General features: G+C 56.9%; 48 protein-coding genes and 5 pseudogenes (1 of these 53 only partly in view). 33 read left to right on the forward strand and 20 right to left on the reverse strand.

Going from position 1 to position 57,671, the window contains the following annotated elements:
- Positions 1–394: 394 nt before the first annotated feature.
- A complete protein-coding gene (locus tag ASB65_RS29190) occupies positions 395–679 on the forward strand; it encodes a TniQ family protein (RefSeq protein WP_153463961.1) in 285 nt (94 codons plus the stop codon).
- A 132-nt stretch (positions 680–811) separates the two neighbouring features.
- On the opposite strand, the pseudogene ASB65_RS08030 reads toward ASB65_RS29190, so the two are convergent.
- Positions 812–1,708, reverse strand: a pseudogene (locus tag ASB65_RS08030) (recombinase family protein); the annotation flags it as partial.
- A gap of 373 nt (positions 1,709–2,081) precedes the next feature.
- Here ASB65_RS08030 and ASB65_RS08035 point away from each other — a divergent pair.
- Both ASB65_RS08035 and ASB65_RS08040 read left to right on the forward strand, forming a co-directional pair.
- A complete protein-coding gene (locus ASB65_RS08035) occupies positions 2,082–2,330 on the forward strand; it encodes a type II toxin-antitoxin system VapB family antitoxin (RefSeq protein WP_060723583.1) in 249 nt (82 codons plus the stop codon).
- Positions 2,293–2,739 carry a PIN domain-containing protein gene (locus ASB65_RS08040; protein ID WP_060723584.1) on the forward strand — a complete coding sequence of 149 codons (447 nt, stop codon included), beginning with the start codon at positions 2,293–2,295 and terminating at the stop codon, positions 2,737–2,739. Before ASB65_RS08035 ends, ASB65_RS08040 begins: the two co-directional genes overlap by 38 nt.
- An 85-nt stretch (positions 2,740–2,824) precedes the next feature.
- Here the strand turns inward: ASB65_RS08040 and ASB65_RS28860 are convergent.
- Positions 2,825–3,060, reverse strand: a pseudogene (locus tag ASB65_RS28860) (integrase); the annotation flags it as partial.
- Between the two features lie 376 nt (positions 3,061–3,436).
- On the reverse strand, positions 3,437–4,588 hold the full coding sequence (locus ASB65_RS08050; protein WP_060723586.1) for a site-specific integrase: 1,152 nt from the start codon (positions 4,586–4,588) through the stop codon (positions 3,437–3,439).
- Positions 4,589–4,778: 190 nt separating this feature from the next.
- Here ASB65_RS08050 and ASB65_RS08055 point away from each other — a divergent pair, with 190 nt between their 5' ends.
- Positions 4,779–5,918, forward strand: a complete 1,140-nt coding sequence (locus tag ASB65_RS08055) for an RHE_PE00001 family protein (RefSeq protein ID WP_060723587.1) — start codon at positions 4,779–4,781, stop codon at positions 5,916–5,918.
- A gap of 28 nt (positions 5,919–5,946) precedes the next feature.
- Here ASB65_RS08055 and ASB65_RS08060 read toward each other — a convergent pair whose 3' ends face one another.
- From ASB65_RS08060 to ASB65_RS08095, 8 genes are all read right to left on the reverse strand, one after another.
- Positions 5,947–6,705: an SIR2 family protein gene (locus ASB65_RS08060; RefSeq protein ID WP_158006587.1), complete on the reverse strand. Its 759-nt coding sequence runs from the start codon at positions 6,703–6,705 to the stop codon at positions 5,947–5,949.
- 326 nt (positions 6,706–7,031) lie between these two features.
- Positions 7,032–8,696 carry an ATP-binding protein gene (locus tag ASB65_RS08065; RefSeq protein WP_060723589.1) on the reverse strand — a complete coding sequence of 555 codons (1,665 nt, stop codon included), beginning with the start codon at positions 8,694–8,696 and terminating at the stop codon, positions 7,032–7,034.
- A complete protein-coding gene (locus ASB65_RS08070; RefSeq protein WP_060723590.1) occupies positions 8,693–10,495 on the reverse strand; it encodes a PIN-like domain-containing protein in 1,803 nt (600 codons plus the stop codon). Before ASB65_RS08070 ends, ASB65_RS08065 begins: the two co-directional genes overlap by 4 nt.
- A gap of 271 nt (positions 10,496–10,766) precedes the next feature.
- Positions 10,767–12,338 (reverse strand): ATP-binding protein, encoded by a 1,572-nt coding sequence (locus ASB65_RS08075; protein WP_060723591.1) that lies wholly within the window; start codon positions 12,336–12,338, stop codon positions 10,767–10,769.
- Complete coding sequence (locus tag ASB65_RS08080) at positions 12,335–13,969, reverse strand: hypothetical protein (RefSeq protein ID WP_060723592.1); 1,635 nt, start codon at positions 13,967–13,969, stop codon at positions 12,335–12,337. The genes ASB65_RS08075 and ASB65_RS08080 overlap by 4 nt, the downstream gene beginning before the upstream one ends.
- Complete coding sequence (locus ASB65_RS08085; protein ID WP_060723593.1) at positions 13,959–15,005, reverse strand: DGQHR domain-containing protein; 1,047 nt, start codon at positions 15,003–15,005, stop codon at positions 13,959–13,961. Before ASB65_RS08085 ends, ASB65_RS08080 begins: the two co-directional genes overlap by 11 nt.
- Positions 15,006–15,059: 54 nt before the next feature.
- Positions 15,060–17,405 carry a DGQHR domain-containing protein gene (locus ASB65_RS08090; RefSeq protein WP_065694989.1) on the reverse strand — a complete coding sequence of 782 codons (2,346 nt, stop codon included), beginning with the start codon at positions 17,403–17,405 and terminating at the stop codon, positions 15,060–15,062.
- A gap of 171 nt (positions 17,406–17,576) precedes the next feature.
- Positions 17,577–18,443: a hypothetical protein gene (locus tag ASB65_RS08095; protein WP_060723595.1), complete on the reverse strand. Its 867-nt coding sequence runs from the start codon at positions 18,441–18,443 to the stop codon at positions 17,577–17,579.
- Between the two features lie 527 nt (positions 18,444–18,970).
- Here ASB65_RS08095 and ASB65_RS08105 point away from each other — a divergent pair.
- Positions 18,971–23,011, forward strand: coding sequence for a hypothetical protein (locus ASB65_RS08105; RefSeq protein WP_060723597.1), 4,041 nt, complete (start codon positions 18,971–18,973; stop codon positions 23,009–23,011).
- A gap of 267 nt (positions 23,012–23,278) precedes the next feature.
- On the opposite strand, the gene ASB65_RS08110 is transcribed toward ASB65_RS08105, so the two are convergent.
- On the reverse strand, positions 23,279–25,201 hold the full coding sequence (locus ASB65_RS08110) for a mechanosensitive ion channel family protein (RefSeq protein ID WP_060723598.1): 1,923 nt from the start codon (positions 25,199–25,201) through the stop codon (positions 23,279–23,281).
- Positions 25,202–25,544: 343 nt separating this feature from the next.
- On the opposite strand from ASB65_RS08110, the gene ASB65_RS08115 reads away from it, so the two are divergent.
- The 13 genes and pseudogenes from ASB65_RS08115 (at position 25,545) to ASB65_RS08175 (ending at position 37,976) form a co-directional block, all read left to right on the forward strand.
- Entirely contained in the window at positions 25,545–26,105 is a 561-nt protein-coding gene (locus tag ASB65_RS08115; RefSeq protein WP_060723599.1) for an ATP-binding protein, read from the forward strand.
- Positions 26,102–26,290: an ATP-binding protein gene (locus ASB65_RS29195; RefSeq protein WP_060723600.1), complete on the forward strand. Its 189-nt coding sequence runs from the start codon at positions 26,102–26,104 to the stop codon at positions 26,288–26,290. The genes ASB65_RS08115 and ASB65_RS29195 overlap by 4 nt, the downstream gene beginning before the upstream one ends.
- Positions 26,291–26,384: 94 nt before the next feature.
- A complete protein-coding gene (locus tag ASB65_RS08125) occupies positions 26,385–26,903 on the forward strand; it encodes an RrF2 family transcriptional regulator (protein ID WP_236734532.1) in 519 nt (172 codons plus the stop codon).
- A gap of 152 nt (positions 26,904–27,055) precedes the next feature.
- A pseudogene (locus ASB65_RS08130) lies at positions 27,056–27,718 on the forward strand (response regulator transcription factor).
- A 321-nt stretch (positions 27,719–28,039) separates the two neighbouring features.
- Positions 28,040–28,855, forward strand: a complete 816-nt coding sequence (locus ASB65_RS08135) for an alpha/beta fold hydrolase (RefSeq protein WP_060723602.1) — start codon at positions 28,040–28,042, stop codon at positions 28,853–28,855.
- Between the two features lie 35 nt (positions 28,856–28,890).
- Positions 28,891–29,649 (forward strand): SDR family oxidoreductase, encoded by a 759-nt coding sequence (locus tag ASB65_RS08140; protein WP_060723603.1) that lies wholly within the window; start codon positions 28,891–28,893, stop codon positions 29,647–29,649.
- A gap of 71 nt (positions 29,650–29,720) precedes the next feature.
- Positions 29,721–30,131: a cupin domain-containing protein gene (locus ASB65_RS08145; RefSeq protein WP_060723604.1), complete on the forward strand. Its 411-nt coding sequence runs from the start codon at positions 29,721–29,723 to the stop codon at positions 30,129–30,131.
- A 174-nt stretch (positions 30,132–30,305) separates the two neighbouring features.
- The gene (locus ASB65_RS08150) at positions 30,306–30,737 is read left to right on the forward strand and encodes a CBS domain-containing protein (protein ID WP_060723605.1); all 432 of its coding nucleotides are present in this window, start codon (positions 30,306–30,308) and stop codon (positions 30,735–30,737) included.
- Positions 30,738–30,823: 86 nt separating this feature from the next.
- Entirely contained in the window at positions 30,824–32,311 is a 1,488-nt protein-coding gene (locus ASB65_RS08155) for a mechanosensitive ion channel domain-containing protein (protein WP_060723606.1), read from the forward strand.
- Positions 32,312–32,441: 130 nt separating this feature from the next.
- Complete coding sequence (locus ASB65_RS08160) at positions 32,442–35,321, forward strand: MASE1 domain-containing protein (RefSeq protein ID WP_376905383.1); 2,880 nt, start codon at positions 32,442–32,444, stop codon at positions 35,319–35,321.
- Positions 35,322–35,441: 120 nt separating this feature from the next.
- Positions 35,442–35,807 carry a response regulator transcription factor gene (locus ASB65_RS08165; RefSeq protein WP_060723607.1) on the forward strand — a complete coding sequence of 122 codons (366 nt, stop codon included), beginning with the start codon at positions 35,442–35,444 and terminating at the stop codon, positions 35,805–35,807.
- A gap of 248 nt (positions 35,808–36,055) precedes the next feature.
- The gene (locus ASB65_RS08170) at positions 36,056–36,973 is read left to right on the forward strand and encodes an MBL fold metallo-hydrolase (protein ID WP_060723608.1); all 918 of its coding nucleotides are present in this window, start codon (positions 36,056–36,058) and stop codon (positions 36,971–36,973) included.
- A gap of 253 nt (positions 36,974–37,226) precedes the next feature.
- On the forward strand, positions 37,227–37,976 hold the full coding sequence (locus tag ASB65_RS08175) for an SDR family NAD(P)-dependent oxidoreductase (RefSeq protein ID WP_060723609.1): 750 nt from the start codon (positions 37,227–37,229) through the stop codon (positions 37,974–37,976).
- Positions 37,977–37,992: 16 nt separating this feature from the next.
- Here ASB65_RS08175 and ASB65_RS08180 read toward each other — a convergent pair whose 3' ends face one another.
- The 4 genes from ASB65_RS08180 to ASB65_RS08195 all read right to left on the reverse strand — a co-directional run bounded on the left by ASB65_RS08180 (position 37,993) and on the right by ASB65_RS08195 (position 42,753).
- Entirely contained in the window at positions 37,993–38,955 is a 963-nt protein-coding gene (locus ASB65_RS08180) for a helix-turn-helix transcriptional regulator (RefSeq protein WP_060723610.1), read from the reverse strand.
- 273 nt (positions 38,956–39,228) lie between these two features.
- Positions 39,229–40,035, reverse strand: coding sequence for an alpha/beta fold hydrolase (locus ASB65_RS08185; protein WP_060723648.1), 807 nt, complete (start codon positions 40,033–40,035; stop codon positions 39,229–39,231).
- A 566-nt stretch (positions 40,036–40,601) separates the two neighbouring features.
- Complete coding sequence (locus tag ASB65_RS08190; RefSeq protein WP_060723611.1) at positions 40,602–41,513, reverse strand: MBL fold metallo-hydrolase; 912 nt, start codon at positions 41,511–41,513, stop codon at positions 40,602–40,604.
- A 655-nt stretch (positions 41,514–42,168) separates the two neighbouring features.
- The gene (locus ASB65_RS08195; RefSeq protein WP_060723649.1) at positions 42,169–42,753 is read right to left on the reverse strand and encodes a glutathione S-transferase N-terminal domain-containing protein; all 585 of its coding nucleotides are present in this window, start codon (positions 42,751–42,753) and stop codon (positions 42,169–42,171) included.
- A 398-nt stretch (positions 42,754–43,151) separates the two neighbouring features.
- On the opposite strand from ASB65_RS08195, the gene ASB65_RS08200 reads away from it, so the two are divergent.
- Entirely contained in the window at positions 43,152–43,514 is a 363-nt protein-coding gene (locus tag ASB65_RS08200) for a glutathione binding-like protein (RefSeq protein WP_236734531.1), read from the forward strand.
- A 199-nt stretch (positions 43,515–43,713) separates the two neighbouring features.
- On the opposite strand, the gene ASB65_RS08205 is transcribed toward ASB65_RS08200, so the two are convergent.
- The gene (locus ASB65_RS08205) at positions 43,714–44,166 is read right to left on the reverse strand and encodes a MarR family winged helix-turn-helix transcriptional regulator (RefSeq protein WP_060723612.1); all 453 of its coding nucleotides are present in this window, start codon (positions 44,164–44,166) and stop codon (positions 43,714–43,716) included.
- A gap of 131 nt (positions 44,167–44,297) precedes the next feature.
- Between ASB65_RS08205 and ASB65_RS08210 the strand changes: the two genes are divergently transcribed.
- Entirely contained in the window at positions 44,298–45,119 is an 822-nt protein-coding gene (locus ASB65_RS08210; RefSeq protein WP_060723613.1) for an alpha/beta fold hydrolase, read from the forward strand.
- A 70-nt stretch (positions 45,120–45,189) separates the two neighbouring features.
- A complete protein-coding gene (locus tag ASB65_RS08215) occupies positions 45,190–45,957 on the forward strand; it encodes an alpha/beta fold hydrolase (RefSeq protein ID WP_060723614.1) in 768 nt (255 codons plus the stop codon).
- A gap of 145 nt (positions 45,958–46,102) precedes the next feature.
- Here ASB65_RS08215 and ASB65_RS08220 read toward each other — a convergent pair whose 3' ends face one another.
- The gene (locus ASB65_RS08220; protein WP_060723650.1) at positions 46,103–47,419 is read right to left on the reverse strand and encodes an MFS transporter; all 1,317 of its coding nucleotides are present in this window, start codon (positions 47,417–47,419) and stop codon (positions 46,103–46,105) included.
- Between the two features lie 384 nt (positions 47,420–47,803).
- Here ASB65_RS08220 and ASB65_RS08225 point away from each other — a divergent pair, with 384 nt between their 5' ends.
- The 7 genes and pseudogenes from ASB65_RS08225 (at position 47,804) to ASB65_RS08250 (ending at position 53,787) form a co-directional block, all read left to right on the forward strand.
- Positions 47,804–49,555: a sensor histidine kinase gene (locus ASB65_RS08225; RefSeq protein WP_060723615.1), complete on the forward strand. Its 1,752-nt coding sequence runs from the start codon at positions 47,804–47,806 to the stop codon at positions 49,553–49,555.
- The gene (locus ASB65_RS08230) at positions 49,552–50,865 is read left to right on the forward strand and encodes a sigma-54-dependent transcriptional regulator (RefSeq protein ID WP_060723616.1); all 1,314 of its coding nucleotides are present in this window, start codon (positions 49,552–49,554) and stop codon (positions 50,863–50,865) included. The genes ASB65_RS08225 and ASB65_RS08230 overlap by 4 nt, the downstream gene beginning before the upstream one ends.
- Before the next feature lie 317 nt (positions 50,866–51,182).
- The gene (locus ASB65_RS08235) at positions 51,183–51,545 is read left to right on the forward strand and encodes a transposase (RefSeq protein WP_060723617.1); all 363 of its coding nucleotides are present in this window, start codon (positions 51,183–51,185) and stop codon (positions 51,543–51,545) included.
- A pseudogene (locus ASB65_RS29200) lies at positions 51,542–51,748 on the forward strand (IS3 family transposase); the annotation flags it as partial. The gene ASB65_RS08235 and the pseudogene ASB65_RS29200, both read left to right, overlap by 4 nt.
- A gap of 17 nt (positions 51,749–51,765) precedes the next feature.
- Positions 51,766–52,098 carry a DDE-type integrase/transposase/recombinase gene (locus ASB65_RS29205; protein WP_376905481.1) on the forward strand — a complete coding sequence of 111 codons (333 nt, stop codon included), beginning with the start codon at positions 51,766–51,768 and terminating at the stop codon, positions 52,096–52,098.
- Positions 52,095–53,498 carry an IS30 family transposase gene (locus ASB65_RS08245; RefSeq protein ID WP_174014810.1) on the forward strand — a complete coding sequence of 468 codons (1,404 nt, stop codon included), beginning with the start codon at positions 52,095–52,097 and terminating at the stop codon, positions 53,496–53,498. Before ASB65_RS29205 ends, ASB65_RS08245 begins: the two co-directional genes overlap by 4 nt.
- Positions 53,479–53,787 carry a transposase gene (locus ASB65_RS08250; protein WP_376905391.1) on the forward strand — a complete coding sequence of 103 codons (309 nt, stop codon included), beginning with the start codon at positions 53,479–53,481 and terminating at the stop codon, positions 53,785–53,787. Before ASB65_RS08245 ends, ASB65_RS08250 begins: the two co-directional genes overlap by 20 nt.
- A 423-nt stretch (positions 53,788–54,210) precedes the next feature.
- Here ASB65_RS08250 and ASB65_RS08255 read toward each other — a convergent pair whose 3' ends face one another.
- A complete protein-coding gene (locus tag ASB65_RS08255) occupies positions 54,211–54,846 on the reverse strand; it encodes a hypothetical protein (RefSeq protein WP_060723621.1) in 636 nt (211 codons plus the stop codon).
- Positions 54,847–54,910: 64 nt separating this feature from the next.
- Between ASB65_RS08255 and ASB65_RS08260 the strand changes: the two genes are divergently transcribed.
- The 4 genes from ASB65_RS08260 (at position 54,911) to ASB65_RS08275 (ending at position 56,856) form a co-directional block, all read left to right on the forward strand.
- The gene (locus ASB65_RS08260) at positions 54,911–55,120 is read left to right on the forward strand and encodes a hypothetical protein (protein ID WP_236734538.1); all 210 of its coding nucleotides are present in this window, start codon (positions 54,911–54,913) and stop codon (positions 55,118–55,120) included.
- A 37-nt stretch (positions 55,121–55,157) separates the two neighbouring features.
- On the forward strand, positions 55,158–55,892 hold the full coding sequence (locus tag ASB65_RS08265) for a hypothetical protein (RefSeq protein ID WP_065694985.1): 735 nt from the start codon (positions 55,158–55,160) through the stop codon (positions 55,890–55,892).
- Entirely contained in the window at positions 55,892–56,359 is a 468-nt protein-coding gene (locus ASB65_RS08270) for a hypothetical protein (protein ID WP_060723623.1), read from the forward strand. The genes ASB65_RS08265 and ASB65_RS08270 overlap by 1 nt, the downstream gene beginning before the upstream one ends.
- A gap of 92 nt (positions 56,360–56,451) precedes the next feature.
- Positions 56,452–56,856: a Rap1a/Tai family immunity protein gene (locus ASB65_RS08275; RefSeq protein ID WP_065694984.1), complete on the forward strand. Its 405-nt coding sequence runs from the start codon at positions 56,452–56,454 to the stop codon at positions 56,854–56,856.
- Between the two features lie 26 nt (positions 56,857–56,882).
- Here the strand turns inward: ASB65_RS08275 and ASB65_RS28125 are convergent, their stop codons facing one another.
- Positions 56,883–57,044 (reverse strand): hypothetical protein, encoded by a 162-nt coding sequence (locus ASB65_RS28125; RefSeq protein WP_153463967.1) that lies wholly within the window; start codon positions 57,042–57,044, stop codon positions 56,883–56,885.
- Between the two features lie 325 nt (positions 57,045–57,369).
- On the opposite strand from ASB65_RS28125, the pseudogene ASB65_RS08285 reads away from it, so the two are divergent.
- Positions 57,370–57,671, forward strand: a pseudogene (locus ASB65_RS08285) (GTP-binding protein) (its annotated part continues 85 nt past the right edge of the window); the annotation flags it as partial.

Below are 57,671 nucleotides of genomic sequence, written 5' to 3' on the forward strand. Positions count from 1 at the left end.
GCTCTCTTTTGTGGCCGAGCTATGCCAAGCGGTGTTTCTCGCAAGGCGATATTGATCTCTTCGGCATCTCTGCTCCACCTGAGCTGCGTTCCAAGCGAATGTTTCACTTTTGCAAACCTTGTCAGCTGACAAGGTTTTTGGTGCGGTGTGCCAATTGATTCCTAGTTCGCCCGGGTTCTCTCGGCGCAACTCCGTTGGCTTCGGGGGCTAACAAGGGCGGGCTCAGTGCTTTGAAAACCTTGTCAGCTGACAAGGTTTTCCAGAGGTGCCTTCCAAGCCAGGCAGTGAAGACCGCACCCACTGGTATCAAGAAACGAACATGCCGTCGACTGAAGGGACTTATTCAAGGTAACGATGACATACATGTGGCCGCGCTTGTAGAATCCGACCTGCCGTGGTCGAGGCGCTTGCACTTTCCCGGCGCGCCACCCCACTTGGCAATGTCGGGCAGTCCAGATGGCGCGGCATTTGTCCCGTCTGCCTGGAGGGCGATTGGCAAAGCGGCCGCGATCAATACGTTCGCAGACGCTGGTCGCACTCCGAGACCGTGGCTTGCCCCACCCACCGAGTTTGCCTGCGCTTCTCCTGCATGAAATGTTTCACGCGATACGACTTCCGGTTCGAATATCAGGATGGATTGGCCGAGCTGATTTGCTCCGGCTGCCTGGTACCTTTTTGAGGTCCGTCACGCCGACCTGCCCATCGCGACGATGGAGGCGACCGATGATGCCGAGAAGGGAAGGAGCGGGCTACGCCTTGGAGCGACCCTGCGAACAGGTCGCGTAAAACGACGACCTCTGCATATTCGTGCTCAGTGGCGGATAAGGCCGAGCCGTTGCGCTTCATCCAGCGGGTGGCGGACTGACGACGGTCGCCATTTGCGTCCACCGCGCGCGGGCCGCTCCCCAATTTGATCCACCTGGCCGGCAATATCGCGCAACGAAAGGCTGGGATCAGCGATAGCAATCGCCGCGACGAGCTTCATCAGGTTATCTTCGGGTACTCACCGAGGCGGGCGAGCCAAGAGGTCCGGTTCGGCCAGGTTCTCGCGGACCATACGATGCACGGCGCGGCGAAGCCTCTCCACTGTCCAGTCATGGACGCGGCGATTAAGGGCCCGCGCGACATTGTCCCAGCTGTGTTTCGGACGAAGTTGCCGCACGGTTGGCAGCCAGGTCTGGGCAGACGAGATCAGCTCGTCGAGATAGAGTTTCTCCCGAGCCTTTGAGACCGCCTTGATTGCTTCCGGACATCGTTCGCGAAGACCAAGATTGCCTGGTAACTTCCCACGAGCCTTTGCTACTTTGATGGCGGCTCAGGTTCGCTCCGCCATCGGCGCGCGTTCGAGCTGTGCGACGGCTCCGAGGACTTGAAGCGAAAACATTCCAGGTGGCGTCGACGTGTCGATGGGATCGCGGATGGACCTGAAATGGACGCCGCGTTCTTCCAGGTCCTCGATCACCTGCAACAGATGGTTGACCCAACGGGCGAGGCGATTAAGGCAGACAACGACAAGCACGTCGCCGGTGGCGAGTTCGCCGAACAGTCTCGTCAGAACCGGCCGGGCACGTGACGCGCCGGATCCGTGCTCCTGAAAAATCCGCTCACAGCCAGCGGCGCGCAATTTGTCCATCTGCGCATCCTGGACCTGATCTTCGGTCGAGACGCGTGCATAGCCGGTAAGCCGTTTGGGTGCTGACGAAGGGTTTTCGCTGGCCGTTTTACCATGGTTTTCTCACGCGTTTTCAGGTGCTTTGTACAGATAAGGAATGCGCGGGAAAATGAACAGTTGCAAGTGTGTTTTCTGACCTGAATGCGGCCCTGTCAGACGCGAAACGTGGCGTCGAACGACACCGGCTACGAACAGATTGAAATGCGCTCTGATGGCCGTCTATGGCGGAAATTGCTTAAAGTATGATGTTCGGGGAGGGGATGTGTTGGCCTCCACGCGGAACGAACATGCATGATGACCAAACCACAGGGCGCCAAATCAGAAATACTGCATAGCCATCAAGATGGTATCTGCCATCTTCATGCTACTTCAATTTAAGTTACTGTGGATCCAGAGAAAGGAGCACTCAATGGTAACACCGCAACTATCTGTCCGCAGTTCCAAAGCGCGCGACCTTGCCCATAAGCTTGCTCGCCGAGAAAATCGCACGATTGCCGATATCGTCGAGCGCGCGCTCGAAACCTATGAGGCTCGTGAGGCAGGACGTGAACCCGCTGCGAAATTCTATAGTCGTCTTTCATCGCAGTCGGGTACGGATATCGATTTCGACAGTATCATCGATGAAAACAGACGCACTCACAAAGGCGTCGAGCTTTGATTTTCTCGACACGAATGCGATGTCGGAGACTTTGAAGAGAGCTCCCGATTCTTCGGTCATAGCATGGCTGGTTCGACACGACGCCGAATTGGCATTGCCGACGGTCGCCGTTGCTGAGATCGCTTTTGGTATTCAAAAGATCAGGCCGGATCAGCGCGCCGATCGCCTGGAAGAAGGACTTGTGTGCTGGCGTCGCCGGTTCTCCGACAGGATGTTTGCCTTCACGGAAGAAGCAGCATTGGCCTATGGCGATATCATGGGAGACGCTGCGCGGCAGGGGAGGGGGATGTCGGCTCCGGACGGCATGATCGCGGCGATAGCGCGGATCAATGGCGGCCGGTTGGCGGCCCGAAACCTCAAAGATTTCGAGACAACAGGGCTCGAATTGATGTCGCCCTGGCAATTCTGACAGTGAGACCCGATCTACAACAGTCGGGCCGCTCGCCCGCTTCTGCGGGTAGCACTGTTATAATAGCTGGATGCTTGCTGGACGGATCGGTGGCGTAAGCTTTGCGTGTATTAGCGGAACTGGCCGCTGCGACGTAGCCCCTGGCACGATCGGCAAGGGTGGCGAGATGAGCCGGTGTCTCGTCCTCGCCGAGAAGAGAGGGGAGGTGGCCGTCGCGCGCACCTCCGGCGCGGAAACACCGTGCCCAAGCCCCGGGCTGAGAGAGGGCGCTGAGGTCTCCTCGACATGAATTTCGGTGTTTTGCTCGATGATTTGGGCCATTCCTCTATAATGACAAAGACGTCCGATAATGCAAGATTATCGGACGTTTAGGGAAAAATGGTGTCGAGGAGTTACGCTGGCCCGCAGGCTATCCCCATCAATGAGAATTTGGCTATAGGTCAAGCAATAGGCGACTGGCGGCAGACAGGGACATTACCGTCACACCGTTTGGAAGAGGGAAGGCCTCTTGACCGGGGTAGATAACGACCCGCCCTTGCGGCTGCAAATCCTCGCAGGCAAGATAAAGCCCTTTTTCGAGTTTAGGCGTAAGGCTTCGCTTGATCTCTATCGCCCAAGGCTTTTCGCCTGGAGGAGTCAGCTTAATCATCCTTGCATTTATGGAGTACTGTTCCGGAATTGCAAGGAAAAATTTTATCTATGTAAGGAGCCGCGTTGCCCGACCGCTACGCCGTGTCGCATTATTGTAGTAACTCGATGCCTGCTGAACAGACCGATGCTTTGACTGCTCCATAGCTTCGGGCAGTGGGATACCACGATTGGCAGCCTCTGTTAGATAGCCGGACCGCAACCCGTGCGCGGAAAACTCCGCCGGATCCAACCCCGCCATCTCCGCCCGCTGCTTGACGATCGCATTGACCGACTGCGGATCGAGAGGCCGCTTCGACACCGTTCCCCATCTTCCGATCCCCCTGAAGACGCTGCCCTTGTCGATCTTCGCGGCCGCCAACCAGGTATTCAACGCTTCGACAGGTCGGCCGGTGAGATAGACGACGTCGTCCTCTTCGCCGGTCGTCGTTTTGGTACGGCCAAGATGGATGGCAAGAGAGGGGAGGGGAGGGCCATCGGCCACCTCGATCGGAACTTCCACAGTCAATTGTTCCAGGCGAAGGCCTGCGACTTCGCTCCGCCTCCGGCCGCCGGAGGCAAAGGCGACCATGAGGATCGCGCGGTCCCTGACATCGCGCAGGCTGTCGCCGCTGCAACTGGCAAGCAGCTTTGCCAGCACGTCGCCTGTGACCGCCTTGGCGCTCTTGCGGCGACGCGTCCGGGGCACGGCACGCACGGCGAGCCGAATGGCCGATTTGAGGGAAGGGGAGGAGAAGGCGCCAGAAAGTCCACGCCATTTCGTCAGGGACGACCAGCTGGCCAGCCGCCGGCGGACCGTATCCGGCGCGTGCGGGCCGACGGCTTTGAGAAACCCCTGTTGTCGAAGGTTGTTATCTACCTCGGCTGGCATGCCGTGGTTGGGATCTGTTGCGCGCTTTTCCGGATCCCAGAGATGATGGGCGACAAATTTGAGGAGCAGCGCCTCGGGCGCCGGCCAGGGCAGGGATTTTCCGGTTGTCGCCAGGCCCCAGGCTTCAAGGTAGGTGAGATCGGAGGTCAGCGCCCTGAGCGTATTGTCGCCCATGCCCTGGTTGACGAGATGGCGCAGCGTCTCGACGTCCTGATCGGTCAACAGCTCGGCGAGTTCGTCGCGGCGTTCCAGTGGCAAGACGGAGGCGATGGTATCGAGCTCTTCGGCGCGTCGCTCGACCGAAGTCTGTGATGTCTTCGCTTTGGTCACGAGGGACTCCAGAATCGCGGGGTTCGGCGGCCGCTGGGACCGTGATTTGCCCCGATTTTCCTCGATTTGCGCCGCGAAATCAACTACTATCGATAAGGGGTACTTATCGATAGTTAATAATCCAACTCGTAACCGTACCATGTGAGGAACCATAAGATTGAACTAGAGTTTCTTTAGGAAATCATTTACCATGATTTCAATGGCTTACGATCTTTCCAAAATCAGCATGAGCGCCCTCATGCGACCGGCTTTCGACGCCGGTGTCGCCTTGACGCGTCTCGATGAGCGCATCGCTCGTTCGCCCGAAGGCGCGGGCTTCCTGGAGCGCCAGAATTTCGCCGATGCCTGTGCGTCGCTGTGGATCGATGGCGAACTCGTCCATCTCGAGGACCTCGTCCTGCATGACGCGACCCGCGATATCCGCACCCCCACCCACGAACTGACCATCGCTCGCGACGTTTTGAGGACCCGCCGGCGGATTGCTGGGCAATTGCCATCGTGGGCGATGTCTGCCGAGGGCATCCGAACCCTGCGGCAGACGTCGGACATCATTCCGATCGGCGCTAACACGGTAGAGCAGGCCGGCGTCACTCGGCCCGCCGTCGCGGTGGGTGCAGAAGGGGAGGGGGATGATGGGGATGACGCCAAAGATCTGCTCGGTGTCGACTATGCGGCTATCGATGCGGTGCTGGCTCGATCAGAGGCGGCGATCGAGAATGCCACGCGACCCGGCCGTGGCAGCGTTCAAGACAAAGACCCAATGATTTACGATCTCGAATGGGACGAGGATGCCCGGCTCGACGAGTGGCGGGATGTGTTGCGCAGGGCCGAAAACCTACCGGCAGTGCTGCAAGCAATCGTCGCCCTCGATGCCTGGAACGAGCTGTCCGTGCTTCAGCACGCCCCCTGGCTCGGCCGGTTGTTTGCCGCTTCAATATTGCGGGAAGCCGGCATCACCACAGGTGGTCATCTGGCGGCGGTCAATGTCCGCCTCAAAACCATTCCGGTCGATCGCCGCCGGCATCGCGACCGGGAGACCCGGCTGCTCGCCGTCGCCCACGGTATTTTGGCGGCCGCCGAGATCGGCATGAAAGAGCATGACCGGCTGGCGCTGGCGCGCACCCTGTTCGAGCGAAAGTTGGACGGACGCCGGACGTCGTCAAAACTGCCGGAGCTGGTCGAGCTGGTGATGGCGAAGCCATTGGTGTCGGCCGGGATGGTGGCCAAGACACTGGCGGTGACGCCGCAGGCGGCTCGGCGGATCGTTTTGGAGCTCGGGCTCAGAGAGATGACGGGGAGGGGGAGGTTTCGGGCGTGGGGAATTATGTGAATGAGGTCACAGACAGCATTCCGTCTGGTTACGACAATGCGTCCGGCAAACCCAGCGTTTCAGTCGCGAACCCACTCTGTGCGCGGAGTTCGGCATCCCGCCGGATGATATCGCAGCAAAGATTAAGACTTTCTCCAAAGTCCTGGTCGGTAAGGATCAGGGCAGAGCCCCGCTCAGACTTGAGCGGCAGCATTCCATGAATGTGCAGGATGCCCGCGAACTCCGTGCTACGGCTGGGATTAGGAATTTCACCAAAGGCGAAAGCGTCGCTGGAATACTTGCCCTTCTTTGCCGCAATGCAGAGAAGGCGGTCGAAATTCGTTGTTACCAGCAACGTTTGGCCAAAACGCTGGCCAAGTCGCACGAGAGCCGAGTGCAAGGGATTGGGTTCGACTGTCCGCTCAAGGACCTTGTGAGCTGCGCGCCGCAATGTGCTCATCTTACTCGGGTCGCCGGCGATCCGGCGCTCCAGCATTCCTAGGACAACGTCATACTCATGTTGGGCAAAAAACTTGAGCTCAGTCCACTGCTGGTGGGTCAGAATGCCGGCTATCTTGTCCCATTCCAAGGGTTTTGGCTTTCGAAGTTCGCTCAGAGGCCCCTTCATCGCCGCGTCTACCTCGGCATAAATGTCGGCAACAAGGCCTCCAAAGTCAGGCAATGAGGATGGGGGCGGGCATGATGCGCCAGCTCCTACGATAAACAATACCTCACCGCGATCTCTAGCGACGAGTAATTCTTCAGGGAGGGGTGGCAAATTGTTGCCGAGGATGATTGAAGAATTCATGTCGAAGTGTGCCCAAATGCATTTGAATATTGGTGGCACGACCATAGTGAAACTTCAAATGGCAGCCGAACATCCATCGCTCGCAAGGCAAAGACCTGGGCCTCGACAAAGGGGCGGTTCCTGCAAGGACACTAAGCATCATGCGGACGATATCGGGAGAGGAAGCGAGGGCCCGGATCGAGAGCCAGTTGGCTCAGGCCGATGAGCTTCCACCGCTGATCCGGCGCAGTGGGAAAGCCGACGCCTAATGAACCGTCGGATAATGCGCCCGATGTTGAGCCAATGGGGCACGTCAAGCACAACTATCTGGTCCGCCAGCTGACTTGCTAGACGTCCTCTTCAAGTGCTCGCCGGGCGAGACTCAGTAGTCTTTCAGCTTCGGGTGTTCCATGTTCCTGTATGATGACACGGTAGAGCGCGTCTAAAAGCTGCTGATCGGTCCAGGGAATTTCTGCGATGGCGTCGTCTTCATCGTCGTCGGCGGCGTTGACTGGTTCCTCATCGCCGATATCCTCGTCATCAGTCTCGGTTTGGGACGCCGGTTCAGATTTAGTGTCGGTTGAGGTCGCACTTGGCTGGCTCGTCTTTGGCGGACGACTGCGTAGCTCCGACAGGCGGTCTTTCAGTGCTTTCAGCTTAGATATCTGTTCGCCGACCTCGTTGGGATCTCCGCCGGTAAGCTTGTCAGGCTTCAGACGGCTGAGAAGCCGATCGATTGCGGCGACAAGCTTGTCGTAATCAGCTTGGTCGATCATATCCCTCTGCTCGACGGTCCTAGCGAGCGAGCTTGCCTCAGCTGCGATTGTCTTGAGGGTCTTGCGGCTATTGGATGCGGCTCGAACCAGGGTCACGACCCGCCGTGCAACTCTTGTTTTGATGTCTTTTCGGATGTCCCGCCAGGCCGGCCCATCCTCAAAGCCGTCGCGCCGTGCATTAGGCACTACGGCTGGATTGGTGATAAAAATCTCTCCAACCGCCCAGCGTTGCAGACGTCCTTCAGTGCCGCCGGTTGTCAGTTCTGCTCCGAGCTCCTCGATCAGTTCGGAACCGCCGACCTGGATGTTCTTGACGCGAAAGCGGATGCCAGCGACCATATCGTCGGTGATTTCCCCCTTGAAGTTTGACTTGCCGATCCAGCCGTGCCAACCCAGTTCCGGCGCGGTGATAAGCTCGATATCCGATATGACCGAGGAGCGACGCTGATCGGCGGTCGGGGAGGCGTCATCATAAGCCTTCAGGATCTGTGTTCGCTCCCGTTTGAACCTGGTTTCCACCTCGACGGCGCCAAGTGGGTGGCCCACGCTCTGGGAAAATGCCCGGATGCGGGGAGCCTGGGAAAAGCGGTCGCTGTAGTCAGTCGGGCATACCTGACGCAGATAGGGTACGAGGGTCTCGATGACGGCGAATTCGAGCCCATTTCCCATCAGGCCGATCATCTCGACCTCCGTGAAATGGTCTTCAACTTTGGCCGTCGCGCTGCCGGTTTTGACGCACAACCGGATCACCTCCCGGACGTCGATAGTCTCGGCTCCGGGGCGCATATAGCCGCGCATGCGACCACAGTCGAATTCCACGATGGTGGCTTCGGGCTCGCCCTTCCACTTGGTCGTGAACCTCAGCGTGGTACAATAGGCAATGCCGGCCAGACGGCCGATACCGCGGAAACCGGCATTGAGCGTTGACCGCTTTTTGCTGGCGCCGATGGACACCAAGGTTCGAACGGCCTCGTCCGCGGAAATGCCTTCGCCATTGTCTTTCACCGACAATGACGGACGGGCCGCAGAGCCACTGATGGCAATCGTCACGAGGCCACTATCCTCGGGGTAAATTCCCTTGGCCCGTGCCGCGCGGATTGCGTCATAGGAGTTCTGGACATATTCACGAATGCAGTGGAAGGGATGCTCGTACATTCCGGTCGTCAGTGTCTCGAGCGAGAACGACCCTACGCGGACATCGTCTGCAATGATTGGGTTGGTAACTTCCTGGGTCATCTGAGCTGCTCGGCCGTTGTTGGTCCCCAGGAGACGTATCCGGTTCTCTCGGGAATTGTAATCTGAAAATTCGTGGGTCCTTCGACACGTAACATGCGGACGGGAACAACAAACTCGCGGGCGATGGCGGCGACCAGTTCGCTCAGCGGCATCTCTACGGCTCCCCCACCGACGGCTATTCTTCGGTTTTCTGGGACGTCAGGCTCTAGCAGATCCACATCGTTGGCCTGCAGGCCCCGCAGGACTTGGCCCGCCAACTGCACCTGAAGATTGATTTCCCGTTCGGGCTCTCCCGGCAATGCCAGATACAGCCGCCGGATGGGTCCGAGCGGCTCATCGACTGTGACCTCGAACGCCCGACGCGTCTCGGGAACGGCCGCCGAAGCGAAAAGCGCATCCACGATGTCGGGGTGGGACGCAGGTTTTTTCGGCTCGCCATTCTCATCAAAATAGGTTTCGGCCAGCATGCCGACCAGGAAATTGGCTTTGACTGCAGGCTCAATCTCTTCTGATTGCAGGACAAAATGCGCAAGTTCAATCGGTCCGACGGCGTCCTCACTGGACGCGGCGACAACCCCTCGGCCAATTTGCTTCAGTTCCACCGCCGTTGCGGAAGGAATTAGATCGGAAAGCTCTGACGAGGCATCGTTCTGAGCGGTCCAACCCTCTGCACGTAATCCCTCGATATGCTGCCAGATTGGCGACTGCGCTTCATCTGTTGGCGGTTCATACATCATGTCGTGAGAACTGAAGGAGATGTCGGTCGATGGGAACGGGGCCGGATGTCTGTCAGTGGACCGATCACCGCGTGGCGCTGTCGACCGACTTGGCCGGGCACTTGCCTGGAGCGCGCGGGCAAGGTTTCCGACACGAGCCGTAAATCCGGAACGCAAGACGGTGACAAACATTTCAAGCGAAATGACATGGACCGACGAGACGCCGGGACAGCGTTGTTTCGCCTCCTCGACAAGCAAGGGAAGGGGCAAGGTAATGAGTCCGGCATTCTGTTGCAGTCGACCATCGTCACCGACGACGCGTTCCGGCTTGTAGACCCAATCTCGCTTGGAATTGTCGCGGGTGAGGATGATCAGATGTTCGCTGTTGGTCGCCTTCACATCCGCTAACGCTTCAAGCCACATGATCAGGTCGCCGTAGCGGTTTTTCTTTTTTCCCTTGAGCTGGCTGGGGAGGTCTTCACTGTCCGCTTCGGCGCCTGGGCCGCTTTTTTGACCGCCGTCGGCAAATCCGGGCGGGACCTCGTGCGAAAATCGCATTTCACCTGTCCGCTGCACCTCATCGTATATTGCGGCAAGGTCGGAACTGAGCCCATGCGCCGCAATGAAGGGTAGCAAGCGCGCGTTGGCATCGTCGTGGCCGGGTTCGATGTTCTCAGCGCGCCGGGCCAGCCGCTCCAGACTGCTGACTGCGTCGTCAACCTCCATCGTATACTGTTCGAGGCTCATATCGTCGAAGGTGCGTTCGTCGACATATCGAAGGCTCTCGCTGCGGAATTCCTGAAGCCTCTTGTTCAAGCCGCTGACTGTGCGGGAGAGGGGGCGGCGGCTTGGCAAGGCGCGGGTGTGATCCCATGTCTCCTTCGCTGACCAGACCGGCACCTTTACCGAATCGCCGAAACTGTCCAGCGCGGTCAGCAACTCTTCGCAAGCGCTGCGGCTGATCTCATAGCAGTGTATAAGTACACTGGCGTCGACATAGAGACGCATGGAGCGCGAGCGCAACGCGTCCGTGACAAGCCTTTGGCTATCAGCCCGGAGCGGCGCTACGTCGGGAAAAATCATGTAGATACCTGCGCTAAGCCCACGTTCGGGCTAGTGATGATGCCGCTCGTGGATGCCGCAGCATCGCCAGAATTTCAGAGCTTGCGCATAAAGACAAGCCGATCATTCCTTCCGGAAGATTCGCCTGTGGATTGTGCTTGGCGATCGACGCCAGTACGCCTTTTTGGTTGGAACACGTCGATGGTGACTGGGTTGGCTGTTGAACGTGTAGCACGGGAGCGACGGTTCACTCCCGATCCGATTTCCAGTCACCCATCTTGACCTGACCCCGTCAGGCCAGCTTAGCGAGGATCTTGTCCAGCAGGGCCCTTGCTGCTGACGCATTGGGCGAGCACTCGTAAACAAGGTCGCAAAACCTCTTGAACGCGTCCTGTTCAGGTTGCGACAGGCCTTTGATCACCGCCGGTGGGGCGGTCTCATGTTTGGCCGTCTCGAACCGCTCTCGCAGTTTGTCCACTGCTACCGTTCTGTCTTCGACGTCATCGGCTTTCAGCGTCGGATTTCGCAAAGCTCGAGCGATACGCTGGAACCCGTCTTCAACTACGGCCTGTCGCCGTGTTCGCTCGCTCTCGCCAATTGCCCCCTGGGCCAGAACGTCGATTGTTTGCTCGATGTTCTGCTGCTGAAGTTCGACCTCGCGAAGCGAATTGCGCCGGATCGAGCTTGTCCTGCAGATATGGGCGATTTCGCGCGCCAGCGGAGTGATATGATTGGTGAGATTGTTGTAGTGAGCGTTCTGCTCGAAATGGTCGCGCCTGCCATTCGGGGTGATCTTTCGGTCGATCACGTGGATTTCGCCAACAGTCCAGGCGTTGAATCGTGGTTCGGGAAACAGGTCTTCGAGAAGATTGTGCTCGCCGACCTGAATATTGCCGGAACGCAGCCTTAGACCTTTGACGCCGGCGCTGTTGGAAAGGGCGCCGTCGTATTGATGATGCAATATCCAAACGATAGCCGCAGGCTCGCCGTCCATGCTGGGGATTGTCGTGATGGAAACGTCATCAAAGGCAATCGGCTTGGTGCCTTCCTTGACGATAACGTCACGATGCGGCCGGTAGACCGGACGCTCTGACCCGTCGATGGTGATGTTGAGTTCCCCAAGGGCAACGAAGGGAGCGAGAGCTGATCGGATATTCTCACCAAACCGGAATTCCGGCGCGAATGGGACAGGCGCCACTTGACCGAGATAATCCTCGATTGCGGCGGGGCTCATGAGTTTATCACTGCGAATCCGCAAGATTCCACGGAGCTCAACCTCAAAAAACCGGGCGGGGTAATCGCCGATCGGTTTTTTGCGCAAGGTGGTGACATTACGGATCAGGCTTTGGAGGTCGCCCTCGTCCTCCCTGAGAGCCGCCTTCAGTTTGCGGCAATCCCAGATCAGTTCGGCAACCATTGCGTCGTCTGCCGTCTTCGAACGGAAGATCAATTCCTGAGCGTAACCGAGGCCGGCCAGACGGCCAACGCCGCGAAATCCGCGTGCGGTGGTGCCCCGTTTCCCGCTTCCACCCAACGCCGCCATCCGTCGGGCAAATTGACTGTTTGAGATGCCGCTTCCGTTGTCCCGGATGCGGACGGAGCGTGACGCGGCATCGACAGTGATTTCCACTTGGCCGGCTGCGTCGGCGGCAATCAGTTTCTGACGGCGCGCCTCGTCGACCGCGTCGGCGGCATTTTGAATATATTCCCGGTAGACCGTCATCGGGTCAATATACATAGCGCTAGAGACGAGCTCCAGAACGTCCCTGCCGATGATGATTTCATCGAGCGGCTCAATGTCACCCAATGCTTTCGCGGCAGAAAGCGCGGCACGGTTGGCGCGCGAAACGGTATCCAAACTCATGCGACCACCCTCTGCTTTGCCTGGCGCGGCATGTCATGTGCCTCGATTTCCGGTTCTTCATAGTCGAGGCCGGCATCTTCGACACGCTCGTCCTCGGCAAGCCCGAGATCCGAGATCGATTCCAGCCGAATCAGCTCTTTTTGTTTCGCCCAGATAGACGTCAGTTCGTTCTTTGATGCAGGAACATAAAACCGCAGGATCCGCCGGACCTTGTCATGGGTTGCATAATTGCTGAGGAGGACGAATTCGCGCGGGTCGCGCGACGACAGAAGCTCAAGCAGTTCCGCCCGCTCAAAACTGTCGAGGCTAGCGAATTCTGCCTTGAACTCATAGAGCTTTTGATCGGGGTCAAATCGCTCATACCATGAGCGATTGAAGATGAAGTCGTGCGGCAACATCAAAATGCGGGCGTAATCGTCAAATGTATCGCCGAATGCATGCTTGAAGAAATCCGGTGCACCGCTGACGATGCCATGGGTTGCTTGCAGGATGATCTGCATCGAGCGAAGCTGATAGCGCGACCATTTTTCACCGATATGGCCCCGGTCGGGCCGGTTGGTCGGCTGGTAGCGCATCGGGAAGGACCAGATGCGCACGCCAAGCTCCTCGTTCAAGGATACGTTAAGTCGCATGCGCTCAAAGAGATCTTCCGGCCCGTCATGGAAATTGTAGAGCATGTAATTCGACAGTTCGGTCAGTCCGAACTCCTTGGCGTATCGGACTGCCTGTTCATACGGCTTTTTGACACCCAGATGGTCAAAAGCAATACGAAGAGGCTTAAGGGAAATCGTTGCGAGTTCCCGCAGATACATTGGGTCTTTGCACAGGATGCGAGCGTCTACCCCTTGGTTGAAGTCGACGCGGCGTTGTACTGCAACCTTCGAGCCCGGCCTCAACAGTTTGGCGCCGGGCACGAACCCAAGATCACGGATTTCGGCAATGATCTCCTTGAAACGTGGCGAGGCTACAACGTTGTTGTCCATCAGGATGAGATCTTTTTTCGGGCCATAATGCTCTTCGATGGCCCGGACAAGATCCGTGAGAGATTCAGTGTCGCGCTGCATTCCCTCGAGTTTGGGCACGCCGCAGAAGTGGCATTTGCGGATGCAGCCGCGTGAAGTATAAGCGAAATACGCGTCGCGGACGGGGTATTTGTAGTCGATCTGGGACAGGATGTCGTAGTCGGGCACCAGATCTTCAATCGGCTGGCCCGTCGTGTCGCTCGCGTAAAGTTCTTCTGAGAACTCGTCGAGCTGGAGGGAAACAGCCGGCGCTTCCGAAAGAAGGCCCTTGATGAAGCGAATGCCGTGCCACCGCTTTTCGTCGAGAAATCGTTCATGCATCAAGGATGCTGCGATGCCGCCGACGAAGACCTTGTCGGCCTGTCCGTTGGCGACTTCAATGGCGAAATCGATCGTCTGCGAAATCTTCGGGTATTCGAAGGAGAACAGCGTCGTCACATAGATCCGATCCCAGGCCTCGTTGAGAACGGAGCGATCCTCACCTTTGATGAAACGGACCCGGTCACGCTTTCCTCGCGGTCCGTGATACTGGGCAATCTTCATGAGCCCCAACGGCGGATATTTGTTCTTGTAACCAGGCTCGATCAAAAGAATATTCTTATTGGCCATTAATCACCTTAAACCGCGCCCGGCGCCTGACGTCCCGGATATATTCGCAAGCCGCCTTTACGCCAGCATGCCCGCCAAAACCTTGCAGTGCACCAGTTGTTGTCCAATCAATATCGCAGACGAAGTCGCAAAGCGCCGCCGCGAAATATCGTCTATCGCAGGTGTAGCCACTGTCGCGAGCTTCGTTGACGAGGTCCGCTGCAATTCGCATGAGCGCGTACACACCTACGCCCTTTGTCAGAAGATGCCGACGCGGCTCGGCCCATTCTGCGGGCAGTGTTTCTTTGACGGCAATCCAGAAGTCCAGAACGATCCTGGCAATTTCCTGGGTGGATAGCGCCGACCGAACACCTGAAAACTTCATGAAATCAAAAATCGCCTGCTGCATGAGCCGCAGGGAGGCGATCCGTTTGAGGCCCGTCGTTGCGGTGCCTCCGAGGTTCATCCGTTTGAACCAGGGAGACGCCTCTTCTGCATTCAGGAACAGGGCAATAAAAAGCTCTGGGCGGTCGTTTGCGAGGTCATTAGCAAATTGAGCGTCGTGATAGTCGAGCAGGCTTCGGCTCAGGCCTTTCGCCTTGCTATTGATGACGTTGAAAATCTCCATCTCTTCCCGAACGGATAGGCCAAGAAAGCACATGAACGGCAAGATGACGGATGAATTGACGAGGTGACCGAGGCGATGCTGGCAGTCGACCTGCGCCATGATTTTGCCGGCGGTTGCCGAAATAACAAGTTCACATGTCCCGTCTTTTTCCGAAAGCCACCAGACCTTGTCTGGTTGCGATCGTAAATTAAGTGTCAGCGGAATGGTTGTCGAGCCTGGCTGGCTGATATAGCGGCGAAAGTCCTGACTATGGGAGGAATTGAACGGCCGCTGGTAGCCGTTTCCGGTATCTTCGAAGAAGACGTCGGCGAAGCTGTGGCGCAACAGCAGGTCGGCGGGGGCAAACCCGATCAGAACGGGGCGGTCGGCAGACTGTCCTGTGAGGCATTTGATAACAGTATTTGACACCGTACCCTCGCGAATCTGCATTGTAACAGTGCAGATTTAGCAGTGCTATACCGCAAGTCAATGCGTTATTCGCCTTTAAGCTGCGGTTGGAACTGTTTCCAACTCGATCAGCACGCGCTCCTTGGGATCGACGGGTACACGGTCCTTGATGTGGCGCTTCACGAGCTCGTAAACCCGCTCCACATATTCGACCTGGTCTCTTGAAAGAGGGCCTTTTTCGGCATGATGCGTAACGGTGCGCGCCTTGTTGATCTTGCTGATCCATCGGACGAGCGAGGCCTTCGGTCCCTTGCCATAAAAGTTGTAGTGATCTTTGAAAAGTTCCCAATTATCGCCGTAAAGCACGATATCTGCATAGTTGATCAGGAACAGGTAACGCCAGCGTTCGTGCTCACCATTATTTTCGTTAAAGTTCCGGTCGCAATCGTTGCGGACCGGCTTGGGGACGCCTTGCATCCACCAGGCGTCACGCACCTCGCCGTACTTCTGTTTCAGCGTTGACAGGACATCGTCGAAGAGGATCCGGTTAATGTCGTCGATCATGTCCTTGGCGCGCTTGGTACCCTCGGCGTCCTGGCTGTCGAGATAATCCTTGACCTCCTTGATATCGAACGAGGGAACGGCCTCATAAATGATGGCCATGAGCTGCAGACAGTTCTGGCTGACGCTCAGCAGCGAGCTGCCGCGGTTTCTGAAACGGGCGACGTCAGCTTGATCTGCTGTGCGGAAGTATCGGATGACCGGTGCAATCAATGCCCGAATGCGCTCGACGATGTCTTCCGCGTCCAGAGCGACGACCCGCGTGCCATCTCGTTCCGAAAACTGGATCAACTTGCGAAACAGCGTCAACAGCGCCCGGATCCCGAGATTGGTGCAGAGATATCCGCCCTTGGCGTCGCCGAGTGCCCAGTGTTCAGGCACTCCTTGCGCGAACTCACGTAGATAGGCTGCAAGCGTCTCTGCAGCCTTGTCCAGCGTTAGCTGCGGCGAAGATGATAGTTCCGACAAGGGTCCCGGCTGCAGGACATATTCCTTGCCGGACTTGGTCACATTGCCGATCAGATTATTTTCGGCAATGCCGTCGGCAAGTGAAGTCAGCGTCAGACAGCGGACGTTGTTCTTTTCTTGGGCGACGGTCAAAATCCGATCTTTGACAGGAGAGTGCTTGTCACTGTCCAGTCTCAAGGTTATGCGCGCACACATAGCCTCGAGCCGCTTGCGTGGATCACTGTGATTGATATCGAGACTCGAGACGATCTCGTTGACGAGATTGCGTGACACCTTCACTTGCTGCGTGTTGATATCGACGAACATCTGGATTTCGTCGCGAATGGCCATGTTTTCGTAGGCAAGCACGGAAACAACCGAATTGTCGCGCTCTTTAACCCGGCTAGCATAAGCATAGCCGTAAAGACGGTGCTGGCCGTCGATCACCCAAGCCGAACCATATTGGCCGGGCAGGGTCAAAATTCCGGTGGCGGTGTCGCCGAATGACTGCGTGATATCAAATCGCAGACCTTCATGTTTTATGTTCACCACAATGTTGGTCGGGAAGGTGCCGCCGGCGTCAAGATATTGCCCGATCGACTTCAATCTGGTGGGTTTCACCATTCGCTGATAGGTCGACAGATCGGCATTCGAGCTCTTCGACATATGGCTGATATAAGCGAGCCGCAGAAGGTCGTGGGGCGATATCAGGAAATTATAGAATGTGGTCTGGCCGACTTTGCCCTTGGTGGCAGGCACCTCGGTCCGCAGTCCCTCGACTTTTTCGCCCTCAAGGTATCGGCCGAGAAATTGATATCTAGCCGCCGTCTTCAAAATGTCGGTCAATTTTCTGAAGTAATCGAGGTCGCTTTCGGTAATGAGGGCGATCTTGGCTTCTTCGGCACGTTGCCGATCGGCACTTCGCAGGTCAATATTGCGTGTCGCAATCGCGAATTTCACCTTCAGGCGAGGTTCCTTACCGAAATGGGAGTGGACGATTTTGATCACGTTCTCCCGAATGGCGCCGATCTTGTCGATCAAGGCTTTGACGGATTTGGGAGCGGTATCGCGGGCATGCGTGCATTCGACGATGAAAACGGTCTCGTTATCCTTCGCGAAGATGTCGATTTGCCGGGATGGCGCGCGTTCGTCTATGGGTAGGCGAAAATTCCGATCAGCGTTTAGCGTATTGAACCCCATCCGGTAAAGGAGCGACCAGACATCGTCCTCAAGTTGGCGATCAGCAGGCTTTGGCCGGGCCATGCGAACGGACCGCATGTTCCGCTTGCTGACCGTCCACCCATCGGCCTCCTCTGCCAGGATCTTCATCGCAAGCGCATCGCTGTTCGAGGCTGAGACAACCTTTTCGTCGACAGTAGTCGCTCGTCTGGCAGCCACAGACCTCAGTTCTTCACCCGATACCAGTCCGTCCATGTCCAAATCCCGATTGCATTCGGCAAGATTATCCGGCGATAGTGTAAGCAAGTTTAACGACAGTCGAGTCTAAGTTATTCAACTGACCTGCCTTTTGCACATCTTATTATCAATGAGACGATATTCGTGCCGGCAGCTGCAAACGGCGGCGCACAAAACAATTCTGCGGGGTCAGAGTTTGCATACGGCACGAAGATCAAACAGGTTCCAAAGACCTGAGCTCAGGATCATGAAGATGATCGCGACGAAGATGATGAACCCTACGCGCCAAGCCTTATCCTGAGCCTGGACAGTACTGAACCAAGCCATCACTCGACCGAACCTTGTATAGCGCGGCGTCGGGTAAACAACCCGCCATGCAGTCGAAAAATCGAGGATGTCTCGGAGCAAAACCATGATCCCGAATGTCACGAGGAAGACAGTACTTCCTGTCGTAGCGCCGTTGGTTGGGCAAGCGACGTGACCCCACGACCGCCATGCCATCCACAGAACGATGACAACTAGGAGCAGAAGACTGTTCATGAAGACCCAGAAGGCACCGAGCGTGGCAATTGGGCGGGGCTCTTTGTGACGCTTCATGAAATTGGCAAAGCGCCGTATAAAAAGCAGCATCAGTCCGAGGACGATCAGAAAGGTATAGGCGACGAAGTACCATGTGAACCCAACAGTGGACGTATTTTCGAAGCTCAAGCCATGAGCCATTAAATAGAACGGGATCATTTGGCAGACGTTAATTGCGTAGTTCAAACCAAAGTTGAATGGGGTGACGACCCCGAGTGGCTCTCTGGCGAACATGATGTCCAGAAATCGATCGCCCTGGTAGTAGAATAGGCCGGCTGTGATCAGGAAGGAGGCTGTCATTTCGGCGTTCAGAAGTAATGCCTGGAGTGAGAAGTCGCCGGCGATCGTTGCGGTAGTGATCTTGGTCGCAGCACCCTGTGCAACGATCGCAAAACTCAGTGAGAACAGTACTGCATATGTTCGTTCCGATTGTCGAAGTCGATCCTTCTCAAAATCTGCGTCCGATTTTCCCGCCATTTTGCCACCTCAGTCGTTTATCATGACTTGCCCCTAGCACGCAGGAATTGCACAGGGCTGGATAATACGCAGCTCAGTCGTCTAGTCGCAAAAGATCCACCGCTCCGACGGAGCGATGGACCGTGGTGAAGGCGATAAGGACGCCATGGATCAAGCTTTTCGGCATCCGGTTCTGTCCAACCATCAGGCCCGCGACGGAAAAGATCGTGGTCGCAACCAGACCATGGCTGCAAGGAGTTGCTCTTCGAGCGATCCGGTGGTCAGAGTTGCGTTCGCCGCGCACAGGCACGCTCTAACTCCTCCAGCCGCCGAACGCCGCAATCAAAAGGGTGAACGCACCGCCCTCGATGAGGATTCCATATTCTGTCGAGCCGCGAATATGTACCGTCTTACAACGATTTCATGTCAGCTAAACCTGCGGGTGAGTGAGCGCGGGAGCCGGCGGAAGACGCTTTCCGTCGGTCTGCATTGCGTGGTGTGCCAGAAGGTGGTTGCGCGCTCTGCCAACTTCACAGTAATTTGAAAAAATGACGCATTCGGACCCACGCCCTTTAGACAATGACGCCACGCGTGAGGCAGTGGATTCGATGCGGGGCTTCTCGTTTCAGATCTTGCGCAGCATCGATGCCTGGCTTGACTTGCCGTCCGGTGAAATTCTTATGCTGGAGGGCGCCGAGGACCTCGACCGCATTGGTCCGGAAGGAGCACTGGTCGAGCAGGTCAAGGATACCGCGGGATCCGGCAACATCACGCTGCGCACCGCAGCCGTTCTCGCGGCCATCGGCAATTTCTGGCAGCATTGCCAGCGCAATCCTGATACGCTCATCCGGTTTCGCTATCTCACGACGTCTGATATCGGGCAAGAACGGAGCGATGCTCTTGCTGACCTCGACGCAGCTGGAATTGAAGCATGGCAGGCCATCCGCCATGCGCCGACTTCCACGGAAGCATTGTCAGGAGCGGCACTGATCCAATCCTATCTTGTTGGCTGCGAGTCCCTTCCCGCGGCGTTGCGCACCTTCTTGTCATCAGCCTCCGTTGAGGACTTCGTCAAAAGCGTGGTCCTGCCGATTGAGTGGGTGACTGGACAGGCTCGCTCACCGGGTCTTGTTCGGAAGATCGAAGCGCGTCTCGTCGAACTCGGCGAGCTTCTAGATATCGATGCAGCCTCGGCGATCAACGCCTTGCCAAAGCTTCACCTGGAGGCCTGGAAAAACGTCAGCGATAACGATAGGGCACCGCTGCGGCGTGGCGATCTCATCCGGATCGTGCGGGAAGCTGGCACAACCCATGTTACGAGCGCTCTGCTGATGGGATTGTTAAAGCAGGTAGCAGGCATGCCATCCGGTGCCACGCCGATTGTTTCTCCACCACCTTCGGTGGGAAGGCCACCACGGCCGCCGCGCCGACATTACTCGCGCCCCGTCTTGGAAGAGAACCTGCGCCGGGCATTGCGGCTCGGTGCAACCTATCTCCATGGATCGACCGGTATGGGGAAAACATATCTCGCGCGGTCAGTCATGATCGATCTTACGAAGGTTGGCTGGTTGGATCTGCGCGACGTCAGAGGACAGGCGATCATCTCGAAGATCCAGGCGGCCACGGCCTTCCTCGCATCAAACGCGGACGCGATGACAATCGTCCTTGATGATCTCGATCCTGGTGAGGATGGACGCGTCCTGATACCAGCGCTGCAGCACCTCCATGAGATGCTTTCCGCACGTGGCGGCGCGCTGCTGATCACCGGTCCACAGCCTCTTTCACCTCGTCTCGCACATGCCATCGACATCACCGCAGACCGGACGTTCATTGCGCCAGCGTTTGCTTTGGCCGAAATTGCAGAGTTTACAGCCGCCGCGGGATGCCCTGATACCGACGTCGAGAACTGGTCCAAGATTGTATCAGCCTCGACGAGCGGCCATCCGCAACTCGTCGACGCGCGTCTGGCGGCTCTCCAGCAGCAGGGGTGGCCAAAACCCAGCCTTGGAGAGTTCGTGTCGCAAACAGCGGAAATCAAGGACGTCCGGAACGAAGCGCGGCGCTTGGTGGCGACACTCCCCGAAGGCGAACGGGAGCTGTTATGCCGGGCGAGCCTCGTTATCGGGCGTATATCACGCCGCCGGCTCCTGGCTGTTGGTGCGGCAGAGCCCGGGCTGTTCGAGCCCGGTCATGTCATCGATAGGCTGACGGGACCTTGGCTGGAAGTAACTGACACGTCCGATTTGCGCGTGTCGCCGCTTCTGCGTGGGCTTGCTTCAGAGACCCGGCCACAAGCCTGGGCTCGCGAAATGAACGTCAATATCGCGTGGGCCTGGCTGGCAGATCCGTCGCTGGCGGCAGGCGACGTCTCGACGCTCTTGATGCACGCAATTCTCGGCAAGCGAACAGGCCCGCTGGTGCAATTGCTGCCGAGCCTGCTCGAGGCCTCTGAGGATGTCTGGGACGAGATCGGCGTGACAGCGGGTTTCCTTGCCAGTCTTGGCGTCGACGAAGAACACCCCAATCCGTTCGATGCGCCACTCGACAAGGCAGTTTTCCGAATCCTTCAGTTGCGGATTGCGGCCCAGGCACAGACGCAAGAACTTCCGAAGATCATCGACCGTGCATTCAAGGAATTTTCGGAAGCGGCCCCGGAGGATCTCGCGACCGGCTTTTTCGAATTTCTCTTCCTGTGGCAGCTGATTCGGCTCGACGGCATGACCCATGAAGTGGCAGCTCTTGTGGATATAGGTCTGAGGTTCAGGCGCGCCGCAACCAGGATGAGCCAAAATCTCAATAAGCTGCAACAGCACAACGGTGCTGAACACGTCAAATTCCCCGACCTCGCGCCGATCTTTGCCCTGACAATGCTGCACTCGATCGCTGATCCCGATGCCTTCGAGCAGTTGCTGACGATTGCAGAAGAACTGGATCCAAACGATCAGAGGTTCATCCTGCCGGGAGGCGAGGGGCCACTTGACGCGGCGACAATGACGCTAGAACGCTTATGGCTCAGAGAATTCGGCAAACCCGGCCCCGACTGGTCAGGCTTTCGCCGTGTTCTCACCCGGACAATTGCGGTCGCTCAATCCGCTGGCTTGCCCGGTCTTGCCGATGCAGCTGCGTCCGTTCTCGTGCGAGTTTTGGACGAGAATGAAGGCGACCCGGCATCTGCAGTCGAATTGGCAGAGCTCTACGAAGAGCAGATCGTTCGCCCGGTCCGGCTTTTGGCCGCTAAAGGAAAATGCCTCTACCGGCAGCAGGAAACAGATCGGTCCCTTGACGTTTATGCAGCCGTTGTACGCGACCTCGATGCATCCATACTGTTCAGGGCCGACATTTTCCGCGGAGCTGCGCTGGCCGCGGCGCGAGCGCAAAGTTGGGAGCTTTGCGCAGAGCGCTTTCGCGCCGGTCTCATCTCACTGATGCCGGAAGAGGCCATTGCCCGAGCCGTTGGGTTCGGCTTCGATTATGGCCTGGCGCTTTTTCTGGCCGACGATCTGCCAGGCGCCGTAGCAGCCTTTTCAGAGGCAGTCGAGGTGGCCACTGCGGGAGGAGAGAGATCGCTCGATGAAACCCTTCTGTCAGCGAGGCAGTATGGCTATGCCGCTATGGTGCGTATCCAGCTGTTCATGGCGGCTCCTTCCCAAGGTACCGATCACCTCACCTCACTGGTCGGGCGGGCAAGCTCTGGCGAGCAGTTCGCGTGGAAACACGATAGACCGATACCCAGTGAGTTCCTCGTTAGACAGCTTCTCGATTTGCAGATGCTGGCGCCAAACGCCGATCAAGCGACTATTCTTCAAGTGGCAAAGCGCCTGAGGTCGAGCCGGAACGTTGGACTTCAGGGAACACATTGGGAGACCTTCACAAGGCTCCCTGTCTTGACGGGCGACCTTGATGAGGTCATGCCGGACTGTCTACGCGAAGCCGCTTACTTCGAAAGGTTACTCGCCCTGAGGGAAGCGGGCGAAGACCATTATCAGGTGCTCGAAGCGGACCCTCCTTTACCGGCACTCTCCGAGGCGTACGCGGTGTTTGTCCGATGCCGAATCCTTGCAGTCATCATCGCGGAGATGGCGAGAGGCGGGCCCCTGGTGCTCCCGTTCGAGAAATGGCTCGCGCCCCTTCCGATCGACCAATCTTATGACGACCTCCGGGATTTTATATCATGTGGCCGGACGTGGTTCCTTGGGTCGAATGATCCCTGGCCTGAATTTGGTAGAGGGCAACCGACATGGGAAAGACGAACTCTCGCCGCGCTGTCGACGCTTGCGCGCGGTCGCACTGCGGCCGAGCTCCTTGCTGCACATGCGATGATCGCGTACGATCTAAACCGGCCGCCGCTTGGGGCAATCGTTGCCCGACCTCTGTCGCAACTGGTTACCGCGGCGTGGAACAACATCTGCGATACGCCGGCTTTTTTGGTCGCGCCGCGCTATTCCGTGCCGGGGCTCCGAGCGGCTATCGATAGCCCACAGGAGGGGTGGCCGCGCATCCGCGGCGTTCTCTTGGCTGCGCTTCCAGCCATCAACTCCCATGACGCCCTTGAGCTCAGACCCTACATCGAGGTTATTTCGGAAGGCTAACGCCCGCCACAGGCGCCGATTATTCCGGCCAAGCCTATGTCACGGTCTCTAGGCAAATCTTCGATTGATTGGCGCGCCCTACGAGACAGTCATGTGTGTGATGGTCAGGTTCAACACGTCCGGCCGTAAGAGGCGCAACACCGGTTGTATCCAACGAAATCATATACAAACATCAATTAATAATGCCGCGATTACGGGTCTTAGGTTCGACTCCCATCAAGGCGAAAACGCGCTCTACTTAAGCAGTCGACAACTACACCCGTTCGCTTAACCTGATGCTTTCCCTCGCTGGTGTTCCCAGTTCGCAGCTATGACCTCGGGGGAATCCTTGCCGCCGATGTTGACTATCGGCTGGGCAAAAGTCACCCCATTCTCCTGGAAGGCTTTCCGAAGCGATGCGTAGGCCGTGCGTTTGATGAAGCTCTGTTGGGCGGTTGGCACCGTGATCATTGCGAAACTGATCACGATTCCATACTCGGCGAAATCTTCGACACCCTTTAGCTTCAACGGCTCGATGAAGAAACGGGCTAATTCAGGATCCGCGAGCAACGCCTGGCCAATAGCCTTTCCGATCTTTCGAACTTTTTCGAGATCCGTGTCATAAGGAACGGTGACCAGTATTTTGGTCTTGGACCAGTCGCGGCTCATGTTCTCCACGGCACCCAACTCTCCAAAGGGAACCGTGAAAATCGGACCTCGATGATGCCTTAGCTTGACAGAGCGGAGGCTGAAACCCTCGACGGTCCCTCGATAATTCTTCGCCTGTATGTATTCGCCGACCCGGAAAGCATCGTCGAACAGATAGAAAAAGCCACTTATAATGTCGCGTACCAGCGCTTGTGATCCAAAGCCTATTGCCACTCCGATAATACCCGCTCCTGCGACAAGCGGCCCGATATCGACACCGATCTGCCCGAGGATCGTCAGGCCCGAAACGAGAAGAATAGCGACCGCGAGCACGTTTCGTAGGATCGGGAGTAACGTTTGCAGACGCGTGGAATGCTCAACGTCACCATTTTCGTTCGGTTCAGCCGAAGGCAGGCTTTGCTGAGCGAGCATTCGATCTATGGCGGCCTTCGCGAGGTGCCAGGCAACGTCAGCGACGAGAAGCACGAGCGCTCCGCGCAGGAGGCCGTAAAGGGCTTGATGAACTAGCGGGATATTCTGACCCGGGAAATTGATGTCGGTCTCCCAAACATACGCGAGCCATGCAAGAGCCAACGCCAGAACGAATGCCCTGCCTCCGCGCGCAAGCAAGATCGTTCGGCTGTTCGCCGGAATATGAAGCTTTCTAGAGGCGACGTCCTGCACGACACGCGTAATGGAGCGCAGGATTGGTGGAAGAAGCGCTGGATATACGCTCAACCAGAAAAACGCGCGCGCATCCAAACACCAAAGGAGCCAAGCGCCCACGAAATAGAGTGATAGCGCCGTGTTCACTGCCGCATCGCGACCTGCCGTGGTCCAGGTCAACCTCATGACGAGCATCAATATCACACAGGAAGCCAGGACCTCGATCGCTGTGACTACGTCCGGATCGATAAGCAGCACGTCGCCTACCATAATTGTGGCGGCGGTAAACAGCGACAAGCCGATCACGGTCTTGAGTTTCCGGCGAACGGCATAAGGCGCTACGTGGTCAACCAAGGCTGAAGCAAAGCGGTAGGCCACGAATAAAAGGAGATATGAGCCAGCAATGAGACGGACAGAGGGCGGAAGATTCACAGTAAAATAGAGTGGTGCGATGAGCACCGAGAGGACAAGTGATGGGAGGTATTGCTCCAGTCCATCCCAGTGATTCAACCGGTTCCGACGTATTGATCGCTCCGCCGCAGCGCCTGCGGCAACCAGCAAGGCAAAGGCAGCGGAAACTGGCAACGAGCCATTTTCCGTCACGTCACTTACAAGGATTTCTAACGCGCGGCGCGCCTCGTGCGGAATGAGGCTAATGGCTGAAAGAACCGCATGTATCCTCGCCCGCGTACGCTTCTCCCAGCTTACGATACCGACAGCTGCATCTTGGTCCGGTGCGGGAGCGGCTTGAGAGAAGAGATTTGATGTCGAAGCTGTAGGGATCGCCGGCTGCTGAAACTTACTTGCCCGCTCGTCATCGAGTCTGGAAATGCTCACCGTGGCCGCAGCGATGGGGTTCGAGCAAAGTATAACAATGAGTGTTAGCAGCCATTTCATATGGAACTCACGAGGGTGCGCCGTCGGATATGGCGATTGGTTGGTTCAGGATGATGCATTGCTTTGACGTCATCGCCCATCTGGACGGGCGTAGGTCCTCATCCTCCTAAGGAGTGCGCCACCTCGCCAAATTGCTAGGCACGATAGCCCCTGCCGGTAGGTCCTCTCTGTGTTTGAGCCAATCGCTAGCATTCGCGCTGGGCAACATCGAAAACGGTAGGGAACCTAGCCTTCCGTATGGTCTGCTTGGGTCGATTGCGAGGTCGAGACAAAGCGTCTTCTCCTCTAGGCTTTGGGGCAGTTCCGTATGGAACGAGCCATCACAGTAGATCCGGAGGACAAAATGCTGCAATCAGAGCCAGTCTTGCCTGCAGAGCCTCGGCCGACGCTTTCGATAAATGCCGCGTATGAATCAGACGCTGTTCCCGAGCCTTTAGCAGCTGTCATCCACGATCTCGGCAATCTTATTCAGGTCGCGACATCCGCCATCAATATTTTGTCGCGTACTCGCTGCATTTCTCGCGATAAGCAGGCCTCGCAGATCATTTTGAGCGCTCAGGCGTCGCTGGAGCGTGCCGGCGGCCTCGTTCGCCAGTCTCTCCGTTCCGCTCGCGGTGGCTATACGCCGGTCGATAGTGTTTGTGTCGGAACTTGCTTGTTCGATTTGAAAGCCTTGCTCGAAAAAATCTGGGAGCCAGAAATTCATCTCGAGGTTCAGGCAGAGCCAAACCTGCCTCGCCTGGCATGCAATGTGATTGGTTTCCAGACGGTGCTTTTGAACCTAATCGTCAATGCGCGTGATGCGATGCCGGACGGCGGCACGATACTGCTCGCTGCACGGGCGCTTGTTGCGGCTGGCGTCGCTGGCGTTGAAATCGTGGTCGCCGATGATGGTCTGGTATGACACGGGAAACGCTCGAGCGGGCTTTCACACCATTGTTCACAACACGGTCATCGCGCGAAGGCGGCTATGGGCTGTCCGCCGTTAAGACGTTCGTGCAGGCGGCCGATGGCGACATCCAGCTTGAAAGCGAGCCCGGTGTCGGCACACGAATTACAATGACCCTCCCAGCTTACGGGATCACATGATTTCAAACCGAGATTGAAGATAGCCAAAAGTGAGACGGCAACTTGACCCTTGCCAAAGTGAACGCGGACAAATATAGTCCGCGTTATGGCTCATATGACGGTTGGAGTTGAATACGGTCTGCATTGTCTGATGTGGCTGATGGGATCCCCAGGCAAGCCTCTCAGCAGCCGGGATCTCGCTGACTTACAAGGAATTTCTCCCAGCTTTCTGGCGAAAATCTTCCCGAAGCTTGAACGTGCCGGCATCGTTGCCGCATTTGAGGGGGTGAAGGGGGGGTACCGGCTAGCTAGATCGCCTGATCAGATCAGTGTGCTGGAGGTGGTGGATGCGATCGAGGGAAAAAAACCACTCTTCGACTGTCAGGAGATTCGCGGTCGCTGTGCGGCCTTTGACGGGAAGCCTCCGCCTTGGGCAACAAAAGGCGTTTGTGCGATCCATGCCGTGATGTTGCGTGCAGAGAAGGCGATGCGCGAGGCTTTGGCAACTCAGTCTTTGGCCGATATTGCCGAGGAATTTGGCCGTAAGGCGCCTGCAGAATTCTACGAGGACATCGATCGGTGGATCGAGAGCAGAGCCGTTTCAAAAGGCCCCGGCGGATCGACCTTGAATTAGCGTTCCGCGCCAATGGAAGTGCTGCAAGCGAAAGCAATCCACCTCTAACGAAATGGCATTCTGACTATGGATTTTTGGAGAAGGGTCATGAGTGATGGTCCAGTTTCTGATGATGACAAGAAAGCGATGAAATCCTGGCGGAGGGCCGGGCAATGACGGCGGCGGCGCTTATCGCCGATAGCCCGCTGGTAATCGTTGTCGATGACGATGCGGACGTTCGGAATTCGTTGCAAGAATTGATTGAATCCGTCGGTCTGGACGTGATTTGCTTTTAATCGCCACGTGAGCTTCTGACCGCGGCACTTCCTGACCGGCCAGGCTGCCTGGTTCTGGATGTACGAATGCCGGGATCAAGCGGCCTTGACCTCCAGCACCAGCTTTGCGAGCAGGGTAAAACCAAACCGATAGTGTTCCTCACCGGGTATGGTGACATTCCCATGTCAGTGCAGGCCATGAAAGCGGGTGCAGTCGATTTTCTGACCAAACCCGTGCGGGATCAGACCTTGCTCGATGCTGTGGTTGCTGGAATTAAACGAGATGTCGAGCAACGCAAGCTTGCGGAAAATACGCATGAGCACACATCGCGATTTGCGACCTTGACGCCACGTGAAAAGCAGATCCTCTATGAAGTCGCGCTTGGTCGGCTCAACAAGCAGATTGCTTTTGATCTGGGCATCAGCGAGGCTACCGTCAAGCTCCACCGTAGCAACGTCATGAGGAAGATGCAGACCATTTCTGTGGGGGAACTCATCCGAGTCTGGGACGCCTTGCCGTCCTCGTTACGTGACGCCTCGTCAATGCCATTATCTTCCTAGTTTTTTCCTGATCACATCAGGTCGGTTGCCGATTGACATCGGGTCGGCCCAAGCAAGCGGGATCCCAAGATCTGGCGTCTCAAACCTTGCCGTCTGACGAAGACCTTCAGCTAGCGCGCTGGCTATTGTCTCAGTTTATTGTAGCAGAAATCCTTCTATAGCTGCCGACCGTGTAAGCCTCCCTGACGTGTCGCGAAGCCTTACTCACCAGGGTGCGCGACCTCGCCTTTGGGACTATATGACCTCGTCCAAGGCTCGATATGCCGAAGGAGCATTATCGCGCAATCTTCCATCAGCGAAAACGTTCGATGGGAGAACCAGATGCGGAACGCGATCAAAACTCTTTTTCTCAGCAGTGTAATGAGTGCTGCGGCGTGCACCTTCGGTTTTGCCGGGGATGCTACGCTCAAGCCGACGATCGTGCTCGTACACGGCGCATTCGCAGAATCGTCGAGCTGGAACCGCGTTATCGATGAGCTGAAAAGAGACGGGTACAAAACCGTTGCTGCAGCCAACCCGCTGCGTGGCGTCGCCAACGATGGTGCAGCTGTCGCAAGTTATCTGCGTTCGGTACCCGGTCCGGTCATTCTCGTCGGTCATTCCTATGGAGGGCCAGTCATCACCGAGGCTGCGAACGACAGCCCTAACGTCAAGGCACTCGTCTACGTCGCAGCCTTCGCACCCGATGTAGGAGAGTCGAGCACCAGCCTTTCTGCGAAATTTCCAGGTAGTACGCTGCCAAGGACGCTGAACACCGTTGCATTGCCAGATGGGAACCGCGATCTCTACATCCGGCCCGACCTGTTCCACGATCAATTTGCGGCAGACGTTCCGCAGACGATATCCGAGCAGATGGCGTTCACGCAGCGACCGGTTTCCGAAGCCGCACTGGCGGAGCCAACGAAGAGAGCATCCTGGAAGTCACTCCCATCCTACGCGATCTACGGTGCGCGCGACCTCTGCATTCCGCCAGCGGTCATGAGCTTCATGGCGAAACGCGCCCATGCACGGAAAACTGTCGTACTCGACGGGGCTTCGCACGCCCTGATCGTGTCGAGGCCGAAGGAAGTGGTCTCGCTCATCGAGCAAGCAGTGCGCGATAGCCAAGAGGCCACGCCTGTCCACGGCTCCAACTGAATATCAATCACACAACTCAAACAAGGAGATCTTACATGAAAATCGTCGTCATAGGAGGCACAGGGCTTATCGGCTCTAAGACCGTCGCAAGACTTTCCAAGCTGGGACACGACGTCCTCGCCGCGTCGCCGAATTCCGGCGTAAACACTGTCACCGGAGAGGGCTTGGATGAAGCCCTTGCCGGAGCAGAGGTCGTCATTGATCTGGCAAACTCTCCCTCGTTCGAGGAAAAGGCAGCAATGGAGTTCTTCGAAGCGGCAGGGCGCAATCTCTTTGCGGCGGAAAAGAAGGCCGGGGTTCGCCATCATGTTGCATTGTCGGTTGTCGGCACCGACCGCATGCAGGCAATGGGATATTTTCGCGCAAAGCTGCTCCAGGAAGAGCATATCCAGAAATCCGGCATCCCCTTCACGATCGTCCATGCGACCCAGTTTTTCGAGTTTGTCGGTGCGATCGCACAGTCTGCAACCGAGGGCCCGATCGTTCGGGCACCGACGGGCGCATTCCAGCCCATCGCGGCCGACAACGTAGCCGACGCGATGGCAAAGGTTGCGGTCGCCGAACCAACGAACGCAATCACCGAGATCGCCGGCCCGGATCGGGGACCGATGAACGAGTTCATCGCTCGGTATCTGAAGGCGACAAACGATCCACGCACTGTCACGGCTGATCCAAAGGCCCGCTACTTCGAAGTCGAGATCGACGACCGGACGCTGGTACCGGATGCCGGTGCTCACATCGGCGATATCAGGTTCGAGGACTGGCTGAAAGCTAACTCGGCACAACAGAAGTAAGTGGCTCTATCTCAGGTCCGCTTGGCAGCGAAATCGTCCAGGCGGACTGCTCACGAATAAGGAAACTGACGATGTTGAAATTGCTCATCTGCGCGAGTGCCTGTGTGCTGTCGTTGGCCGCATCTGTTTCGGCCCATGACGCCATAGGCGAGGATGTGAAGGTCGTATATGACCAACCGCTTCCGAATGTTCCGGGAAAAAGCTTGAAGGGTGTGCTCGTCGAATATGCACCCGGTGGCTCCTCTCCAGCACACACCCATCCGGACTCAGCTTTCATCTATGCGACTGTCCTGGAAGGTGCGATCACCAGCCAGGTCAACGGCGGGCCTGTCACAGTCTACCATGCGGGCGAGAACTTTTCTGAATACCCGGGCGATCACCACGCGGTTAGCGAAAACGCAAGCAAGACCGAACGTGCGCGTCTTCTGGCGGTCTTCGTGGTCGATACGTCCGAAACCAATCTCACGAACTACGAGAAGTAAGTTTGCCAACAATCCGTCCGCGCGGCGTAGCCCGCGGACTTGGTCGGCGATTGTCCCGCATTGAGCAGGACGATCGCCGGCATACCGGAGTGGCGCTGCCGCCGCGCCACTCCGGTTGACATTTCGCGATAGAAGACGGATCCGGCAGCGGCGCGGTCTCGTCAGGAGAATGCGATGCGCATCGAAAAACTCTACCCCATGATCTCGGCTCGCTTGATGATTATAGATGTAGCGGCCACGGTGCAGACCGCCGCTGCGACACTGTCCAATCCCGGAATCGGGCTCGCCATTATCTGCTCACCCGATGGCAGAGCAAAGGGTGTGCTCAGCAAATCCGATCTCATCCGTCATATTGCCGATCACGGACGGTCGAACTCGGTCGAAGAGCTCATGAGTCCCAAGATCATTGCCTGTCAACCGGCGGATGATCTGCAATCGGCTTGGCAAATCATGATCAGCAATCGCCTACAGAACATGCCGGTTCTCGGCGCCGAGGGCAGACCTCTTGGAGTGCTCGATATGCGGGATGCTTTGAAGGTGCTCTACGAACAAGAGCAACTGCAGGAACAAATGATGGAGAACTATATCGCCGGGATCGGCTACTGACGGCTCCATTGCCAGTGCAGCGCCCCGGATCTCAAACAAGCACATCACCCACTCAGCAATCCACTACAAATTCGGGGAAAATCGATATGCCACAAGTTCAATATGGTGATCTGGCCAGCGATCCTGTTGCATGGCTTATCATTCTCGGCATTGCCGGAATGATCGTCTGGAAGCTTATTGGTCCGGCCCGCTCGAACCTGCGGCTCGTCGTGCAAATCGTATTTTTCGGCGCCATGACATCGGTCCTTGTTTTCGGGCGGATCCCGCTTGGTCAATCAGGTGGTTTTCAATCGGGTGATGAGCATACGTTTTTCGTCATTCTTGGGCAGATGCTATGGTGGTTGCACCTCTCCTGGGCCGTCATCGGATTTGTGCGCATTTATCTCGTGCTCGAAGGCCGGCCGCGTGAAGCGCGGCTTCTCCAAGACATTGTTGTCGGCGGCGTCTATTTATGCGTCACGCTATCGGCTCTCGCATTCGTGTTTCGGTTGCCGGTTGGAACCTTGATCGCGACCTCCGGTGTAATTGCCATCGCGCTCGGGCTTGCTCTGCAAAATACCTTGGGCGACGTTTTCTCCGGCATCGCTCTAACGCTTGGTCGCACATTTGCACTCGGAGACTGGATACGCCTTAACGACGGCATGGAGGGGCGAGTGGTCGCCAGCACGTGGCGCTCGACACAAATATTGACGATAGCCAATAATGTCGTCGTTTTGCCGAATAGTGCATTGGCCAAGCTCGGCCTCACTAACGTCAGCCGCCCGACAGAGACGCATCTTCTGCAATTGAATGTGAGGATCAAGCCGACAAGAACACCCTCGGCGATCGAGGCTGTACTTAACACTGCTCTGGCCGGCTGCAACTTGATTATCAAAGATCCGGCGCCGATGGTCGCCCTCAAAAGTATCGATGCCAATGCCGTCGACGCGGACATCTATGCACGTGTTAAGGATCCAATGCGGATGGCAAAAGCTCGAAACGAAATCATCGATCTGCTTCATCGCCATTGCAGAGCGGCTGGCCTGCAACTCGCACCGTCCGCATCCTCTGTGCTTTTCGCGGATGCAACAAGCGGAGCGGATTTCCACCAGCCCGCCGACGAGCGGTTCATCGAGCTCATCGACCAAAATACAATATTCGCAACACTCGCCAGAGCAGACAAGGATCTGCTTGCCCGTTCTGTCAGATCGCGGGTCTTTGCACAGGGGGCCTCGATAATGCCCCAAGGCAAGCAACCTTCCTCATTTTTCGTGATTGATTACGGTGTAGTCGCCGTGACGCAGCATGGATTGGAGCAAAGACGCCTTTCACCAGGTGATTTCTATGGCGACGCGAGCTTGTCATCATCACTCAATGACTGCAGCCTCACGGCTATATCCGCCGTGAAAATATGGGAAATTAGCCGCGCTGATCTCTCAGATCTGTTCAGAAGCAGGCCTGAACTGGCCAACGAGATTACTGCAAGGCTGGCGATGCATGAGGAAGAAGCCCGGCGCGTCGCTCATGCAGATGCGAAAGATGATCATACGCCCCACGCTATTCTGAGATCGATCCGTACAATCTTCACCAACTAATCAAAACCTAGCCTTCGGAACAGGTTCGCCATCGATTTTTTCAAGCTATCATTTCCCTCTAGCCGTTGAACACTGATCAAGTCCGATTGTCACTGGACCATGATGTTCTGGCTGAAGGGGAGCGTTGGTCTTGGATATTGGTGGGCGCTTAAATGACGGTACGTTGTCTCGGCGGGTGATCGAGCCAATAAAGCTTTTGCTTTCTCGATTACCCGATGCACGGTATCTAGGATTATTCTTTTTTGCCTATCTCCTTGGCTGTGGGTTTGCTCAGCTGCTTGCGGTCGTGCCAAGCACGGGCATCTCAGTATGGCCCCCCGGCGGCCTCTTTATCGCAACACTTCTCTTTGCGGGGAAAGGTACGTGGCCGTGGTGGATTGTATCGGGCGCGGGCGCCGAACTCGCTGCGAACGCTTTGTGGTTTCATAGCCCGTTTGTCGCTGCAGCTGTGATGTATATAGGCAACGCGCTGGCGGCGATGATCGGGGCCTGGATTGTGCATCGCGTCGCCGGGCAGAGCCACCGGTTCGAGACCTTGAAGGAGGTCGTGACCCTCATCGTTTTCGGAGGAGGGCTGGCGCCGATCATCAGCGCGACGGTTGGAAGCGTAGCACTTGCATGGTTCGACATTCAGTCGCAATCTTTTACTACGGCTTGGCCGCTTTGGTGGATTGGAGACGCGACCGGAGTGCTGATTGTTGCTCCGCTTGCGCTGGTGGTTTTTCAGAGCTGGCGAGATGCGAACCGGATCTCGATCCAACGTCTAATTGAAGCTGGTGCGCTGTGCCTCGTTCTTCTCGGTCTCGCCGCATTGACACTGAGCGGCTATCTTCCGTTCGCCTACATCATCATGCCGCCCTTGCTCTGGGCTGCTGTCCGCTTTGAATTCAAAGGCGCTGCCGCGGCACTCGCCATACTCGCGGTGTTCACCGTTCTATTCACCGTATCGAGCAGCGACCAGGTCATCGACGATCAACTTACGGAGAAGCATCGGCAGGTCATGCTCCAGCTCTTCCTGGCGATCTCAGCCTTTTCGGCACTCGTCGTCGCCGCGGTTTCAAGAGAGCATCAGCTCGCTTTACGTGCGTTTGAAGACAGCGTCGAGACGTTTCGGAACCGGGAGCGGGAGTTCTCGCAACTTGTCAACATGGTGCCGAGTTACTTGTGGCGACTAAGCGCGGAAGGTGATCCGGTATTCTTCAGCCAACGGGTCGTCGATTTCTTCGGACTGGACGTCGGTGACTATGACACCTCGGAGAAACAGGGGCTTTCTGCATTTATCGAAGCCTTGGTCCACCCTGAAGACGCGGAAGCTTTCGCCGCGGCTCTTCAGCAGTCTTTTGAAACTGGCAACCCATTCTCCTTAAAATACCGCCTGCGCGGGAAGGATGGCATTTATCGGTGGGTCGCTGGACGGGCAGAAGCGCTTCGCGGCGACGACGGCAAGATTATCCAATGGTACGGGCTATCCCAGGACATCGAAGATCAGGTTCGATCGGATACGGCGCTTCACCAAAGCAAGCAACAGCTGGAGCAAATGCTGGAGGCTGTCCCGTTCAACGTATTGAGCTTCTCGCCTTCTGGTCAAATGACCTATGCGAGCCAACGGTATTTGAATCAGGCTGGGACGCCGTCTCCACACGTCAAAGACTTTGATGCTTTGGCCCTGGAAGTAGTCCATCCAGACGACTTTCCTGTCATGTTTGCCCGGGCCAAACACGGGTTTGTAACTGGTGAGCCGTTCATCAACCGGTTTCGCCGGATATTGACGGATGGAAGCTACCGCTGGATCGAGGCGCGGGCGCAGCCGTTGAGAGGAAAAGATGACACAATCGTTCAATGGTATATTGCGTCGATCGATATTGAGGAGGAGATGAAGGCCCAGGAGGCATTACGCGAGCGAGAACGCTTCCTATGGCAGTTGGTGGAAACATTGCCGGCGATGATCGACTGTGCAGGGCCGGACGGAGAGCCGCTCTATCGCAGCCAGCAGCTTCGAGAGTTCTTGGGCTACAATCTCGATGCGCTGGATGGCAGCGGGAAAACCCGGCTCGATGGAACTCTCGATTCAGGTGTGCATCCCGACGATGTAGCTGGCGTCAAAGAACAATATCATCATTGCCTGATGACGGGCGAGCCATATGCCCGGCGACATCGGTTGCGGCGGCATGACGGAGAATATCGTTGGGTAGAGACCCGAGCAGCTCCGATGCGGAATGATGCGGGAGACATCGTCCAGTGGAATGTGATTTGCCTCGACATCGATGGAGAGGTTTGGGCCCAGGAAAATCTCCGCATGGCGCAAGACAGCTTGGCGCGCGCCAGCCAGGCTGCAAGTCTTGCGGAACTGTCTGCGTCTATCGCGCATGAGGTCAATCAGCCACTGGCTGCAGTGATGAACTATTCGAATGCCTGCCAGCGCTGGATGACGATGGACCCACCGAACATCGAGAGAGCAAAAAAAACGGTTGATCGCATCATTCACAGCGCCAACTCGGCTGCCGATGTGGTCGCCCGTATCCGTGCTCTGTTCAAGCAGGATAGAGATACGCGAGACAGCACCTCCATCGACAAGATTATCTTTGAAATTCGAGATCTTTTGGCCTCCGAAGCGTCGCGGCGCGGGATACGTATTGAGCTCGATCTGGAAGTGGGCCTGATACTTGCGCCCTTCGACCGCGTCCAAATCCAGCAAGTCGTCATGAACCTCGTTCGCAATGCGATGGATGCAATGACATCCGTTCCGAATAGAAGAACAGTGACGGTGAAGGTTCACCGAATGGAAGATGTGGTTCGAGTGTCAGTTAGCGATTGCGGTCGAGGCGTTCAATTTCCAACCAAGATCTTCGAACCTTTCTTCACGACGAAGGACCAGGGAATGGGGATGGGTCTTTCGATCTCTCGTTCGATCGTCGAAGCGCACGGCGGCCAATTGTGGTCTGAAAAAAATGAACCTCAGGGCGCGATCTTCATTTTTACCTTGCGAGCCGCACTGGATCCCATCGGTTAACTGCAAGCGTTCAGTGCGTTCTTATTGTTCGTCCCGAACCTTGCATCGCAAAGAGTTTCAATTGGATAGCAGACCGGTCGATAGCGAATACGGGGCATGCCGCGGTCTATGGAGGAGAATATGAACCAACGCGCGGCAGTGATTGCAGTTGTCGATGATGATCCACAAGTGCTTGAGTCTCTCCAAGAGCTCCTGGAATCAGCCGGGTTTACCCCACGAACCTTCTCGTCTGGCGCTGCGTTTCTGGCTGTTGGTCTTAGCGAGGTCGACGTTCTGATTACCGATATCGGGATGCCGGATATGGACGGTTTCGAATTGCAGGCCTGTGTCGAGGAAAAACATCCTCACATTTCCATATTTCTAATAAGCGGCAGGCACGAGAAGTCGGATCGAAAATCATCCCGCACTGAGAAGATCTTGCGAAAGCCATTCGATGGCCACGCCTTGCTGGAGTCGATCCGAAGAACGCTGGCAACGCATCACTAAATCCTGGCGAGAGAGCCACAGCTCACCGCGCACTGGTATTAACGGTGATCGTCTAAGCTGAAAACATACTCGCTATAGCCCTATGGCTAGGCCGCCCTCGTAGAGCGCCCAATCGACCGCCGGCGGGCAGCAACCTACAATCCGAAGCGCAGTCTCGTCATCCCGATGCTCTGACATCGCAATACGGGTGCTTTTCACGACGAAGCGCTGTGACAATTCCACGTATTCTAGATCAAAAGGAGACAAGCATGAGCGCAGTTAATGCTTTACGCGCCGATCAAGTTAGAACGGAAGAACTCGTTCCGTCGCGTTACGCCGTTCAGATCGGTGAGATCGAAGTGCTGGTCATCAGCGACGGTGTTCTCCCGCTACCTACAAAGATGCTAGGGCACAATGCGCAAGCGTCCGAGCGTGCGGCCTGGCTTGGCGAAATGTTCTTGCCCCAGGACGCGTTCGACTGGTCGTTGAACGTCGTTCTCGTCCGCCACGGCGAGCGGACGATACTCGTCGACGTCGGTCTTGGACTTGACCCGGATCTGAACCTGCCGAGGGCCGGACAGGTGGTCAGGCGGCTCGAAGCGGCCGGTGTCGATCTCGGATCGGTCACCGACATCATCATCACTCATATGCATATGGATCATGTCGGCGGGCTCCTCGTCGAAGGTGTCAAGAAACGGCTGCGTTCCGATCTTCGAATTCACGTTGCGGCCGCCGAACTCAACTTCTGGGAAAACCCGGACTTCACGCATGTGAATATGCCGCAGGGGTTTCCTGACGCACTCCGCGCCGCAGCCAAGAAATTCGCTGCAGAATATCGAGACCTCATCAACACGTTCGAAGATGAGTATGAAGTCGCACCGGGGATCGTCATTCACCGTACAGGCGGACACACGCCAGGGCACAGTGTCGTGCGTCTTTCATCGGGCGGCGACCGGCTGACATTCGCTGGCGATGCGATCTTCGCGGTCGGTTTTGATCATCCCGACTGGTACAATGGCTTCGAGCACGACCCGGAGGAGGCCGCTCGGGTCCGGTTGAAGCTTCTGAGGGAACTGGCCGACACCGGCGAACAGCTGGTTGCGACGCATTTGCCTTTCCCATCGGTAGGGCGGGTGGCGACAGACGGCGAAGCCTTCCGCTGGGTCCCCGTCTTCTGGGATTACTGATCGAATAAGCACTTAAAGTTTGGTGCCGTATGCGATTGGTCGAAGACCTCATCGCTTACGGCACTTCCTATTTGGTCAGGCGCTTAACGAGCATTCGATTTTTGCCCGGCAGACGTGCGATGTCTGTGGCGACCTTACCGATTGCCAGTCGATCGCACCGTTCGATGGCACAGGTTTTCACAAGAAGAATCCAAGCCCTTGCATAAGAGCGCATCGGCATCGGATTCTGTTCATTTTCAATGGAAACAGAACAATGCAGCATCTCAAGAACAAAATTGCCGTCATAACCGGCGGCAACAGCGGGATCGGCAAAGCCACTGCTCAACTCTTTGCCGATGAAGGCGCGCAAGTCATCATCACCGGCCGGCGGGCGGATATAGTCGCCCGGGCAGTCAACGAAATTGGTCGGGGAGCTGTGGGTTTCGTAGGTGATACCGCCGATCTGGAGCATCACCAGAAACTGGCCGAAATGATTGCCGAGAAATTCGGCAAGTTTGATGTTTACATGGCCAATGCCGGCGTCATCAATCTCACGGCCTCCAGCAAGGTGACGCCGGAAGAATATGACCAGCACTTCGCCATCAACACGCGGGGTGTCTTCTTCGGAGTGCAGGCGATGGCGCCGTTGATCAGGGATGGCGGCAATATCATCGTCACAAGCTCGCTCGCCGCAACAAAGGTACTGCCTGATCATACGGTCTATGCCGGATCCAAGGCAGCCGTTTCTGCCTTCGCTCGAAATTGGGCAATCGAGCTGAAACCACGGAAAATCAGGGTCAACATATTGAGCCCAGGACCTGTTGAGACCGCAATTTTGGGCAAGCTCGGCGTTTCTGAAGAGCAGCTCCCGGATTTCGAGCAGCATATGGCGTCGCTTATCCCCGCCGGGCGCATGGGTCGGCCAGAGGAGCTTGCGCGCGCGGCGCTGTTTCTTGCATCTGATGCTGGCAGTTTCGTCAACGGGATCGAACTTCACGTTGACGGCGGCATGACGCTGGTATGAGATCGATCAGACGGTGTCACAGGGCAGCCCTTCGCCATTCGCTCGGTGTCAGACCTGTATGACGTTTGAATGCGACGCTGAAAGCTGTCAGCGTCGCGTAACCCTGCCGCTCTGCAATCTCGGTCACTTGTAAACGAGGATCGCGAAGCATCGCCATCGCGCGCTCCATCCGCCGTTGACGTAGCCATTCATGTGGGCTGACGCCCGTACTTTTCTTGAAAGCCCTGCAGAAATGAAAACGCGAGAGGTTTACTCCGTCTGCGAGCGCTCCAAGCGAGATGTCTCTGTCATCGTCCGAGGAGAGGCGCTCGAGGCTCATCCGCAGGACATAGGGAGAAAGCCCGCCCGAGGTGTTACTGAACGCCTCAGCGATATCTCGGTGGGCTTTGACGACATGAATTGCGATCAACGTCGTAAGCTGCTGACGATATAGATTTTCCAGATATGCCGGTTCAACTGAAGGCTCAATCGACTTTTCGAGAAGCGTTGCCAGTAGGCTGTCGGGTCGCGCCGTACTTTCCACCAGCGAGGTCGTGGGGCCAGGGCATTCCTTGGCGATCTGCTCGAGCAGTTCGGGCGCCATGTAAGCCTGCACGATATCCATTGGGCCATGTATGTCCCAGCGGGAGCTGGATCCGGCTGGGATAAATGTAATTGAGCCCCGGCGCCCCACGGACGAGTGGCGGTCCCGCCCGGATATGCGCTCGAGACGCTGCATCGCTCCGAGATAGGTCATCACCACATGGTCGGACATCGGTTTCACGATGTCATGGAACGGTTGATGTTTCCAGCGGGCAAGCCGGGTTTCGAAAGGATCGTGCACGCTAAAGAATGTTAACGGCGAGGTTCGCAGGACGCGTTCCATTTCGACGTCGGCCTGAACTGGCGGCGCTGGTTGATCGGAAGCGTCCATTGCGTCCTCTTCAAGGACGCACTTTTCAATATCGGACGTGTATTTCTTGGTCGTCGTGTGAGCCACGAGTGCATCCTTCCTTCGGCTCTTTGTTGGAGACGTGGAAGGACGATATGCAACAGGCCGTGCAGAAGGTATCAGTCGTTGGAATACATCATCTAAGCTATTGTTCGTGCCGCCTGCACGAATTCGTATAGCGTCTTGGCCAATAGAGAAGGCGCTCAAACCGAATGGCAGATCGGTTATCTTACATCGCTATGAGACCTGACCTTTTTCATAGGATTAAGGCAATGAGAGTAGAGAAGGCGGCACAGGTCATGAGCCGCCTCCCGGCGCTGCTCAGCTTCTAACGAAAGCAAGCAGGTCTTCGTTGATTACGGCAGCGTGCGTCGTGCACATCCCGTGCGGCAGGCTTGCGTAGGTCTTGAGTGTCGAGTGCTTGAGAAGCTTGGCGGAGAGCGGCGCAGAATTGGCAATCGGAACGATCTGGTCGTCGTCACCATGTAAGACAAGTGTCGGCACGGTGATCGTTTGCAGATCGTCCGTGAAATCAGTTTCTGAAAACGCCTTGATGCCGAGATAGTGTGCATTGGCAGCGCCCATCATAGCCTGCCGCCACCAGTTATGAATGATCGCATCGATCGGTTTAACGCCATCCCGATTGAAACCATAGAATGGGCCGCTCGGCAGATCGAAATAGAACTGGGATCGGTTGGCGGCAAGCTGGGCACGAAGATCATCAAAAGCCTCAATCGGGAGCCCGCCAGGGTTATTCACCGTCTTGACCATGATCGGAGGTACAGCACCGATAAGGGCCAGCTTCGCGACACGACCATGGGGTTGACCATGTCTGGCGACGTAGTGGGTGGCCTCGCCTCCGCCTGTGGAGTGACCTATGTGGATCGCGTTTCGTAGATCCAGATGTTTGGCGACGGCGGCGAAGTCTGCTGCGTAGTGCTCCATGTCGTGGCCGTTGCTGGGTTGGCCTGACCGCCCATGGCCACGGCGGTCATGCGCAATTACGCGATAACCTTTGCCGAGGAAGAACAACATCTGAGCATCCCAGTCGTCCGATGAAAGTGGCCACCCGTGGTGAAAGACGATCGCCTGAGCATCCTTTGGCCCCCAGTCCTTGTAGAAGATCATAACGCCATCGGCAGTGATCACGTAATTCTTGTGTTCGTTCGCACTGTTGGTGCTCGAACCCCTCTTCTCGTTTGTTTTTGCAGAAACGCTCAACGGCGCTGCCGCAAGAATTGGCGCAGAGAGACCGGCAACCAAAAAATCACGGCGGAACGGCTTCGCCGGCGCGGGGAGGCGGTTATTGATAAAGGGGCGAGTCGAGGAAAAGCTCTCAATCATATTTATCTCCGTTGTGAGCCATTAACGGGAATAGTTCTACTCAAATCGATCAGGGCGAGACCTTGTGGGGTTGCTGTAAGTATCGTGTGATTGCCAGTTTCAGAATACGTGCAAAGAGCGAGCGGCAGCTGATGAGGCTATCTCTCGGCACTTCGGCAGCGATCGATAATTAGCCTCACCTTGCTTTACCCGCGTTAGGTACAATTGCTCGTGCGGGAAAGGCCACAACACCGGAAACAGGTTGAGCAAAAAGGATCTTGAAATCCTGTAGCGCCCTTATGGCTCGCCTTTAAAAAAGAAACGCCGCCCTGGATAGCCCAAGGCGGCAAAGAGGTCAGTGTCTATTTTCGTTAGTAGTCCCAGGGCGCAGGCACCCAACGGTACAGCTTCTCAGATGGCGCCACTCGTCCCAGCGACGGAAACGGTAAGTGTGTAGAGACAAGCCAAGAACCCGTTCCGGCCAGTTCTTCCATGAGCCGAAGTCGAACGTTCGTAGCCTCCTCCGGGTCGTGCTCGAAACCATTGTGCCACTCAGGATGATCGAAAGATACGGGAAACAATGCATCCCCGCCAAACATCAGTCTTTCGCCTTTGGAAGAGATGCGAACCACACTGTGACCAGGCGTGTGGCCTCCCGTCTTCGAAACGGTCACGCCTGGTGCAATCTCAACCTCTTGCTCGAATGTCATAAGGTTATCTGCATAGACGGAGAGGAATTCTTTCGAGGCACCACGAGCGAGTTCTGCAAGATCCGGAGGCATCGCTGTGCGCGAAAAATCCGGGGCGTCCCAAAACGCAGCCTCCGCTGCAGAGAGATGAACACGAACGCTACTTGGTAGACGGTCCTTTACGCCCCGTACGAGAAGCCCTCCCACATGATCGAAATGCATGTGGGTCAACACAACGTCTGTTACCGAGCCGAGACCAACGCCCGCGGCTTCGAGCCGCGTCGCGAACTGGCCGGCACGAGGAAAGTTCGGGTACTCTTCTCCTAAACCACTGTCGATTAGTATCGTTTGATGGCCGCTGCGAACAACTACAGCGTTCAACGCCCAATCGAAAGCTTCGTGATCGAGGAAGCGCTCATCAAGCCAGGCATTGCGTGATCCTGGATCAGCATTGGTTGCCATTGACTCAGCAGGGGGTGTCAAAATGCCATCACTTATGATGATCACTTCAATGTCGCCGATGTTGATGACATAGCGAGACGGTACCAGTTCGTCCCGCGAGGATTTAATATTTCCGGTCAATTCCAAATTCATTGTTTGCTCCGTTAAAGAGTGATGGGCTCGGCGGCAAGGTGATAGTCAATGTTGCCAGCCGCTATCTTTCTAACCTTCGCGGGACAGCGTTTGAGCTCTACGTGAGTATCAGCACATACGACGAAAGCTGTATCCAGTTCGAACATAGGCGACATAAGGGACGCTTTGGGGAGGCGGCGAAAACTGGTCGAACTGTAGCGCATTGACCCGCGCTCAATGTGGAGGACGGGGTACAGCCGAACAGGATCTTCGTCAGCGGACAAAGATGTCAGCCGATCGGGAGAACTAACGGAACCTGCAGCTGGCTAAGGTCGCGAACAAATATGGCGAACTTGCTATTTCTGGCGGGGCTCAATCGTAGCCCCGACGATGTCACGTTCACATAATGCCTAAACGTCGGCGGACTCGAACGGACCTGTACTGTTGGACTTAGCAAGAGCGAAACCTGATCGGCAAGCGGCGATAAGTATGCCTCGAGAGTTCGGCCCACTCCTGCGGCCAAAAATCTTGCGGCCTAATAGTTCAGCCGGCGCCAGCCTTAGGCTTTGGCTGCAGTCCTGGCATTGGATATCGATGCAGGAGTAAGATGACGCGGAAATACAGCTAACGCGCGCCTGGCGCTACATTGGCGAGGTTCGCGTCAGCCGAAATGTTATTAGATTAGGCCTTCTGCCTTCATCGCCACGCTGGTGTTCAAGCGCGATTTCAACCTTTCGCGATAGTCGACGAGATGCGGTTCCAAGCCCAGCGAATAGCGCTCTGCCCACAATAACATCACGAAAAAGTAGAAGTCCGCAACGGTGGGCTTCTCGCCGAAAAGAAACACTCCCTTGAAGCTTTTCGACAAAAACACAAATCGGGGGATCAGGGCAGCTTTGGCACGAGCGATCTCGTCTGCGCTTCGATGAGACCAGAGAGACTCAAACCCCTGATGCAGCTCCGAAGAGATGAACGCCAGCACTTCGAGCAGGCGTGTGCGACCGAGATTGCCCTCGACGCCGAGCTCGGGGTAGATCGACGCTATCCAGTCCAGTATCGCTACGTTTTCGCTGATAATATCGCCGTTGTCCAAGACGAGTGCTGGCACATATCCTTTCGGGTTGATCTTCGTGAAATCGTCACCGGAGGAAGTGATTTTTGTCTGCAAGTCGACACGTTCGATCTCGAAATCGGCACCTGCTTCTCTGAGAGCGATATGATCCGAAAGGCTGCATGCGCCTGGATAGTAGTAAAGTCTCAAGGGACCCTCCTGTTTGTGATGTGCAAAAGCGACCACTGAAACTGTCGGTCGATTTCACGCAGGAGATAAGGGGTTCGCCGGGTCCGGAAAATTAGACTAGGGGATAGCCTGGTCTAGTGGGTTCCCGCTCTGAGTACACCAATCGGAGATAGACTATAGCGCGGTGGAGTAGGCTTTCCCCTGATTGAGAGCTCGAAGCGCTGTTAATTGCGGGTCGTAGGTTCGATACCTATCAAGGCGAAGACGCGGAAGGGCATTTTGCTTGGATCCATGCCCCACTCGCAGTGGCAGCATTGCGTATTAGTGCGGCCGCTCGGACTTAATCGGCGTCTTCGGAGGGCAGTCCGAACGTGGGTCGTTGTCAACCTAACCTGACGGATCTCTTCCCGGAAAAGAAGATGGCGCCTGTTGCCGGCGATCCGCAGCGCGGCAGGTATCTCAGCTGGCTCGCCTGGTATGCCGGTGTGGTCGAACCTGTGCTGATCATGCAGGCCGCCGGGATTTCGCATCCTTTTGTGGATTTCACCTTCCGCAGCCCGGCGGAGCTTGCGGCACGCCTCGAAACCGCGCTCAAGGATAACCCTTACCTGATGGGAGAGCGATACACAGCTGTCGATCTGCTGCTGCATTCACCCTTTGCCTGGTACCCTGCAGCGACGCCGGAGAGCGACGTGGTCAAGGCCTGGATTGAGCGCTGCGGCGAGCGACCATCGCTGCAATGGACCGCCGACTATGATGCCCGCACCGTGGTTGCGGCCTGATTATTGGCACTGGCCGCTCCGATTGTGCTGCCACTTTCGTGTGAGATTGCGTAGCGGCTACGGAAACATCGCGAGCACCACGGCTGATGCTGCCGGGTTCGACCGCTACGCCCCGAAGACTTTTCAGGTGAGGTAACGCGGTCGAGACAAGTGAATGCTTCTTGGCTAGACAGAGTGACCTCACTTGGCCAAGCAGGCGTTACCGCTTAATTTTGTCCCGTATAGTGTCGACTGATTGCTTGATTGCTCGCAAGGCTTCGGCATCCATTCCAACGGCTTCTTCGATACAGCGCATAATATCGGCGGCGTGGGATCTGAGCGCGCCGCCTTTCTCCGTCAGGTGGATGAGCACCTCCCGTTCATCACTGCGGTTCCGGGTCCTAGTGATCAACTCGGCCGCCTCCAGCCGCTTGAGGAGCGGCGTGGGGGGACTGGAATCCAAAAACAGTGTCTTGCCCAGTTCCTTTACGGACTGGCCGTCGCGATGCCAGAGCGTCACCATGACCAGATACTGCGGATAGGTCAGGGCGATTTTGTCGAGCAGCGGCCTGTAGAGCTGTGTGAATGCGTGGCCTGCCGAATAGAGAGAAAAGCACAGCATGCCGCTCACGTCGGTTAGACTGGTTTCTGTGTCAGATGGGACGTTTGTCATAACGGGCTCCTTTCCCTTTAAATAGTTTGTGCGCGATTTAATTGCAAGCGCTTGACAGGGTACAACGCTGCGAGCATATAGATCGCACACAAATTGATTGTGCGCGTTTTATTAAATGACAGGAGTACAGCATGTCCAGTTTCACCACCACCGACGGTACCCGCCTCTTCTACAAGGACTGGGGTGCAGGGCAGCCGATCCTCTTTGCCCATGGCTGGCCGCTGTCGTCCGACGCCTGGGACCAGCAGATGCTGTTCTTCAGCCAGAACGGCTTCCGCGTCATCGCCCACGATCGCCGCAGCCATGGCCGCTCGGATCAGACTTTCGACGGCAACAATATGGACCAGTATGCCGACGATCTTGCTGAACTGATCAATGCACTCGACCTGTCGGACCTGATCCTGGTTGGTCATTCAACCGGTGGCGGCGAGGTCTCGCATTATATCGGCCGTCATGGCACGGCTCGTGTTGCCAAGGTGGTTCTGGTGGGTGCGGTGCCGCCGCTGATGCTGAAGACCGTTGACAACCCGAACGGTACGCCGATGGAGGTATTCGACAGCATCCGCGAAAACACCGCGAAGAACCGTTCGCAGTTTTTCTTCGATCTGACAGTGCCCTTCTACGGCTTTAACCGGGAAGGTGTCGCGAGCAATGACGGCATGCGGGAAAATTTCCGCCGTATCGGACTTCAAGGCGGCATCAAGGGCCAGTACGATTGCATCCGCGAGTTCTCTGAGGTCGATTACACCCGGGATCTGAAGAGCATCGACCGCCCGACGCTGATTATCCATGGCGATGACGACCAGATCGTTCCGATCGATGCCTCTGCCCATCGGGCTGCGGACCTCGTGGCCGATGCCACGCTGAAGATCTATTCGGGCGGCTCCCACGGGCTGGCAGAGACTGAGGCTGATCGTTTCAACGCCGACGTGCTCGCCTTTATCCGCAGCTGAACATCCGTTGCTTCATTTGTCGCAGTCTGCGCATTTTTCTCCACCATGTGAACCGAAAGAAGGAACTACCATGTCCAAGTTTGTTGCCAGTCTTGCCGTTGCCGGCGCACTGCTGTCGAGTAATGCCGTTGCCCAGCCTGCAAAGCCCACCGTCGTTCTCGTTCACGGAGCCTTTGCCGACTCCTCGAGTTGGAACGGCGTGACCCGGATCCTGCAGAAGGATGGCTACCGTGTCGTTGCCGCCGCTAATCCATTGCGCAGCGTCTCATCCGACGCCGCCTATATCTCCGACGTCGTTGCGAGCATCGGCGGACCTGTCGTTCTCGTCGGCCATTCCTATGGCGGCCAGGTGATCACCACCGCCGCTAATGGCAGGGAGAATGTTAAGTCGTTGGTGTATGTGGCGGCGTTTGCGCCGGATGAGGGAGAGGCGGCTGCTGATCTTGCCGGAAAGTTCCCGGGCGGGACGCTCGGCCAGGCACTCGCTGCACCTGTCAAGCTGGCGGACGGCGGGACCGACCTCTCCATCGATCAGGAGAAGTTCCACGATCAGTTTGCTCACGACGTCGGTGTGGATGACGCTGCGCTGATGGCGGCCGGGCAGCGTCCCATCACCGAGGCGGCACTGACGGAAAAGTCAGGCAAGCCGGCCTGGAAGGCGCTGCCTTCCTACTTCGTCTATGGTGACGGCGACAAGAACATACCGGCTCAGGCACTCGCGTTCATGGCTGAACGGGCAGGCTCAAAGCACACAGTCGTCGTAAAAGGTGCCTCGCACGTGGTGATGGTCTCGAAGCCAGCGGTGGTCGCAGCGCTCATTGAAGAAGCGGCGCACTAAGCTCCGTTCTCGCGCAGAAGACCGGCTCCTACGGCCCGGTCTTCTGAAGTAACGACCGGATACCCGTAGGGGCATTCGGCAGCTGAATGCGGATGGCAAACGAGGCTTCGGAGGTGAGTTGAGGGGGGCTTGCCCCCCCTCGACCTTAGTCTTCGATGATTTCACTCCGCTTGCTGGTATCACGCATGAACAGATAGACGATGAGAGAAACGCCGATCATGGCGGTGACGTACCAGTAAAAGCCCTGTTCCCAGCCGGCGCTCTTGAAACGCAGTGCAACGAACTCCGCTGTGCCGCCGAAGAGCGTGTTGGCGAGCGCATAGGGAAGAGCAACGCCGAGTGCGCGGATATGGGCAGGGAAGAGCTCTGCTTTGACCACCGCGTTGATCGAGGTATAACCCGTCACGATTACCAGTGCGGCCATGACCAGCAATCCGGCCGTCAGCGGATCCTTGGCATGCTCCAGAGCCGAGAAGATCGGGTAGGTGAAGAGCACGCCCAATACACCGAATGTCACCATCAGCGGCTTGCGGCCGATCTTGTCGGAAAGTCCGCCCGCAAGTGGTTGTAGCAGCATGAAAATGAAGAGCGTGACGGCGTTGATCTCGCTGGCAACCTCACGGGAGAAGCCGGAGGTGTTGACCAGAAATTTCTGCATGTAGATCGAGTAGGCGTAGAAGGCCAGGGTGCCGCCTGCGGTCAGGAGCATGACAAGTGCGGTCTCTTTCGGATGCTTGGTCAGGAGCTGCCAGAAGCCAGACTTCGGCGTGCCCTCAGCCTTGGCGTTCTTGAAGCTTTCGGTTTCAGCAAGACCGCGACGCAGCCAGAAGACGACGACGGCCAGTGCCGCGCCAACGAAGAACGGAATGCGCCAGCCCCAGGCATTGAGATCTTCCGGGGTCATGACGTTCTGCAGAATGATGAGGACGGCAATCGCCAGAAGCTGGCCCGAGATAAGGGTCACGTACTGGAAGGAGGAGAAAAAGCCGCGGCGTTCCTTGCCCGCCATTTCGGAAAGATAGGTGGCAGAGGCGCCATATTCGCCGCCGACGGAGAGACCCTGCAGCAAGCGGGCGATGACGAGAAGCGTCGGCGCGGCAACGCCGATTGTCTGGTAATCCGGTGTCAGGGCAATGATCAGTGAACCAAGGCACATGAGGGTCACTGAAAGCGCCAGTCCGGACTTGCGGCCATGGCGGTCGGCATAAAGACCCATGATCCATGCGCCGACTGGGCGCATCACGAAGCCGACGGCGAAGACGGCAGCGGAATTCAGGAGCTGTGCGGTCTGATCGCCTGCAGGAAAGAAGTGCGGTGCGAAGTAGAGCGCAAACGCGGCATAGACGTACCAGTCGAACCATTCGACGAGATTGCCCGTCGAGCCGCCGATAATCGATTTCAGGCGCTGCTTGCGGTCTGGTGACTGCGCGGCAGCCTGATTTGCTGCTCCCTGCGTGACAATATTTCCAGTCTCGATCAACACACTCAGACCCTCCCTTGGTCAAGTTCTACAAAGACGCCCGGTGCCTTCTTCCAGGCTGGGCCAAGATCATGACGCGCGGCTTGAGCTGGAGGGTCCCCTCCGAGTGACCAGCGAGCGCGCCGCAGAAAGCGTCCTTGCTGATCAGCACATGGCCGTTGGTTTTAAAGCTGTTAGGCCATCCTCCCGACGGCGCGTCCTCTTCATCCAATCTGCGGGACGGTGGGTCATCATGTGAAGGGTTCGCTGAATCTCAATCAAGTGCCTGATTCTAATGGATCTAATTGAAATTTTTGAAGGCATGAGGCAAAAATCTGTGCATATTTTTGCATGGCGTTTCGACGGATTGTGCAATATCCTGCACAGATGTCTCTGAAATCCCGCCTACAAATCCTAGTGCTGGTGCTGCTCGTCCTCGTCGTTATTGCTCTTGTCTGGAGCGGAGCGTCCCTTTGGTCGCGTCGGCAAGCGTCGGAGCAGCTGGCGGAGGAGGCTGAGCTGCTGGTGCGCCAGCACAGCCTGTTGATCGACAGCGAGCTTGCCCGTTTTCGGCTGATGCCGATCGTTCTGGGCGAATATGGCGATCTCGTCGATGTTCTATCGACCAAGAATCCGCAGACGGCAGCGCGGCTCAGCGAGAAATTCGGTTCTCTCGTGCGAGAGACCGGAGCCTCCTATATCTATCTGATCAATCGCGATGGCATTGCCGTGGCCGCTTCCAATGCCCGCGACGACAGGAGCTTCGTCGGGCAGGATTTCGGCTTCCGTCCATATTTCACCGGCGCAATGCTGGACGCAAAAGCGGAGTATTATGGCGCGGGCTTGCTGACCCGCCAAGCAGGCCTATTTCTGGCGCGGCGCGTCGGCCAAAGCGATGCCGCGTCCGGCGTCGTCGTCGTCAAGTATGAGTTCGGCGCGCTTTCCGCCATCTGGGCCGACGATCCGGGGCGCACGCTGATCGTTGATGCCAACGGCATCATTCTGGCGGCACCCGACAAGGACCAGATTCTCACAACCCTTGGTCCTTTGCCCACCGCCGTTCGTCAGCGGATCGATGCGATCGGTCAGTATGGCGACGCAAAGCTTGAGCCCGGCCACTATCGTTTTGCGGGACCGGATCGGATCGAGACGGCGCAGGGCGCGGAGATGATTTATGCCGCACTTCCCATTGCCGGAACGGATCTTCGCATCCTGCATCTTCTCGACACGCGACCGGCGCGTATCGCTGCCGACCGGCGGGCCACGCTTGCCGCGCTTGCCATCCTCCCGCTTCTGCTTCTCACCGGTTCAGGTGTCTGGTGGCAGGCCAATCGCACGGCACGGCGCGCTGCAGAGCGGCGCAGCCTCGAGGCGGCGGTTGCTCAACGAACGGCGCAGTTGCGTGAAGAAATTGGATATCGGGCGATTGCCGATCAGCGTTACCGGGAAGCGCGGGAGGAGTTGGCACAGGCCAATCGGCTCGCCTCTGTCGGCTCCATTACCGCTGGCCTCATGCATGAGATCAATCAGCCGGTTGCTACCATCCGCACCCTTTCGGAAAATGCGCTCCACCATCTTGCGGCCAGTCGCAGCGAGCGAGTTCGCGACAGTCTCTGCACGATGATCGCGATGACGGAGCGGATCGGCACGCTGACGCAGGAAATGCGGGGTTTCTCCCGCAAGGGAGAGGGGCAAATCGGTGAAGAACTCTTGGATGGTATTATCGCGGGCGCGATGCTGTTGATGGAAGACCGGATCCGGAAGGCAGGCATTCGCCTGACCCTGCCGCCAAGTGGTCAACCAGGTGTGCTTGGCAAGCGTGTGCCGCTCGAACAGGTTCTGGTCAATCTGTTGCAGAATGCCGTGGACGCGCTGGAGGGACACGTCGATCCGGAGATTGCGATAACGGTGGAGCATCACGACGACATGATTTGCCTGACGGTTGCCGATAACGGCCCGGGTATCGATCCGCAGCTCGGCAAGCAAGTCTTTCAGCCCTTCGTGACCGGCAAGCCAAATGGCCTCGGGCTTGGTCTTGGCATTGCCCAGGATATCATGAGCGATCTTGGCGGCGCTCTCACCATCACGGCGTCGGCGCTTGGGGGCGCGGCCTTTGCCGTTACAATGAGGGCGGCATGACGCAGAATGCATTAGAGAAGATCCTGCTCGTCGAAGACAATCTCGCCTTTCGTGCAGCGTTGGCGGACAGCTTCGCCATCGCCGGCTTGGAGGTGGAGGTGCATGACGATGGCAAATCGGCGCTTGCCAGCCTCTCCACCACGCTGCCCGGTGTAGTCGTCACCGATCTTCGCATGCCGCGCCTCGATGGCAATGACCTGTTCGATACAATCCTTGCCCGCGATCGCGAATTGCCGGTCATCCTCATGACAGGGCATGGCGATATCGCCATGGCAGTTGCCGCCTTGAAGCGGGGCGCCTTCGATTTCGTGGCAAAGCCGTTCATGACGGACCATCTGATCGCCTCCGTCCGACGCGCGCTGGAAACCCGCCGTCTGGTCGTCGACAATCGGCGGCTGCGCCAGGCGGCCCTCGAGGCGGAACTGACATCGCCGCTGCTCGGCCAGACGCCCGCTATGGTGCAGTTGCGGGACTTGATTGAACGGGTCGCCCCGACGGACGTCAATGTGCTTATCGAAGGGGAGACCGGGACGGGAAAAGAGTTGATTGCCAGGCTGTTGCACCAGGGAAGCCCGCGCCGCGCGCGCCCATTCATCCGCGTCGATTGCGCTTCAATTCCGGATGCGACGGTTGACGAGACACTGTTCGGCACGCGCCTTCGTCGTGGGCTGATTGCCGACGCCCAGCGTGGGACGCTGTTTCTGGATGGGGCAGAAACCATGTCTTCTCTGATGCAGGGGCGGATGCTAGGCGTGGTGGAAAGCCGGGAAATGCCCAATCCAAGCGGCGGGGTGACCCCCGTCGATGTCAGGATCATTACCCCCTTGACGAGGAGACACTTTGCCGGTGACGATGAAAGAGCAGGCTTGCGCAAGGATCTGCTTTATCACCTCGAGACCGTGCGCCTTGGTGTGCCGCCACTGCGTCAAAGGCAGGGGGACATTGCCATACTGTTCCATGTGTTTTTAGAGGATGCAGCGCGTCGTCATGGGCTCTCCAGTCCGCAGATCGATGCGGAGATCGAAACGTTCCTCCTGAGCAATGAATGGCCGGGCAATATCCGCGAATTGCGCAACTATGCAACGCAGGTCGCGCTTGGTCTTGCCTCACCGCACCGCCAGGTGTCGACGAGATTGGGTCTGGTCGAGCAGATGGATGCTTTCGAGACAAGCGTTCTGACCCAGGCACTCCAAAGCCATGACGGTGACGCAACGGCCGTCGCCGAGGCGCTTAAGCTTCCCCGCCGAAGCCTTTACGCGCGGTTGCAGCGCCTCGGAATTTATCCCGCCTTCTTCAGAAAGCCGCGTTAAGGTATCAACTCGTGGTTGCGCCTGATTAGGGTCTACCGTTCACGCGATGAAGCTCGCCAGGACGTGTTCTGCTACCTCGCAATGTTCTACAACCCGTAATGCAAACGCGTCAGGAACCAGATGCTGTTCCCTGTAGAGTTCGAGAAGCAGTAGGAAATCTAACCTGAACTGCCCCCCATTTCGACCGGACAGTCGGCATAAGCAGAAAGGTGTGGTTTCCGCGCAGAAGTGAGCCGGTTATGGAGTGAAGCCCTCGGGCTGGACCACGGGACACTTAAAAACTGATACACTCTGCGGGCCTCAATCGGAGAAGGCTCATGAAGTCCCGAGGTCCATATCGCCGGCATTCGACGCCGTTCAAGTTGCAGCTTTGCCAGGATATCCGAAACGGCGTCATCAGACGGCGCGACGCACAGCGGACATACGGCGTTTCGGCAAACCTCATACAGCTATGGCTGACGCAGTTCGATCGCGGCGATCTGAACGATGAGGAGGCTGAGGCCAGCGTCATTGCCGAGTACGAGGCCCACATTGCGGCGCTTGAACGCAAGCTCGGCCAGCTCACCATGGAGCTGGACCTAGTTAAAAAAACACCGCGCCAGTTGATCGCCGGCGACAGCGGGAGCTCCTCCATCATCACCGGTCCCCGGCCTGCTCTGTCAGACGGGGGTGCAAAATGATCGATCTCCCGAGGAGCACTTACTATTACCGATCAACGGCAAAAGCTTTAAATCTCGGCGACAGCGAGCTCATTGCAATCATAGAGGACATCCAGGACGAGCTGCCTTGCTATGGATACCGACGCGTAACACACGAGCTTCAGCGAAGAGGCCACCTCGTCAATCACAAGCGTGTCGCCCGCGTCATGCGGGCCAATGGCCTCGGGATCAAGCCCCGCAAGTGGTATGTTCGCACGACCGACAGCAACCACGATTCACCGATCTACCCGAACCTTTATCGCAATGTGATCCCGGTGCGGCCCGATACTTCACGTATATCCGCATCACCGTTGGCTTCTGCTACCTTGCTGTCATTCTCGACGCCTGCAGTCGCAAGGTTGTGGGTTACGCGCTGTCGAGACGCCTGGATACACCGCTGGCATTGGCAGCGTTGCATTCGGCCATTGATAACAGAAAACCTCCTCCTGGCTGCATTCATCACACCGACCGCGGATGCCAAGGCAGATTCAACCGGTCGCCGCAACACCCCAAACATGGGAGGTGTTTATTGTGACGGGAAGACGGAAATCGGAGCGGTCAACGCGGCAAAAATTATCCTCGCCAGGTCGGCCACCTGTATGGCAGCGTGAGAGCCTGTGTCGGTTCTGGCGAGAAATAGCGGCTGGCTTGTCCAGCGAGGATGCTGCTGTGGAAGCCGGTGTCTCTGCCCCCGTTGGGAACCGATGGTTTCGGAGTTCTGGCGGCATGCCTCCCACACATTTATCGCCTTCGGCAGTGCCACTCAAAAACCGCAACCTGACGTTCCGAGAGCAAGAGGAAATTGCTTTGGAATGCGCTCGAGGTGCTGGAATCCGTGCCATCGCAAGTAAGCTGGGACGAGCACCGAGCACAATCTCGCGCGAGATCAGGCGCAATTCAGCGACACGCGGCGGCGACTTCGACTATCGTGCGATTACTGCGCAGTGGCATGCAGATCGAGCTGCGCGACGACCGAAGGTGGCGAAACTGGCAGCCAATGTTGCCCTTCGCGACTACGTACAGGACCGGCTCGCCGGTCTTATTGCCACACCCGACGGCATCGCCTTTGATGGCCCGGCAGTGGTATGGAAAGGACGACGGGCCGTTCATCGGCAAAGCCGACGCTGGTCGAAAGCCTGGAGTCCGGAACAGATTGCGCGGCGCCTGAGATTGGACTTCCCCGAGGACGCAACCATGCGCATCAGCCACGAAGCCATCTATCAGGCGCTGTACATTCAAGGCCGGGGCGCTTTGAAGCGTGAACTATCGGCCTGTTTGCGTTTCGGGCGAGCGCTGAGGTTGCCTCGCGAGCGGGCTCGTTGCCGTGGTAAATCCTTTCTTGGTGATGCACTGATGATCAGCGACCGTCCCGCGGAGATCGGCGACCGAGCGGTGCCTGGTCACTGGGAAGGCGATCTCATACTCGGTCTTGGCAGCTCCGCGATCGGCACACTGGTTGAACGCACAACACGGTTCACAATGCTCTTGCACCTGCCACGCATGGAACGTCACGGGATCGACAAATCCGTAAAGAATGGTCCTGCACTCGCTGGACACGGCGCGGAAGCAGTTCGTGATGCTATCGCTGAGAGCATAATGGAACTACCGGTGCATCTACGCCGATCCCTGACCTGGGACCAAGGTACAGAAATGTCTCAGCACGCACAGCTTCGGATCGACACTGGCCTGGATATCTACTTCTGTGACCCTCAAAGCCCGTGGCAGCGCGGGAGCAACGAAAACACCAACGGTTTGCTACGCCAATACTTCCCTAAGGGCACAGATCTGAGCCAGCACGGAGCCGATGAACTCAGCGCCGTGGCGCATGCTCTCAACAGCAGGCCTCGCAAGACGCTGGGTTATCGCACGCCGGCAGAAGCGCTCGACGGCCTGCTTAAATCGGATATGATCGAAGGTGTTGCGGCGACCGGTTGAATCTGCCCAATACGCAAGCGAGAGCTATCGCCGCGCACTCAATGCCGCTGGTCTACGGGGCTCCATGAGTGCGGTCGGAAACCCCTATCACAATGCTCAGGCCGAGAGCTTCATGAAGACGCTTAAAGTGGAGGATATCTATCCCGCCGGTTACGAGACATTCGCTGACGTGGCCGAACACTTGCCCAGGTTCATCGAGCAGATTTACAATGCCAAGCGGCTGCACTCAGCTCCTGGCTATCTCTCGCCAGCAGAATTTGAAACCCAACTTGCCCAGCAGGCGGCTTAGTTTCAAGCGCATCGCTGGTCCAGCCCGAGGGGTTCACTCCATCTTTCCACCGAGAAGTGAGCCATGTGTGGACGGCCCCGTTTTTGCAAGTGGAAAAAGTAAGTTTCGGTGCGGTAGGGTGCAGCCATGTGTCTGGCCTCGATCTGCGGCGCACATATGGCCGCGGGCCTTGATGAAGTCCGCCGCGTTCGAAGATTCGCTTGCCAAATTGCCGAACAGCTATGTCGAGGGAAGTTTTAGCGGTCGACCATGGGGCGTGACAGTCAAGCGGTCGGAGGATGGCAAGCGAATGCTTTATTGTAGCAAAAATCAGGCAGACTGTCTCAAAACGCTGGGGTACCTGATAATCCCGCTGCGATCTTCACATGATCTATGGATCTGCGACGATCATTCTCGAAGCATTCAGTGCGATTGGCGCGTCTGTCACTTGACCGCACCATTGAGATAGAGGTCTTCTCCTCGCTGCTGCGGCGTGAAAATGAAGTCGTCTTTTCTAAGAAAGCGGTCGAACCAGGCTAAAAGATCATCTTTGCTCGATGAGTTGCGATATCCGACCAGCTTGACGGTCAAGGGAGCACTGAAGGCTATGTCAAAGGGGGTGTCTAACTGGGTGGTGCCTGAAAGCTGAGCCGAAAACATGCCACCACCGTCGTGACGAATGGAAATTTCCGCACGAGCAAAAAACTCATCGCTGTAGGTGGTGATAAGGCCTGGGGCTTCCCACCAATCCTCACTCGTCAAGGCGTTTGGAGTTCCTTCGCCCTGGAAGTCGACGCGGATTTCCTGGAGGCTGCGATAGTCCCGGTTTTCGAAGCGCTTCCACGGTATTTTGAGCCACTGTGTATCCAGACCCGGGTTCAACCACTGGGAGACGTCATCCTCGGGGTCATTGTTGGGATCGAAGAAGAATTTCGGAGATTTCACTTCTAAATCCAGCACGACGTAGTCCTCCAGCTCCTGACCAGGCCAGGATCCACTTGAGGCTCGCAAGGTGATGCGTGGCTCTTCGACTGGAAGGTCGAGCGGATAATTCAGATAAACCAGCTTAAAATGTCCCATGCGGTTCCTCGGTCTGAAAATTCCTCGTGGTTTCCTGAAGATAGCGATTGATGGTAAATTTGCCATGGCGCATCTTTCTGGAACAGACCACTCCCAATTGCTGCTTCTGCCGGAAGCGGTTGGCGATTACGTGGGGCCGGACAACCCGGTCCGCTTCATCGAGGCCTTCGTTGACGGCCTCGATCTCAAGGCTGCCGGCTTCGTGCGGGTTGACGCGAAGGATACCGGCCGGCCAGGCTTCGATCCCGCCGATCTGCCTTCTGGTGGAAAATAGTGACATGGCGTCTTCGCGAGCATAAGAAGCAACGATCATGGTTCGAAAACTAGCGCGCGGTATTCTAATCGCCCTCTCGGTCGCATTGTTGATTCCATCCGGGATTGTAGCGATGGCAATGTTAACCTGGAAGAACGACACGCCGACGGCGTCGAAGGCGTCCGGATTGTCGACACGGGTCATCATATCGGTTGACCAGCCGCTGGGTAAAGACGGAGGGGCGATCATCGTTTCCGGGCGTCCGTTCCCCGATGACGAGTGGCGCGCCATAGAGGCGGGCGGCGGCGACAATGGCAGGAAAGAATTCAACCTACGTGTATCGTCTCCTGCATCCATCGTCGACTTTGTCTATCCGCAGAGCAGCACGTATAGTCTCAAGCTCAAGCGCGTGTCCTCGGACAACGCAACACCTCTCAGGACACGGCAGATTCGGATCGGCAGCGCCGAGGTCCACGATCCTGAAACCCAGAATCCGGTGACCTGGCCATCGATCAGCGTTATTCATGTCGAAGGCGATCGCTATGATGCGGGGTGGGCGCGGATATTCGCCTCGACCTTTGATGGGGCCTTCAGGCAGGAAGACAAGGATGCTCTCTCGATTCAGCGCTTCGCTGCCGGACGTGTTTTATCGCTGTCCCGAAGCGCGATCGAAGCCGTCGTACAAGACAGCAAAAAAGGGATGAAGTGGCATCGCCATCAGCGGCGCCTCGAAGTGGTCTCGGTTGTTTGGCTCACCATTACTGCAGAGAAGCGGACAGGAGAGGAAAAATAGTGGCTCTGCTTTTTGATGACGCGCTTGATGAAAAGCGGCTTCTGCGCCCTGCATTCCTTCAGGCGCATGGCTTCAGAGCTCGGGTATTGCCTGATGTTCTCGACAGGGCAGGGTTCCTTGCCTTGGTAGCGATTGCTGGAACTCCCGGCGGATCCGTCACTATCTTTCATGCCGAGTTCGGCAAGCAGGCAGAGAGAACGACCTGTACCGATCCGGTTCGCGCATGGGACTGTCTTTTTCAGGTTTTCCATGAAGACGTCATTCTGGAGTTCTCCCCAGGCCCGCTTTTTGTTTGGCTACCCGCTGGTGAGCGTTTTCACGTCGTGTTTGGGAGCAACGAGGTGATCGCCCAACTTGGCAATATGCGAGATGAGGCCGGCTCGTTTTCCGCATTCGTTGACGCGTCGCGCCTGACCGAGAAAGGCAGGCAATTCTTGCTCGAGGCCTATGAGCGATACACGATCTGATGTTACCCGTTCCAGCGTGCATTGGGTCAGTTACGACGAATAGCCGCCTGCCATGGAAAGCGCCGGTGGCAGCCTGATCAACGGAGAGGAAGATGACAGCAGCTTACCAATTCCGGGCAACGTTTCCTGCCGCGATACTGTGGACAGGTTTGGCTATCAATGTTGCATCAGCAGAAACCGGGAACAATGTGGGCCGCGACTGGATAATTAGCGGGACTGAACTGATCGAGGCGCTCGAAGGAAAGTCCGATGATGGCGCGCTGCAAAGCGAGGCTGATCGTGTCAAGTCGCGCGTTCACGGTAGTGCTTATATAGCCGGGGTGGCTGATGCTATCAGCGGGACGGGGTGGTGTGGCGCCGGATCGGTTCTCCCCCATGAGCTTACAGACCGCATATACACGCATCTTCGAAGCGTCACGCCGGAGCGTCTCAAAGGGAGCGCATCGACATTGGTGATTGAGAGGCTGGCTGCTATTTATCCATGCCCTGGGAATTAAAGAGGCGCTTTCGAGTTATGCTATTATTAGAAATCTTGCTTTTTTCCGCAGCGTTTTTGGCGGTCAGTCTTCTGGCGGCTCACCAAATTATCGCGCAGGTCAGGGAATACCGATTTTATAAGAGTAACGGCGGTGACTTTTCCGTCGACAGCGGCGCGGACAATCTGAAGCTTGATGAGCGTGTTCATATCAATGCTCTAGGCCTCACGAATTGGCAGCGATTCTATCTCTTTCGCCCGTTTTACATCATACTGCTCATAGCCTTCGCCGGCATGATGATCTTCTCACTGTTCTGACTGGTAGACCTTTCGTTACGGAGGATAGACAGCGAGAGCAGGCGGCGCCGGGTGACGGGGAACAACCGCCTCTTCTTTCCGTTGCGAGCGCGCAGGCGGCTAACGCAAGCCGTCCGAAGTTGCAGACGCGCTCGTCCACCAGTGTCCATGAGCCTGCGGGCCCATCAGGTCGTCTGATTTCTAATAGTTCATCGTGGACTTGGCGGCCAGAGGGTTCATGCGCACTTTGAATCTGGGCATCCTGGCCCATGTGGATGCAGGCAAGACTAGCCTAACCGAACGACTGCTGTTTGATGCCGGCGTCATTGACAAGCTCGGCAGTGTCGATAGCGGCAACACCCAAACCGACAGCCACGAGCTGGAACGGCAGCGTGGTATCACAATCCAGGCGGCCGTGGTCTCCTTCACCATCGGCGAAACCGTGGTCAACCTCATCGATACGCCCGGCCACCCCGATTTTATCGCCGAGGTAGAGCGGGTGCTCGGACTTCTCGACGCCGCCGTCGTTGTCGTTTCTGC

The organism is Agrobacterium tumefaciens str. B6 (assembly GCF_001541315.1).
GTDB classification, from domain to species: domain Bacteria; phylum Pseudomonadota; class Alphaproteobacteria; order Rhizobiales; family Rhizobiaceae; genus Agrobacterium; species Agrobacterium radiobacter.

Excerpts from the sequence above, each read along its gene's own strand:
- ASB65_RS08185 (WP_060723648.1), bottom strand. The coding sequence starts at position 40,035 with ATGATCTTCTACAAGGACTGGGGGCCAAAGGATGCTCAGGCGATCGTC.
- ASB65_RS08115 (WP_060723599.1), top strand. The coding sequence starts at position 25,545 with ATGCTGCAATCAGAGCCAGTCTTGCCTGCAGAGCCTCGGCCGACGCTT.
- ASB65_RS08105 (WP_060723597.1), top strand. The coding sequence starts at position 18,971 with ATGACGCATTCGGACCCACGCCCTTTAGACAATGACGCCACGCGTGAG.
- ASB65_RS08155 (WP_060723606.1), top strand. The coding sequence starts at position 30,824 with ATGCCACAAGTTCAATATGGTGATCTGGCCAGCGATCCTGTTGCATGG.
- ASB65_RS08080 (WP_060723592.1), bottom strand. The coding sequence starts at position 13,969 with ATGGCCAATAAGAATATTCTTTTGATCGAGCCTGGTTACAAGAACAAA.
- ASB65_RS08175 (WP_060723609.1), top strand. The coding sequence starts at position 37,227 with ATGCAGCATCTCAAGAACAAAATTGCCGTCATAACCGGCGGCAACAGC.
- ASB65_RS08060 (WP_158006587.1), bottom strand. The coding sequence starts at position 6,705 with ATGAATTCTTCAATCATCCTCGGCAACAATTTGCCACCCCTCCCTGAA.
- ASB65_RS08140 (WP_060723603.1), top strand. The coding sequence starts at position 28,891 with ATGAAAATCGTCGTCATAGGAGGCACAGGGCTTATCGGCTCTAAGACC.
- ASB65_RS08090 (WP_065694989.1), bottom strand. The coding sequence starts at position 17,405 with ATGGACGGACTGGTATCGGGTGAAGAACTGAGGTCTGTGGCTGCCAGA.
- ASB65_RS08265 (WP_065694985.1), top strand. The coding sequence starts at position 55,158 with ATGGTTCGAAAACTAGCGCGCGGTATTCTAATCGCCCTCTCGGTCGCA.
- ASB65_RS08165 (WP_060723607.1), top strand. The coding sequence starts at position 35,442 with ATGAACCAACGCGCGGCAGTGATTGCAGTTGTCGATGATGATCCACAA.
- ASB65_RS08125 (WP_236734532.1), top strand. The coding sequence starts at position 26,385 with ATGACGGTTGGAGTTGAATACGGTCTGCATTGTCTGATGTGGCTGATG.
- ASB65_RS08040 (WP_060723584.1), top strand. The coding sequence starts at position 2,293 with ATGAAAACAGACGCACTCACAAAGGCGTCGAGCTTTGATTTTCTCGAC.
- ASB65_RS08255 (WP_060723621.1), bottom strand. The coding sequence starts at position 54,846 with ATGGGACATTTTAAGCTGGTTTATCTGAATTATCCGCTCGACCTTCCA.
- ASB65_RS08070 (WP_060723590.1), bottom strand. The coding sequence starts at position 10,495 with ATGATTTTTCCCGACGTAGCGCCGCTCCGGGCTGATAGCCAAAGGCTT.
- ASB65_RS08205 (WP_060723612.1), bottom strand. The coding sequence starts at position 44,166 with ATGACAAACGTCCCATCTGACACAGAAACCAGTCTAACCGACGTGAGC.
- ASB65_RS08085 (WP_060723593.1), bottom strand. The coding sequence starts at position 15,005 with ATGCAGATTCGCGAGGGTACGGTGTCAAATACTGTTATCAAATGCCTC.
- ASB65_RS08065 (WP_060723589.1), bottom strand. The coding sequence starts at position 8,696 with ATGACCCAGGAAGTTACCAACCCAATCATTGCAGACGATGTCCGCGTA.
- ASB65_RS08215 (WP_060723614.1), top strand. The coding sequence starts at position 45,190 with ATGTCCAAGTTTGTTGCCAGTCTTGCCGTTGCCGGCGCACTGCTGTCG.
- ASB65_RS08170 (WP_060723608.1), top strand. The coding sequence starts at position 36,056 with ATGAGCGCAGTTAATGCTTTACGCGCCGATCAAGTTAGAACGGAAGAA.
- ASB65_RS08095 (WP_060723595.1), bottom strand. The coding sequence starts at position 18,443 with ATGGCGGGAAAATCGGACGCAGATTTTGAGAAGGATCGACTTCGACAA.
- ASB65_RS08230 (WP_060723616.1), top strand. The coding sequence starts at position 49,552 with ATGACGCAGAATGCATTAGAGAAGATCCTGCTCGTCGAAGACAATCTC.
- ASB65_RS08055 (WP_060723587.1), top strand. The coding sequence starts at position 4,779 with ATGATTTCAATGGCTTACGATCTTTCCAAAATCAGCATGAGCGCCCTC.
- ASB65_RS08150 (WP_060723605.1), top strand. The coding sequence starts at position 30,306 with ATGCGCATCGAAAAACTCTACCCCATGATCTCGGCTCGCTTGATGATT.
- ASB65_RS28125 (WP_153463967.1), bottom strand. The coding sequence starts at position 57,044 with ATGAACACGCTCATCAAGCTTCAGATTGTCCGCGCCGCTGTCGACGGA.
- ASB65_RS29195 (WP_060723600.1), top strand. The coding sequence starts at position 26,102 with ATGACACGGGAAACGCTCGAGCGGGCTTTCACACCATTGTTCACAACA.
- ASB65_RS08190 (WP_060723611.1), bottom strand. The coding sequence starts at position 41,513 with ATGAATTTGGAATTGACCGGAAATATTAAATCCTCGCGGGACGAACTG.
- ASB65_RS08235 (WP_060723617.1), top strand. The coding sequence starts at position 51,183 with ATGAAGTCCCGAGGTCCATATCGCCGGCATTCGACGCCGTTCAAGTTG.
- ASB65_RS08225 (WP_060723615.1), top strand. The coding sequence starts at position 47,804 with ATGTCTCTGAAATCCCGCCTACAAATCCTAGTGCTGGTGCTGCTCGTC.
- ASB65_RS08210 (WP_060723613.1), top strand. The coding sequence starts at position 44,298 with ATGTCCAGTTTCACCACCACCGACGGTACCCGCCTCTTCTACAAGGAC.
- ASB65_RS08260 (WP_236734538.1), top strand. The coding sequence starts at position 54,911 with ATGGCGCATCTTTCTGGAACAGACCACTCCCAATTGCTGCTTCTGCCG.
- ASB65_RS08035 (WP_060723583.1), top strand. The coding sequence starts at position 2,082 with ATGGTAACACCGCAACTATCTGTCCGCAGTTCCAAAGCGCGCGACCTT.
- ASB65_RS08075 (WP_060723591.1), bottom strand. The coding sequence starts at position 12,338 with ATGAGTTTGGATACCGTTTCGCGCGCCAACCGTGCCGCGCTTTCTGCC.
- ASB65_RS08145 (WP_060723604.1), top strand. The coding sequence starts at position 29,721 with ATGTTGAAATTGCTCATCTGCGCGAGTGCCTGTGTGCTGTCGTTGGCC.
- ASB65_RS08275 (WP_065694984.1), top strand. The coding sequence starts at position 56,452 with ATGACAGCAGCTTACCAATTCCGGGCAACGTTTCCTGCCGCGATACTG.
- ASB65_RS08110 (WP_060723598.1), bottom strand. The coding sequence starts at position 25,201 with ATGAAATGGCTGCTAACACTCATTGTTATACTTTGCTCGAACCCCATC.
- ASB65_RS08200 (WP_236734531.1), top strand. The coding sequence starts at position 43,152 with ATGGCGCCTGTTGCCGGCGATCCGCAGCGCGGCAGGTATCTCAGCTGG.
- ASB65_RS08135 (WP_060723602.1), top strand. The coding sequence starts at position 28,040 with ATGCGGAACGCGATCAAAACTCTTTTTCTCAGCAGTGTAATGAGTGCT.